At 37.0% G+C, this 57,671-nt stretch carries 45 protein-coding genes (2 of these 45 cut by a window edge); 25 read left to right on the top strand and 20 right to left on the bottom strand.

All coding sequences use genetic code 11. The annotated features are described in order from the left end of the window. A protein-coding gene (locus NV377_RS08440) for a family 43 glycosylhydrolase (RefSeq protein WP_258200759.1) crosses the window boundary here: on the top strand, positions 1–372 show its 3' portion. 594 nt of this gene lie to the left of the window's left edge; the window shows 372 of its 966 coding nt (coding positions 595–966); its start codon lies off the left edge, out of view; it ends in the stop codon at positions 370–372. A 127-nt stretch (positions 373–499) separates the two neighbouring features. On the opposite strand, the gene NV377_RS08435 is transcribed toward NV377_RS08440, so the two are convergent. After that, entirely contained in the window at positions 500–4,819 is a 4,320-nt protein-coding gene (locus NV377_RS08435; RefSeq protein ID WP_258200758.1) for a LamG-like jellyroll fold domain-containing protein, read from the bottom strand. Positions 4,820–5,356: 537 nt separating this feature from the next. Between NV377_RS08435 and NV377_RS08430 the strand changes: the two genes are divergently transcribed. The 3 genes from NV377_RS08430 (at position 5,357) to NV377_RS08420 (ending at position 8,976) form a co-directional block, all read left to right on the top strand. Continuing rightward, positions 5,357–6,028: a cupin domain-containing protein gene (locus tag NV377_RS08430; RefSeq protein ID WP_258200757.1), complete on the top strand. Its 672-nt coding sequence runs from the start codon at positions 5,357–5,359 to the stop codon at positions 6,026–6,028. 277 nt (positions 6,029–6,305) lie between these two features. Next, complete coding sequence (locus NV377_RS08425) at positions 6,306–7,283, top strand: alpha/beta fold hydrolase (RefSeq protein WP_258200756.1); 978 nt, start codon at positions 6,306–6,308, stop codon at positions 7,281–7,283. Between the two features lie 535 nt (positions 7,284–7,818). Continuing rightward, positions 7,819–8,976, top strand: a complete 1,158-nt coding sequence (locus tag NV377_RS08420; protein ID WP_258200755.1) for a serine hydrolase domain-containing protein — start codon at positions 7,819–7,821, stop codon at positions 8,974–8,976. A 444-nt stretch (positions 8,977–9,420) separates the two neighbouring features. Here the strand turns inward: NV377_RS08420 and NV377_RS08415 are convergent, their stop codons facing one another. From NV377_RS08415 to NV377_RS08395, 5 genes are all read right to left on the bottom strand, one after another. Next, positions 9,421–10,347: an iron-hydroxamate ABC transporter substrate-binding protein gene (locus NV377_RS08415; protein WP_258200754.1), complete on the bottom strand. Its 927-nt coding sequence runs from the start codon at positions 10,345–10,347 to the stop codon at positions 9,421–9,423. 30 nt (positions 10,348–10,377) lie between these two features. Then, on the bottom strand, positions 10,378–11,388 hold the full coding sequence (locus NV377_RS08410; RefSeq protein WP_258200753.1) for a FecCD family ABC transporter permease: 1,011 nt from the start codon (positions 11,386–11,388) through the stop codon (positions 10,378–10,380). Then, a complete protein-coding gene (locus NV377_RS08405; RefSeq protein ID WP_258200752.1) occupies positions 11,388–12,395 on the bottom strand; it encodes a FecCD family ABC transporter permease in 1,008 nt (335 codons plus the stop codon). The genes NV377_RS08410 and NV377_RS08405 overlap by 1 nt, the downstream gene beginning before the upstream one ends. Before the next feature lie 9 nt (positions 12,396–12,404). Then, positions 12,405–13,370, bottom strand: coding sequence for an iron-hydroxamate ABC transporter substrate-binding protein (locus NV377_RS08400; RefSeq protein WP_258200751.1), 966 nt, complete (start codon positions 13,368–13,370; stop codon positions 12,405–12,407). 97 nt (positions 13,371–13,467) lie between these two features. Further along, positions 13,468–14,253, bottom strand: a complete 786-nt coding sequence (locus NV377_RS08395; protein WP_258200750.1) for an ABC transporter ATP-binding protein — start codon at positions 14,251–14,253, stop codon at positions 13,468–13,470. Between the two features lie 161 nt (positions 14,254–14,414). Between NV377_RS08395 and NV377_RS08390 the strand changes: the two genes are divergently transcribed. Beyond that, a complete protein-coding gene (locus NV377_RS08390) occupies positions 14,415–15,470 on the top strand; it encodes an NAD(P)/FAD-dependent oxidoreductase (protein WP_258200749.1) in 1,056 nt (351 codons plus the stop codon). Between the two features lie 131 nt (positions 15,471–15,601). Here the strand turns inward: NV377_RS08390 and NV377_RS08385 are convergent, their stop codons facing one another. Together NV377_RS08385 and mgrA are read right to left on the bottom strand one after the other, a co-directional pair. Next, entirely contained in the window at positions 15,602–16,432 is an 831-nt protein-coding gene (locus NV377_RS08385) for an AraC family transcriptional regulator (RefSeq protein WP_258200748.1), read from the bottom strand. A gap of 102 nt (positions 16,433–16,534) precedes the next feature. Then, entirely contained in the window at positions 16,535–17,530 is a 996-nt protein-coding gene (mgrA, locus tag NV377_RS08380) for an L-glyceraldehyde 3-phosphate reductase (RefSeq protein WP_258200747.1), read from the bottom strand. Positions 17,531–18,069: 539 nt separating this feature from the next. On the opposite strand from mgrA, the gene NV377_RS08375 reads away from it, so the two are divergent. After that, on the top strand, positions 18,070–19,284 hold the full coding sequence (locus tag NV377_RS08375) for an acyltransferase (RefSeq protein ID WP_258200746.1): 1,215 nt from the start codon (positions 18,070–18,072) through the stop codon (positions 19,282–19,284). Between the two features lie 223 nt (positions 19,285–19,507). On the opposite strand, the gene NV377_RS08370 is transcribed toward NV377_RS08375, so the two are convergent. Continuing rightward, a complete protein-coding gene (locus NV377_RS08370; RefSeq protein WP_258200745.1) occupies positions 19,508–21,535 on the bottom strand; it encodes a catalase in 2,028 nt (675 codons plus the stop codon). A 149-nt stretch (positions 21,536–21,684) separates the two neighbouring features. On the opposite strand from NV377_RS08370, the gene NV377_RS08365 reads away from it, so the two are divergent. Next, entirely contained in the window at positions 21,685–22,815 is a 1,131-nt protein-coding gene (locus tag NV377_RS08365; protein WP_258200744.1) for an acyltransferase, read from the top strand. 161 nt (positions 22,816–22,976) lie between these two features. Here the strand turns inward: NV377_RS08365 and NV377_RS08360 are convergent, their stop codons facing one another. Beyond that, on the bottom strand, positions 22,977–23,474 hold the full coding sequence (locus NV377_RS08360; protein ID WP_258200743.1) for a GNAT family N-acetyltransferase: 498 nt from the start codon (positions 23,472–23,474) through the stop codon (positions 22,977–22,979). 185 nt (positions 23,475–23,659) lie between these two features. Between NV377_RS08360 and NV377_RS08355 the strand changes: the two genes are divergently transcribed. After that, positions 23,660–25,531, top strand: a complete 1,872-nt coding sequence (locus tag NV377_RS08355) for a patatin-like phospholipase family protein (RefSeq protein WP_258200742.1) — start codon at positions 23,660–23,662, stop codon at positions 25,529–25,531. Between the two features lie 125 nt (positions 25,532–25,656). On the opposite strand, the gene NV377_RS08350 is transcribed toward NV377_RS08355, so the two are convergent. Both NV377_RS08350 and NV377_RS08345 read right to left on the bottom strand, forming a co-directional pair. After that, complete coding sequence (locus NV377_RS08350) at positions 25,657–26,379, bottom strand: amino acid ABC transporter ATP-binding protein (protein ID WP_258200741.1); 723 nt, start codon at positions 26,377–26,379, stop codon at positions 25,657–25,659. Further along, positions 26,372–27,841 (bottom strand): ABC transporter substrate-binding protein/permease, encoded by a 1,470-nt coding sequence (locus tag NV377_RS08345; protein WP_258200740.1) that lies wholly within the window; start codon positions 27,839–27,841, stop codon positions 26,372–26,374. The genes NV377_RS08350 and NV377_RS08345 overlap by 8 nt, the downstream gene beginning before the upstream one ends. 169 nt (positions 27,842–28,010) lie before the next feature. Between NV377_RS08345 and NV377_RS08340 the strand changes: the two genes are divergently transcribed. The 3 genes from NV377_RS08340 (at position 28,011) to NV377_RS08330 (ending at position 33,402) form a co-directional block, all read left to right on the top strand. Further along, positions 28,011–29,489 carry a methyl-accepting chemotaxis protein gene (locus tag NV377_RS08340; RefSeq protein WP_258200739.1) on the top strand — a complete coding sequence of 493 codons (1,479 nt, stop codon included), beginning with the start codon at positions 28,011–28,013 and terminating at the stop codon, positions 29,487–29,489. Positions 29,490–29,770: 281 nt separating this feature from the next. Beyond that, positions 29,771–31,501, top strand: coding sequence for an ABC transporter ATP-binding protein (locus NV377_RS08335; protein ID WP_258200738.1), 1,731 nt, complete (start codon positions 29,771–29,773; stop codon positions 31,499–31,501). Next, entirely contained in the window at positions 31,498–33,402 is a 1,905-nt protein-coding gene (locus tag NV377_RS08330; protein ID WP_258200737.1) for an ABC transporter ATP-binding protein, read from the top strand. The genes NV377_RS08335 and NV377_RS08330 overlap by 4 nt, the downstream gene beginning before the upstream one ends. Before the next feature lie 24 nt (positions 33,403–33,426). Here the strand turns inward: NV377_RS08330 and NV377_RS08325 are convergent, their stop codons facing one another. After that, positions 33,427–33,654: a hypothetical protein gene (locus tag NV377_RS08325; RefSeq protein ID WP_258200736.1), complete on the bottom strand. Its 228-nt coding sequence runs from the start codon at positions 33,652–33,654 to the stop codon at positions 33,427–33,429. A 6-nt stretch (positions 33,655–33,660) separates the two neighbouring features. Here NV377_RS08325 and NV377_RS08320 point away from each other — a divergent pair, with 6 nt between their 5' ends. Continuing rightward, positions 33,661–34,113: a hypothetical protein gene (locus tag NV377_RS08320; RefSeq protein ID WP_258200735.1), complete on the top strand. Its 453-nt coding sequence runs from the start codon at positions 33,661–33,663 to the stop codon at positions 34,111–34,113. A 144-nt stretch (positions 34,114–34,257) separates the two neighbouring features. Here the strand turns inward: NV377_RS08320 and NV377_RS08315 are convergent, their stop codons facing one another. Together NV377_RS08315 and NV377_RS08310 are read right to left on the bottom strand one after the other, a co-directional pair. Next, on the bottom strand, positions 34,258–35,031 hold the full coding sequence (locus tag NV377_RS08315; protein WP_258201153.1) for an exodeoxyribonuclease III: 774 nt from the start codon (positions 35,029–35,031) through the stop codon (positions 34,258–34,260). A 26-nt stretch (positions 35,032–35,057) separates the two neighbouring features. Then, positions 35,058–35,786, bottom strand: a complete 729-nt coding sequence (locus NV377_RS08310) for a DUF4190 domain-containing protein (RefSeq protein WP_258200734.1) — start codon at positions 35,784–35,786, stop codon at positions 35,058–35,060. A gap of 211 nt (positions 35,787–35,997) precedes the next feature. Between NV377_RS08310 and NV377_RS08305 the strand changes: the two genes are divergently transcribed. From NV377_RS08305 to NV377_RS08280, 6 genes are all read left to right on the top strand, one after another. Beyond that, entirely contained in the window at positions 35,998–37,875 is a 1,878-nt protein-coding gene (locus NV377_RS08305; RefSeq protein ID WP_258200733.1) for an LTA synthase family protein, read from the top strand. A gap of 32 nt (positions 37,876–37,907) precedes the next feature. Next, positions 37,908–39,311, top strand: a complete 1,404-nt coding sequence (locus tag NV377_RS08300) for an aldehyde dehydrogenase (RefSeq protein WP_373425811.1) — start codon at positions 37,908–37,910, stop codon at positions 39,309–39,311. An 87-nt stretch (positions 39,312–39,398) separates the two neighbouring features. Further along, positions 39,399–40,874 (top strand): ABC transporter substrate-binding protein, encoded by a 1,476-nt coding sequence (locus NV377_RS08295; protein WP_258200732.1) that lies wholly within the window; start codon positions 39,399–39,401, stop codon positions 40,872–40,874. A 221-nt stretch (positions 40,875–41,095) separates the two neighbouring features. Further along, positions 41,096–42,625, top strand: a complete 1,530-nt coding sequence (locus NV377_RS08290) for an ABC transporter substrate-binding protein (protein ID WP_258200731.1) — start codon at positions 41,096–41,098, stop codon at positions 42,623–42,625. Between the two features lie 213 nt (positions 42,626–42,838). Then, a complete protein-coding gene (locus NV377_RS08285; RefSeq protein WP_258200730.1) occupies positions 42,839–44,389 on the top strand; it encodes an ABC transporter substrate-binding protein in 1,551 nt (516 codons plus the stop codon). Positions 44,390–44,500: 111 nt separating this feature from the next. After that, positions 44,501–44,974: an NUDIX hydrolase gene (locus NV377_RS08280; RefSeq protein WP_258200729.1), complete on the top strand. Its 474-nt coding sequence runs from the start codon at positions 44,501–44,503 to the stop codon at positions 44,972–44,974. A 120-nt stretch (positions 44,975–45,094) separates the two neighbouring features. Here NV377_RS08280 and NV377_RS08275 read toward each other — a convergent pair whose 3' ends face one another. Continuing rightward, the gene (locus tag NV377_RS08275) at positions 45,095–46,063 is read right to left on the bottom strand and encodes an acetylxylan esterase (RefSeq protein ID WP_258200728.1); all 969 of its coding nucleotides are present in this window, start codon (positions 46,061–46,063) and stop codon (positions 45,095–45,097) included. A 284-nt stretch (positions 46,064–46,347) separates the two neighbouring features. Here NV377_RS08275 and NV377_RS08270 point away from each other — a divergent pair, with 284 nt between their 5' ends. From NV377_RS08270 to NV377_RS08260, 3 genes are all read left to right on the top strand, one after another. Further along, positions 46,348–46,932, top strand: coding sequence for a hypothetical protein (locus NV377_RS08270; protein ID WP_258200727.1), 585 nt, complete (start codon positions 46,348–46,350; stop codon positions 46,930–46,932). A 141-nt stretch (positions 46,933–47,073) separates the two neighbouring features. Then, on the top strand, positions 47,074–47,403 hold the full coding sequence (locus NV377_RS08265) for a LapA family protein (RefSeq protein WP_258200726.1): 330 nt from the start codon (positions 47,074–47,076) through the stop codon (positions 47,401–47,403). 159 nt (positions 47,404–47,562) lie between these two features. After that, entirely contained in the window at positions 47,563–47,766 is a 204-nt protein-coding gene (locus NV377_RS08260; protein ID WP_258200725.1) for a hypothetical protein, read from the top strand. Positions 47,767–47,927: 161 nt separating this feature from the next. Here the strand turns inward: NV377_RS08260 and NV377_RS08255 are convergent, their stop codons facing one another. Further along, positions 47,928–49,556: a response regulator gene (locus tag NV377_RS08255; protein ID WP_258200724.1), complete on the bottom strand. Its 1,629-nt coding sequence runs from the start codon at positions 49,554–49,556 to the stop codon at positions 47,928–47,930. A gap of 31 nt (positions 49,557–49,587) precedes the next feature. After that, positions 49,588–51,327, bottom strand: coding sequence for a sensor histidine kinase (locus NV377_RS08250; protein ID WP_258200723.1), 1,740 nt, complete (start codon positions 51,325–51,327; stop codon positions 49,588–49,590). A 310-nt stretch (positions 51,328–51,637) separates the two neighbouring features. On the opposite strand from NV377_RS08250, the gene NV377_RS08245 reads away from it, so the two are divergent. From NV377_RS08245 to trhA, 3 genes are all read left to right on the top strand, one after another. Continuing rightward, positions 51,638–53,371: an extracellular solute-binding protein gene (locus NV377_RS08245; protein WP_258200722.1), complete on the top strand. Its 1,734-nt coding sequence runs from the start codon at positions 51,638–51,640 to the stop codon at positions 53,369–53,371. A gap of 343 nt (positions 53,372–53,714) precedes the next feature. Next, positions 53,715–54,410: a hypothetical protein gene (locus NV377_RS08240; RefSeq protein WP_258200721.1), complete on the top strand. Its 696-nt coding sequence runs from the start codon at positions 53,715–53,717 to the stop codon at positions 54,408–54,410. Between the two features lie 104 nt (positions 54,411–54,514). Next, complete coding sequence (gene trhA / locus NV377_RS08235) at positions 54,515–55,159, top strand: PAQR family membrane homeostasis protein TrhA (RefSeq protein ID WP_258200720.1); 645 nt, start codon at positions 54,515–54,517, stop codon at positions 55,157–55,159. Here trhA and NV377_RS08230 read toward each other — a convergent pair. Then, positions 55,156–55,974 carry a lipase family protein gene (locus NV377_RS08230; protein ID WP_258200719.1) on the bottom strand — a complete coding sequence of 273 codons (819 nt, stop codon included), beginning with the start codon at positions 55,972–55,974 and terminating at the stop codon, positions 55,156–55,158. The genes trhA and NV377_RS08230 overlap by 4 nt on opposite strands. 208 nt (positions 55,975–56,182) lie before the next feature. On the opposite strand from NV377_RS08230, the gene NV377_RS08225 reads away from it, so the two are divergent. After that, positions 56,183–57,154 (top strand): Gfo/Idh/MocA family protein, encoded by a 972-nt coding sequence (locus NV377_RS08225; RefSeq protein WP_258200718.1) that lies wholly within the window; start codon positions 56,183–56,185, stop codon positions 57,152–57,154. A 71-nt stretch (positions 57,155–57,225) separates the two neighbouring features. Here the strand turns inward: NV377_RS08225 and NV377_RS08220 are convergent, their stop codons facing one another. After that, positions 57,226–57,671, bottom strand: partial view of a magnesium transporter CorA family protein gene (locus NV377_RS08220; protein ID WP_258200717.1) — the 3' portion only. Its footprint extends 724 nt past the window's final position; 446 of the gene's 1,170 nt are visible here — the last part of the coding sequence; the start codon falls outside the window, past its right edge; it ends in the stop codon at positions 57,226–57,228.

The raw sequence follows: 57,671 nt of genomic DNA, 5'->3' as shown, positions 1-57,671 counted from the left end.
TCCTATCGCATTGCTACAAAATCGGGTGGTATTGAAGGTCCGAGCTTAGTGTATAACAGCAATACAGGTTACTACTATTTATTTGTGTCAATCGGCGTATGCTGTTCGGGAACGAGTAGTACTTACAAAGTTGCCGTTGGTCGATCCACGAGCCCAACAGGCCCTTATTATGATAAGAACGGTATTGATATGAAGAATGGAGGGGCATCTGTTATTGATAGTGGTAATGGTGCTTGGGTCGGACCAGGTGGTCAGGATGTATATGGTACTAATGTTATTGCCCGACATGCATATAGTGTAGCTGAAAATGGTGCACCTAAGCTATTAATAAGTGATTTGTATTGGGATTCAAATGGTTGGCCGTATTATTGATTGAGACTGGGCATTATTAATATTACTACGTCATAAAAAAGTAAGCCTACTAGGTCTGTACGTTGGTAACGTCATTGACATAGTAGGCTTATTCTCTTTCGTTATACGTTATTAAGCTAAGCTAGAATCACTGTTCCAAAGCAGAAACTTGTTCAGCTGACAGTGCATAGTCAAAGATTTTAAGATCATCAACAATTCCTTTTGCTGGCGCATCCCAGTAGTTCACACCTAGAGCGACCGTTGTTGTATCACTAGTAAATAGATTTTTGAAATTGTTGAAGCTTTTAACAAGTGTATTGCCATAATAGATAGAAGCTGTTCCGTTATTAACGGTAATAGTAACTTGAACCCATTCTGTAGTAGAGAACTTTTGATCCGTAGATCCATCAAACCAGTCTGCAGTACCGCTTGCTCCGGTGTTGTTTGCCCAAAGGAATGCATTTCCATTGGTATGATCTGCTCCTCCAGGAACAAAGCTTAACCATTGATCATTTTTATGAAAAGCAAAGAATAGAGCACTGTATCGATCTAATGTATTCATCTTCACATTAAAACGAATACTGTAGGTCTGATCATTAAAGTAATAGTTGGGTAGTAGAACACCATGTGAACCGTCTAATACAATACCTTGACCGTTATCGAATACGGGAGTATCTGTAGTATTGATATTAATTCTGTTACCTATATAAGTAGCCGATTGACTACCGGTAACTGCAATATTGTTCATATTTTCATTAAAGTTAAAGTGTGCGATCTCACCTTCAACGACATGTAGCTCATAACTAGTACTAACATTTCCACCATCAGTTGAAGTAGCTGTAATGGTTGTTGTACCAATACTTACACCAGTAACCGTTCCAGTTACTGAATTAACAGTAGCAATAGAAGAATCTGCAGTTGACCATTTTAGTTGCTTATTGTTAGCAACAGTTGGTGACACTGTAATGTTTTTCGGTGTAAATGTTTGCTCAAGTGAAATGATTTTCTCGCTTACAGCTAATTGAATCGTTGTAACCTTACTATCGCTAGTAAGCATTGCATTAATTTCCTGTTGTGAAAGTACACCGGTATATACTTCCAACTCATCGATATATCCTTTAAAAGGAGTGTCCCAATAGTTAACTGCTAAAGAAAAGATATTATCTGCATCACTAGAGAATAGATCAGGTAGGCTTTGGCTGCTATGTAGCAGTTTGCCATTAATATATATTCTCAAGTAGCCTTCTTCTACCGTAAAGGCAACATGACTCCAATCATTAAGAGCAATGTTTGTATTGGTACGAGCATCAAACCATGCTACAGGTGCTTCTTGATGATACCAAAGCATCGTATTATCAATTGCATTACCTTTAGGGAGCAAACTAATCCAATGATTCGCATCCTCCCCTGCAAAAAATGCGGTAGTGAATGAAGTTAGTTGTTCTGGTTTCAACCAAAGGGATACAGAGTAAGTATCACTATTGATTAGATCCGAAGGAAGAACTACTCCACTTCCCCCGTCGAAATAAGCAGCTTTTCCAAAAAATCCTGATCCATAGTTCATATATCCTTTACCGATATCTGTAATCTTTCCACCGACAACTGTTCCTTGTTTACTAACGTTTTGACTATCGATCAAGTTATCCTCGAAAGAATACTTTGCTGTTAGCAGGGAAGCTTCAGTAGGTTTTACAGTTACATCAATTGCTTTAGTATATGTCTCTCCATCGACAACATAGCTAGCTGTTAATGTCACTGCTGTATCATCATCGGAAGTTGGTCTAGTGACCAAACCGTTATCACTAATTACAGCAGAATTAGAAGAAGACCAGCTCACAGCGATATTTCTCGTAGCTTTTGCAGGTAATATTAGATTAGCAATAATGTTACTTGTAGGAGTGACTGTAATATCATCTAAAATATCTTGAGCAAGATTATTAGTTCCTCGCAATTGACTTCCCCAAATACTCTTACCTTCATTATTCATCGCTGTAAATGCCATCACGTATGCTTGTGATGCTGAATCCCATTGTTCGATAAATGCTCCTGTATATACGCTACCATTAACTGTGAGTCTTACAGTGTAGTCATGGATTAATTCCCATGTCCCAGTAATTGCACCTGTTATTGATTTGTCTACATTCAATGTAATGTAGGTGGATGTATGAACAGTTTTGGAGCTATCTTGTTCATGATTAATATATTTATAATCGCCAACTATATCGCTCTCAGTAACCGCTTGAAGTGATTCTCCTGCGTAACGATAAGGTGTAGCAATTAGCCAATTATCTTCAGTCATTACAAGTTGGTGAGTTCTTAACTCGAAGCCATCTACTTGCTGTGAGAAGCGAGTGTGGAAGACAACAAATCGTTCGCCAGTTTCGTCATCAATATAGACTGAGTTATGACCTGGAGATACATATTGAATACCTGAGCCGCTACCTTGTTCTCCAATATTTCGTTCAAAGTTATAATGTCCCATAATTTTATTACCAATGGAGTCGTGAACTGAAGTTGCAGTTAGAACTGCACTATCGCCATTAGCATCAACAAATGGTCCATTTGGAGATTTTGAACGGAATACACGCATATTGTATTCTCCATCAATACCTAACCATCCATAAGTAACGAATAAGAAGAAGTATTCTGACTGTTCATCATATTCGACATAAGGTCCTTCTCCAGATTTACCATAACCTCCAGCGATTTTGGTGCCAAAGTAACGATCGACAATTCTACCATCAGAGGTCGTACTATCGGTCCCAGGATATTTAGCTGACCCTGTTGCAGGATCAATCTCTAATGCGAAAATTCCACCTGACCATGAGCCATATGACATCCAAAGTTTACCTTCAGTGTCACGGTATAGATTGGCATCAATGGCATTAGGGTATGTGCTATTGTTATAAGATCCATCACCCTTAAACCAGCTAGAATTTACATCTCCGATGATATCATTTTCTATTAGTTTAGCTAGATTAGTGTTTTCCCAATGTTTATTAATGACACTTTTAGCATCATAATCTTCCTTGTTAGTAAAGCCAGAGTACATAATCGTTTCGACATATTGATATGGACCTTCTATGTTTTGCGATGCGGCCACACCGATAGCTGAACGAATAGCAGTAGATGAGACGCTATAATACATTAAGTAAGCGCCTTTTGTACCATCGCGATTATCATATTCATCTACCCACATAATATCTGGTGCCCACACAGAAAAGCCACCAAGATTGTCGGCATCATTTTCTCCTGCCCAAGCAAAAGATTCTTTTAGATTGTCTGAAAGATTACCGAAAAGTTGATTATTAGATGTAGCATAACCATTCGTGAATCGATCCCAGCTCATTAAGTCAGATGATTTTGCAGCTTCAATATGAGAACCGAAAACATAATATTCGCCTTCTTTTGATTTAATAATAGAAGGATCATGTATACTAACTTCTTGGAACGTAGGTGGAACTGGTGTAGCAGTTGGCTCAGGGGTAACTGTTGGTTTTGGTGTAGCAGTAGGTTCAGATGTTGCCGTTGGATTAGGTGTAGCAGTAGGAGTTGGAGTTGGTTTCTTAGTTGGACTAGGTGTTGATTCAGGTACAGTCGACGGTGTTGCTGTCTCTTCTGGAACAGAAGGAGCAGTAACTTGTGGTTGTAGTAATACTTGATTCCCAATTGTTGAAGATTTTAGTGTAATAAATGTACCAGCGATATAGCTGAACAACGTACCTAAAGTGTTAGTATTTTCAATAGTGATATTGCCTTTCGCCGCAGCACCAGTAACATAGATGTTACCTGTAAGGTCACTATTAATGATGGTTACATCGGGACTAGCGATAATAATGTTTTTTTCAGTAAGATTTGAATATACTCCTGGTTTTGTAATAATGATTGGTGCAATATTATTAAGCATTGTAATAAATTCTGCTAGGGTTACCGATTTTTCTGGTTTGAAAGTTTGATCAGGATAACCTTTAATATATTGATCGTGTAACAATGCTCCTACAGCAGCAATGCTCCAATTCTTAAGTTTATCTGAATCTATCAATTTGTCTAATCCATAGGTTTGACCAACTAACTGAAACACTCGTTGTAGAATAACAGCTACTTCTTCTCTTGTAACAGCTTGATCTGGGTGGAAACTACCATCACCATAACCTTTAATATAACCAGCTGTAGCTGCAATATTAACTTGTTTACTAGCCTCAGAGTTTTTTTCTAGATCTGAGAATAATAGATCACTTATTATCGTGAGATTGAAAACCTTATTAACGATTGTGATAACTTCAAGGCGAGTCATTGCTTTATTTGGCTCGCTTGTATCGGATATGAAATCTTGTTGTTTCCATTTGTCTAATTCTGCAGATGCCCAATGATTATTGATACTACTAGGTGAAGCTAGTGCTACAGTAGGTAAGCATAACAATATTGCTAATAATGCACAGAGTATAGGGGAAAACGATTTGAACTTCATTTGATAAAACCTCCTCTTATAATTTGTAGAGCATTGTGCGTTGGTACAAAGGTATTACAATAATCACCTCCTACATTAATAAAGCGTTTTCATTTTGTTGATGTTGTAACATATCTGTTCTTTGATGTGCTAATAAAAACATATAACGCTGATTCAAATAATGTTGACTGAAGAAGTTGCTTACTTAGATGGTTACTGATGAAAGGAACGATTGTTCACAATGTGGGAAGAGGGATGGAATAACTAATGTTTAAAACTTAATATTTACATTAATTATTAGTGTATACATTAATGTAAATATATAAGATGATTATTTTTTCGTCAAGAACAACTTTTTCAAGTTGAAAATAAGAGGTGGAAAATTAAATGAGGGAAGGGATTTATGTAATTAGCTGCGTTAACAGAAAAAAACATAATTAGCTTTTGGAATGAATAGTTTTAGAGTGTCGGAATTATTAACTGATGCTTCCGATGTACTTTTTGTTTATTAAGACGCTCATCAAGATGCTACAAAAAGTTTTAGGAGGGATGGAGAAGATGGCAGTAAGCTATATGGATTTCACCTCACCCAATACGCAATACTTTTTTGATATTAATAATAGTAGGTTTTTCACGAAGAACCAGGGAAATTATATTAATGCACTAGGCGTAGATCAATTAAATACACTAGGAAACGTTTCATTACTTGATATTTACTTAACAAGCAGCAATGTTGTTGAGCCCCATACTCATCAGAATGCAACTGAGTTAGTATATTGTGTAGCGGGATCGGCAATTGTCTCTATACTTAACCCATTTACTAAAGTTGTGCTTGAATATGTTATTAGTCCAAGTCAAGTTGCGAATGTTCCTCAAGGGTGGGTTCATTGGATTATTGCAACCGTTGATCACACACATCTTATTGCAATTTTTGATGCTCCAGTTCCAGAATTTATTCCGGTATCAGATTTTCTTAGACTTGCTCCTCGAGATCTGTTAGCTCATACGTATTGTCTGAATGAGGAGGATTTAACGCAAGTTCTTGCACCAATTAAGAGTACTGTAGTTATTGGACCTCCTGCAGATTGTGAACAACAAGGACACACTCGTCAACAGAACAATGCTCATATCCATGCAAATCTATCTCCTCCATTACAACGTCAGCGAAACTTACCCCCAAATCGGAATCAGAATCGTTTTATTATTGGCAATGGTCGCAAACATGAATAATAACAAGATATAACAATAAAGGGTACTACGAAAACTAAATAGCGAGCCTATTATCATTGGAAATGAAAATGGGCTCGCTATTTTTGTGTAACTATAACTATATTAAGAATGCAGATGAATATCGGTGAAAAGTATGACGATACTATCGATTTAAAGGATTGTATCGGCTATTTAATTTACTATATAACATGGTATGATAACATATGTAAATATCGCTGTTTGTTGTTAGAATAGGGAGAAGTATATGGGATTATTTATCGAGTAGAGGAAGTGCAGTATGGTTATTATAGGATGCATTATAGTAGCGGTCGTTTTAGCATTAATATGGACTCAAATGTTAATGAATAGACGTAATCAAAATAGATTTCATTACGTAGGGAAACTACATAATGTTGGGAATAGAAAATTGCATATCCATGTATCGGGTCAAAGTGAAGCGCCAACCGTTGTATTCGATCATGGGAGTGAGTACGGGGCATCATCGCTTACATGGCATATGGTAACGGAGAGAGTGCAACATTTTTCACGAGTCGTTACTTATGATCGGGCAGGATATGGTTTCAGTGATGGAGGTACGTATCCAAGAACAAATATGAGTCATGTTGAAGATTTACGCCAATTGCTACTGGCTGAAAATATAAAAGGGCCAATTATAATTGTAGGTCATGGTTACGGTGCTATAAATGCACGTTTGTTCGCCTATCGCTACCCCAAACAAGTAAGTGGACTGATCCTTGTTGACGCATTACACGAAGATGAGCAGTCTGGAAAATTTCTTGAATACTATGAAACGGATCAACTAAAAAGACAGAAGCGGTATAAGGGTTATACGGTCTTAACTTATTTCGGATTAGTAAAAGGCTTGCTTAGATTACAATCTTCATTGCGTCAATTATTAAATTATTATCCACTAGCGATACGCAAACAAATATGGACGTTAATAGCTTTGAACAAGACGGTAAAAACAATAGCGAATGAGCATGCTTTTATCGAACAAGGATTTAACCAACTTCGGAAAGTAAAATCTTATAAAAACATACCTGTTACCGTCATTATTGGCGGTAAAGTGGATGACGACTCGAGTGTTCTAAAGCAAGCAAGATACGATACAGCAGCAGAGATGAAAAAACTTTCTGAGCAAGGTCTACTTATTGTCGCGCCAAATAGTGATCGACATGTGCCGAGCGAACAGCCAGAAGTAGTAGCGGATGCTATCCGGCGCATGATCAATTTGATAAAAAAAGAATATGTGTAACTAATAAATGACAGTACATCAGTTGAACTGTTCTTGAACTCAAACTGAAAAGGGCGTGAGTTTTTTGGAATTTTACCCAACTTCATTCGTATTTACGATTTTAGCTTTCTTAGTTCTTCTAGCATTTCTTGGTCTAAGTATTTACTGTCTAGTACTATTTATTAGATTAGCTCGTCGAGGAATTAAAGCATTCGATTTGTATATCGAGGAAAAAACGAGGAGTCGTTACTAATAGTAAGGCCTTTACTCTTAGAAAACTAGGAGCAAAGGTCTTTTGTATTTTCTAAATGATAGTTTTGATCAACAACATGGTCAAATTGCTAAATTCAGATATGGATCGGACAATTGTTGCATCATTTGCTGATCTAGCGCAACCATTAGGATTATTACAGTTGCTATAAAAAAGTTGAATTATACTATAATTGTAATGGAAGATATGTATATGTGTGTGAAATAATGCTATGAAGAATACTCATGTTATTTTATGATTATGAGGTAGATTATTTAACATACTGACGATGAGAGGACGTAGAATATGAATCGATTACATAATATTGATGATCTATTAAAAGGATTTGTAGATAACAATATCGTAGGCTGCGGTTGTGTAGTTACGAAAAATGGTGAAACGATGTATGAAGGTTACTATGGCTATGCTGATCGTGAACAAAAAATATTGATGAATGATCGTAGTATTCACCGACTTTATTCGACGACGAAAGTTATTGTATGCACAGCAGCAATGTTACTCTTTGAACGTGGTAAGTTTCTGTTGAATGATCCCTTACACCTGTATTTGCCAGAATTTAAGGAGATGCAAGTCGTCCATACTTCTCCTAACGGAAATGTACATGTGAAACCTGCTCAAAATTCGATACTTGTAAAACATATTTTCGCAATGACTTCAGGAATCCCATATGAATGGGGGGAGTCAAAAACACATCAAGAGATAACTAGAATAACTGGTGAACTGAGTAAGCAAGGTCCTCATACATTAGGGCAACTAATTACAGAAATTGCGAAAGTACCATTATTATTTGAGCCGGGGACTCGCTGGGCCTATGGATACTCTCATGATATTGTAGCGAGATTAGTAGAGGTAATAAGTGGATTAACGATTGAGCAATTTATTCAAAAAGAGCTACTTGATCCCCTTCAAATGAAAGACACTGGGTATCGTTTCAAAGAAGATGTAAAATCTAGACTAGTACCGTTATATGCTATGGATGACAATAATGAACTTGCACCTACATTGGCTCAAAAGGATGAGAATTTCGATTCGTCAGCTATCTACAACGGCGGTGGTTTGGGAATATATTCCACACCGAGAGACTATACAAAATTTGCACAGATGCTTGCTAATGGTGGCATGTCAGACAATTATCAAATTATTGGCAAGAAGACGATAGATCTTATTCGTAGTAATCATCTTAATGCTGCTCAATTAGAGGACTTTAACAATCCCTACACTGCTGGATATGGATACGGTCTAGGAGTTAGAACATTAATCGATCCTGTAGCAGCACATTATGGAGGTTCATTAGGTGAATTTGGGTGGACAGGTATGTCAGGTACATACGCTCTAATCGATCCTGCAGAACAATTATCAATCGTGTATATGCATCAACGCATACCTAACATGGAGCTTGAGCATCATTTGCGTTTACGCAATGTCGTCTATAGTTGTTTGTAATGGAAATTCAGGACAGAGCACTTTAATGTGATCTGCACATCTACGTTTAAGGCGGTGTTATAAATGTGGATGATACTAATCGAGTTTATATTAAACTTTACTATAATACTATGTTCAGCATTTGTAGTCGTTAAAATCATTAACAGTGATAATAAACTCATGAATAGTTTGCTTTTTTTAACTTTTTTATTTTTACTACTATCCGTTTATTTGGTGCCTGGTTATTTCGAAATGGCAGCAGGATTTAATAATTATAAGTTCTTCATGTTCACACTCTCTAATGGGCAATTAGAGAACATGTTCAGCACATTTTTAAAGCTGTCTTTCATTTCATTCTCCATCTTTATAGTTATGAAAATAAAAAAAGAATCTCATTATTAAAACAGCTCAAGTTCCTCGGAAATCAACCGAGGAACTTGAGCTGTTTTATGACACTATAAATTACTATTTTCCAAGAAAACCATCAATAAATAGTTGAAGTTGGAATTCTAAAGTAATCGGATCATTGAAGAAGAAATCTGCAGCATTAGCTTCAATAACATGACCTTTACTTACTGCTGGGATGTTTTTGTAAGTATCTGTGTCCTTGAATGAATTATCAGAACCGTCATCACTTAGTACAATGAAGTCACCCGCATATTCGGGAAGTACTTCTACAGATAGTGCATAGTAACCATCAGCAAGTGCCATTTCAGCAACTTTATCAGTCATACCAAGACCCATTTCTTGATAGATGACTTCTGTACCACGCCCCCAGTTATTGCCGAATACTGCCATTTGTTTTGCATAGTGCTCAATAACGGTCACTGTCACATCATCACCGTGCTTAGCTTTCACATCTTGACCAGCTTGCTTGGCACGAGCTTTGAAGTCATTAACCCAGTCTTGAGCCTCAGCCTCTTTGCCTACTAGTTTACCAATTTCAACATGTTGAGATAAATAATCTAAAGCGTTATAAGTATAAGTAATCGTCGGAGCGATTTCTTTAAACTTCTCTAAGTTTGCTGTAGTTGAAGAAGCAATAATCAAGTCTGGTTCAAGGTTAAGGACGCCTTCAACATCATCTTCTGATATAATTGCAACATCTTTCAACTTATCCGCAAAAAGAGAGCTACCAACTGCCCAGCTATCAACGCCAACAACTGGCACATCTAACGCTAGCACGTTACCAACATAACCAGATGAAAGCATTACAACACGCTCTGGTTTAGCAGGTACTTTAATTGGACCATTCTCAGACTCATAGGTTACAAATTCCGGTTCAGTTGTAGTAGAACTTTCTTGTTGTGCAGTATTATTTGCATTGTTGTTACCGCAAGCAGCCATGATAATCATGAATACGATTAATAATGGCATGAATAATTTTCTCAATTTAATTCTCTCCTTATAATCCAAGTTCATCTATATTTTTTTCATAAGTAAATACACAAAGTATGGCGCACCGATAATTGCCACCATAATACCTGCTGGTAAACTTGTCGGCTGAAATAATAAACGACTAAGTAGATCAGCTATTAATAATAATAGACCTCCAAGCAGTAAACTTACAGGCATGAATAATTGATGTCTTGGTCCAACAATAGCTTTAGCTAGATGAGGAGCCATTAATCCTATAAAGGCTACACTTCCAGCTACGGAAACAGCAGAAGCAGCTAGTGCAACAGCAGTCAGCATTAATGTTATACGTTCTCTATTCAAAGAGATTCCAAGGCCAATAGCTGTATGTTCACTCATCGTTAAAATGTTTAGTCGGTTTGATTTGTACAACGTATACGGAATTAATAATAGTAACCAAGGAAGTAATGCCCATATATACGGCCAATCAGCTCCCCATATATTACCTGACATCCATTTCGTTATAAATTCAACCTTGAACGGATCAACAGCTGAGAATATAAAGATCATAATGCCAGACAATGCCATGGAGAAACCTACACCGATCAATATTAATCGAATCGGTTGTAGACCCACACCTCTCTCGTAAGAGAAAATATAGATTATGATCGCTGTAATAACTGCTCCGCCGAAAGCTGCGAGAGGTAGTAGAAATGTTAAGCTTAATATTTGTGTAGGAACATATAAGTAGAATAATGCAACACCGATACCAGCACCTGAATGTATACCTATAATTCCTGGATCAGCGAGATCATTCCGCGTGACACTTTGTAGTATAGACCCAGATAATGCGAGTGCCATACCTGCCAGCAACGTCACGATTATTCTAGGTAATCTCACTTCAAATAAAGTGAAACTTTCTTTAAAACTACCGTTACCGAATAATGTAGGGAATAGCCGATCGAAACCAAGTGCAGATGATCCCGTACCAATGGCAACAATAAATGTAACGATTAATAATAATGTAAGGACAATCATAGTAAGACGTTGTTTTCTTTTTTGAGTAGCGAGTAGCATTAAAAATTTCGACCTCCCTTGCGAACGATAAGTAAGAAGAAAGGAAGACCCATGATTGCCACAATAGCAGCTGCAGGTGTTTCATATGGTGCAGTAATAATTCTACCTAATAAGTCTGCAAGGACCATAAAGGTTGAGCCAATAAATATTGACATAGGTAATACATATCGATAGTCATTTCCTACAACTGCTCGCACAATATGAGGGATCATAAGACCAATAAAGGCCATATTACCAACAAGTGCGACGGAGGAACCCGCTAGAATGACGACAACTGTGAAAAGAATAATTTTCACTTTAGTTACATTCTGTCCTAATCCAGTTGCCGCTTCTTCATCAAGACTTAATAGTGTTAGTGATCTTGAGTAGTAGAGTGCAACAATTATACCGACCATGATAAAAGGTGTAATCATATTTATTTGTGACCAAGTAGTCCCAATTAGCCCACCTGAAGTCCACATGGAAACGCGCTTTGTAATCTGAAAGTGAAGCCCAATTCCTTCTGTGATTGCACTAAGAAAAGCAGTAATTGCGGCACCAGCTAATACGATGCGCAATGGGGAGAAGCCGCCTCGCTTTGCTGAACCTATACCTATAACTAGTAGAACACTAATACCTGCTCCTATAAAACAAACCCAAACGGTTGTAAATGTACTTATTGTAGGAAGGAGCACTATAGAGATCGCGAGAGCTAAGTTGGCTCCCGCCGATAATCCCAATAAGCCTGGATCTGCTAAAGGGTTTTTAGTCGTTCCTTGCATAATAGCACCTGAGATTGCAAGTGCTGCGCCAACGAGCATTGCTGCTACAGAGCGAGGGATACGTATTTCTTTAAGCATCGTTATTTTATCATTGCTGACCGATGTGAATAGAGCATGATATACATCGCTAAGCGTAGTTTCTGCTGCTCCAAACGTTATTGCAATAAGAAATACGATAATAGTTAAGCAAGCAGCAAAAACTAATTGCAAAGAGAATGGTATAGCTTGCAACCATGAACGCTTCATAATGACACCCTATTCTCCAAGAAAACCATCAACAAAAAGTTGAAGTTGGAATTCTAAAGTAAGAGGATCGTTAAAGAAGAAATCAGCAGCATTTGCTTCGATCACATGACCATTACTTACAGCTGGAATGTTTTTGTAAGTGTCAGTTTCTTTGAATGAATTATCAGCGCCATCATTACTTAATACAATGAAGTCACCCGCATATTCCGGCAATACTTCAACAGATAGAGCATAGTAACCGTCAGCTAGCGCCATATCAGCTACTTTCTGTGTCATGCCAAGACCCATTTCTTGATAGAGGATTTCCGTACCACGTCCCCAGTTGTCGCCAAATACGTACATTTGCTTAGCAAAATTCTCAATAACCGTAACGGTTACATCATCACCGTGTTTCGCTTTAATATCGTTACCTACTTGTTTTGCACGAGCTTTAAAGTCATCTACCCAAGCTTGAGCCTCAGCCTCTTTACTAACTAATTTTCCAATTTCAACATGTTGAGATAAGTAATCTAAAGCGCCATAAGTATAAGTAATCGTTGGTGCGATTTCTTTGAATTTATCAAGGTTTGCTGTCGTTGGAGCAGCAATGATCAAATCTGGGTCAAGATTAATAATTCCTTCAACATCATCTTCAGAGATAATAGCTACATCTTTCAATTTATCAGCATAATTAGAGTTACCAGCGGCCCACTCATCTACGCCAACTACAGGAACACCTAGTGCTAGAATGCTACCAGCATTGAAAGAAGCAAGTACAACGACACGTTGTGGATTAGCTGGTACTTCAATTGGACCATTCTCAGATTCATAGGTCACGAATTGTGGTTCAGTATTAGCTGGTTCTTCTTGTTGACTGTTATTCGTAGTCGTATTACCTGAACTGTTATTGCTTGTATTGTTAGTTGTGTTATTACTACCGCAAGCGGCAATGATAAGCATGAATACGATTAATAGTGGCATAAATATTTTTCTCAATTTAAATCTCTCCTTATAGTGCAAGTAGTTTCATATTCAAAGTCGACTAAGCTTCGTTAGCATAGTCATGTAATCACAAGTGACTGTTTTGAACAACCTATTTAAGTAATTCATATGTAATACACATTGGCTTCCCAGTCCTCGGATCAGTACCAATCTCAGCATCGATATGATAGACTTCCTTCAAAACTTCATGTGTAATTACTTCTTGCGCAGTACCCCGCTTAACGATGTGACCTCCTCGCATGGCGATCACATAATCAGCAAAACGTGCAGCATGATTTAAATCGTGTAAAACCATGACGATCGTTCGTTGCTGATTAAAATTAAGCTGTTGCAGCAGTTCAAGTACTTCTAGCTGATGAGCCATATCAAGATAGGTTGTTGGTTCATCAAGGAAGATCATATCTGTTTCTTGTGCTAATGCCATTGCGATCCAGACACGTTGACGCTGACCACCTGATAATGCATCTACACTACGATGTTTATAATCTGTCGTACCTGTTACCTCAAGTGCCCAATCGATCACATCATAATCTTGCTTTGAAAGTCTGCCAAATCCAGTTTGATAGGGAAATCTTCCATAAGACACAAGTTCCCCAACGGTTAACCCGGATGAATGTTCTTGTGTCTGAGGGAGAATAGCTAGCTTCTTCGCTAATATTTTTGTATGCTCGGAAGCAATCGTTTTTCCATCTAGCACAATTTGACCAGATTTATGCGCAATAATTCTTGTCATCGCTTTAAGTAGTGTAGATTTTCCACACCCATTAGAACCAATAATAGCTGTAACTTTCTGATCAGGTATTTCCACTGAAAGATTATCAATAATAGTATGTTCACCATATGCGACAGTGAGTTCATTGGTAAGCAGGCGAACCATCTCTTTTCCTCCTTATGAAAATAATTTGTATATAAAGTGATGAATAATAAATAATTGATAACGATTATCATTTGCAGTATAATAATATAAAATAGTTGTGCGCATTGTCAATGATAAAATATGGATACTAACATACTTAGTCATATAAGGAGTTTTAAATAATGAATAATATAGAGTTATACGACATCACCATTATAGGTGGAGGTCCATCAGGATTGTATTCTGCTTTCTATAGCGGTTTGCGTGAGATGAAGACTAAAATTATTGATTTCCAATCGGAACTTGGTGGGAAGTTACATGTATACCCTGAGAAATTAATATGGGATGTTGGAGGGATTCCACCAATTCCTTGTGCGCAGTTAATCCAGCAATTAACGAAACAGGCTATGGTGTTCAGTCCAGAAATTGTACTTAATACAAAGGTTGAACGTATTGAAAAAGTAGATGAACAGCATTTTATTATTTACACATCGGCTGGAGAAAAACATCATTCTAAAACAGTATTTCTAGCTACTGGGAGCGGGATACTAAAACCGCAGAAATTAGAAATAGAAGGTGCAGAGCGATTTGAAATTAGTAATTTACATTACACCATAAAATCATTCAAACCTTTCCATAATAAAACGGTAATGATCTCAGGCGGTGGAAACGCTGCTCTGGATTGGGCAAATGAATTAGTAGGGGTAGCTGATCAAGTGATACTAACGTATCGCAAAGATCAGATGAAGGGGCATGAAGCCCATGTCACTCAGCTTATGGAGAGTAATGTGCAGTGTTGCTTTAATACGACAATTACAAGATTGATTGCAAATGATGAAAAGTCAGCTATTGAGAGAGTGGAATTAACAAACGCTGATACTGGAGAAAAGAAGATGATTGATATTGATGAAGTGGTCATTAGCCATGGATATGAGCAGGATGTATCGTTAATGGAAAACAGTCCACTCCAATTGGATATGAAAGATAACTACTATATTGCTGGTAATTCACATTGTGAAACATCCGTTGCTGGAGTATTTGCAGTGGGAGATATTGTTTCCTATGATGGAAAGCTCAATCTCATTGCAGGTACTTTTCAAGATGCTGCGAATGCGGTTAATAAAGCGAAAAGTTATATTGAACCCGATGCCAATAAAAATGGTATGGTTTCATCACATAATGAATTGTTCAAACAACGTAATAAGGAGATCGTTCAACATTTGCTTATGAAGCAATAAGAAGCCATCATAATCTACTTTAGCGCAGTACTGTTCACGCAGCAGTGTTAGAAATCATAAAGCAAGGGCATCCCAAAAGTCTATTACAGACTTCTGGGATGCCCTTTATTAATGCTATACGATTCAAGCGTTTAACTACGTAGTAACTGTTTTTCTCGATATTGAGAAGGAGAGTAGAGCATCGTCTTTTTGAACATTTTTGAGAATAGAAGAGGGTCTTCGTATCCAACAGAACGAGCGATATCACCAATCGATAACTCGACATTACTTAATAATTCACATGCTTTTCTCATTCTGAAAGCAATCAGGTAGTCTTGTAAGCTACTATTCATAACCTCTTTGAACAATGAGCTTAGATAGCTGCGTTGCAAGCCGATAAAGCTCGCGATAGATTGAATAGTAATTTTATTAGCATAGTTCATTTCAATAAAATGAACGACTTGTGCGATATAATGTTCTTTACTATTTTCTCGCAGCTTCAAGGCAAGTTGTGATCCGCGACATTCAACTAAGATGGATAGCCATAAATAAAGCAAACCCGTTAGTTTTAATTCTCGTCCAGCTTCTACATGTTTAGATTCCATCATTTGATCAATACTGCAATTGAAAAAATCAGCTTTGTCACAATCATATATTGGTGCTTCATCTGACAACTCAGCTTGCTTCAATAAAGTAGGAGCTTTAATGCCATGGAATCCGATCCAACAGTATTTCCACGGATCATCTTGATCTGCTTGATAAAATGTAATCGTTCCAGGACTAACTAGAAACCCTTGTCCAGCATGTAAATGATATCTTTTACCGTTGACCTCAAATATACCTTTACCTTCAAGGATATAGTGGAATTTATAATATTCTCGCATTGCAGGACCAAAGGAATGACTAGGCGTACATTGTTCTCGCCCATATTGAATTAAATACAGATCAAGTTGATGGAGATGCTGTGGTAGAAATTCAATCATAGTATACTCCTAAAATTTTTCTGATCTACGTAGCTTAACTTCTCCGGTTTGAAAAATACTTCGGAAGCATAAACTTAACGTAATATAAAGTAGTGGATAATATTATTTATCTAGAGAAATAGCGTCGATTCGAGCAAGCTCTTCACTAGTAAATTCAAGATTTTGAAGTGCTGCAACGTTTTCTTCAATTTGACTTACACGACTTGCACCGATAAGAGCTGAAGTTACTTTACCGCCTCGTAGCACCCAAGCTAACGCCATTTGAGCTAAGCTTTGTCCACGCTGGGCAGCAATCTCCTGTAATTGTATCGCAATATTAATTTTCTTTTCAGAAATACTATCCTCATTTAAGAAGATAGAATGACCAGCTGCACGAGAATCAGTAGGAATACCAGTCAAATACTTATTCGTAAGTACGCCCTGAGCTAATGGTAAGAAACCGATGGTTCCAATGCCTTCTTCAGACAATACATCTTGTAACCCGCCTTCGATCCAACGATCGATAATAGAATAGCTTGGTTGGTGAATTAAGCATGGTGTGCCTAACTCCTTCAATACTTTTGATGCAGCAGCAGTTTGCTCAGCATTGTAGTTAGATAGACCAACGTATAATGCTTTACCTTGACGAACAAGGAGATCCAGAGCAGCCATCGTTTCTTCAATTGGTGTATTTGGATCTGGACGATGGTGGTAATAGATATCTACATAATCTAATCCTAGACGTTTCAAGCTTTGATCTAAGCTCGCAACCATATATTTCTTAGAGCCGAAGTTACCATATGGCCCAGCCCACATATCATAACCTGCTTTTGTCGAGATAATAAGCTCATCACGGTATGGAGCCATATCTAGCTTAAGAATTTTACCAAAGTTTTCTTCTGCGGAACCATATGGAGGTCCGTAGTTATTAGCAATATCAAAATGCGTAATGCCAAGATCGAAGGCACGGCGAGTCATAGCTCGTCCATTCTCGAATACGTCTTTCCCTCCGAAATTATGCCAAAGTCCCAAAGAGATTGCAGGTAAAAGTAAGCCACTATTACCGCAACGATTGTATTTCATATCTGCATAACGCTGTTCATTAGCTGTATAAGACATCAGAATTCCTCCTAAAAATTTTTGTGAGTCTTTGCGAACAAAAAGTAGCTTCGAAAGCTTGAAAGAATAAACTTAGCTTTTTGTTAAGTTTATGAATTGCTGTCTGCAAACAAAAAGTAGCTTAGTAAGCATCATAATTAATGAGTATAGGTTACTCGTTTATTATGAGTAATTTATAGTGAAAAACATATAGCTAAACGTCTTATTGATATGGCATAATGCACGATTGTTCTATCGTAATCTATATATTGTATTACATCAAATTTCATAAAAAGGGTAAATGAAAGATCAAATGATGTATTAAGTTAACTTTCAGATAGGATTAATAATACATTCATATTTTCACGTTATTATTATCGAGTGAAGTGGATTAAATGCAATATTATTGGATTACTAACAATAATTAATACAAATTTATATTTGATTCTAATTACTGAATGGGTGTATTATTAGTAATATGTAAAATATTAGGCGCGCACAATGTAAAATATTAGGTGCACAACATAAGATAAGAAAAGCTAACAAGAAAGGAGCTCATAATGAGCCAGTTATTAAGTTCAAAGCGAGAAAGCATTCCACAGTTATCTATAGTTCGAGCGATTGCGATATTAGGGGTATTGAGTATTCATTCTACTTCTGTTGCAGTTAGTACTGGAATGATAGATTCAAGTTGGTTTTTTCTATATAATTTTGCAAACATTTTTTTGAAGTTCGGTACTACGACGTTCATATTTTTGAGTAGTTTTGTATTGTTCTACAATTATTATAATCGACCTTTAACAGGTAAATTAGTTACGAGTTTTTATAAGAAGCGATTAATGTATATTATTGTTCCATACGTTTCTTTTTCGCTATTTTACTTCATATTGAAGTTATATTTATACCCTGAAAGTTATCCTTTAATTTTCGGTAATGGTTTCTCGTTCGGTGAGATGATGTCTGCATTAGGTGATCGGTTGATGCATGGTACGGCACATACACATCTATATTTCGTCTATATAAGCATACAATTTTATTTGTTATTCCCGTTATTTTTATGGTTTTTCAAAAAGTATCCGAAGCTCACACATTGGTTATTGCTTATCGGGATCGTCGTTCAATGGGGCTTCTTCCTAGTGAATAAATACGGTTTGGAAACTCCAGTGACCGCTCGTGGTAGCTGGTCATTAAGTTACTTCACGTATTATTTCTTAGGTGCCTACTTAGGGATTTATTATGACAAATGGAAACAGTGGATCAATATAGCCAAAGAAAATGTAACAAAGAAACGTGTCATAGGTTGGATTGTATTTTCGCTAATTTGGTTAAGTTCCGGTTTATTACATGTATACATGTGGTATGAGACTAGATTGAAGCTAGACAGTTATAGTTCCACATTATTTGATCTCGTATGGAATATTCATACGTTAACAACAGCAATTATATTGATGCAATTAGCTTTCATTATTTACAGAAAAGCTGCAACACCTGTGAAAAATTTATTGATGCGATTAGGAGAAGTCTCGTTTGGCGTGTACCTGTTCCATCCATTCTTATTACTAATCTATCGTGCATATCCACCTCAAAGTGGAGCTAGCATTGTACATCATGCATGGTATGTAGGTGGATTCCTGTTTGCATTAATCGGTTCTTGGATTGTTGTAGAATTAGTTGTTCGTTATATTCCACAAAGCTGGCTTATTTTTGGGAGTATTAAGAAAAGGAAACCGTCACAACCACAAGTCAAAGATAAGGCACCTAATGTTCAAATGTAGTTTGTCCCATATTAAATTCTTCATACTATAAATAAAGTGAAGAGCCTTATCTGCCTAGCAAATGCTGAGCAGATAAGGCTCTTTTTTACAAGCGCACCTATAATGTTTCTCTAAGAAACATACATCGGAAGCTTATGCTATAGTTCCCAAGTTCGCTTCATATTCAATGTCGAATAAACTACGAAGCCAATCATCGTTATCAAAGTCTGCTTTATGAACTACCTTACAGGGTGCGATTCCAGAAGCGTTGTTGCGCTATCGCCTCCACAAACTTTGATCCAGTTTTCTTGCCTGCTGAAGAGGCTTGTATAACTCCCGGCTGATCAGCAATTTGTAATTGTGTTAATATCTCTTCATATTGTTGAAGTGATGCAAGAGGCTTATATTGCTGATACGTTTCAAGAATAAATGGTTTGATCAGTTGTGGGTGCTCCAATCCTCCTGCAATAATCAATCCATCAAATAGGCATGGGTCGGTATTGAAGAATGTATCTTGTATCATCCATTCTCCGCCTTCTTGATCAAGAACATTCCCAAGACGTTCACCAACGAAACGATATTGAACCATCTCTTTGTTCAAAGCATCTAATACCGGTTGTAATTGGCTGGACAGAACAGTATCAGAAATAACGATCGCCACTTTACGAGTACGAGCGGATTTCGGAGATTGATCGACACTTAGTGCAGGAGACGCTTTTGTATTTTGCTTTTCCGGTGCTTGTTTTTGCTTGTCCACGTAGGTAATACCAATACGCTCTGATACATACTCTACAAGCTCCGAGCTGACGTTTGCAAACATAGTAATGACTTGTTGTTGAACGGATTTACTTTTCACTTTACTCAATTCAAATGTGAAAGCATCCTTAATTTGTTGCTTCTCAATGTTGCTCATACTATTCCAGAACATCGTAGCTTGCGAGAAGTGGTCTTTGAAGCTATCAGCACGCGCTTTAATCACGCGACCTTCGACTTTTTCTTGATAATGCTCATATCCACCTTCGGATAAAGTAGCTGGTCGAGGAGTATGGTTAAACAATGAATTGCTATTGTAGCTTACTTGACCAACATTAATCGTTTGTCTTCCAAATCCATCACGGAAATTATTATGAAATGGGCATACTGATCGGTTGATAGGTAGCTCATGAAAATTAGGACCGCCAAGACGGATCAGTTGTGTATCGGTATATGAGAATAAGCGACCTTGCAGAAGCGGGTCATTCGTAAAATCGATACCTGGTACAACATTTCCAACATGGAAAGCGACTTGCTCTGTCTCAGCGAACACATTGTCAACATTGCGATTAAGCGTTAACCTACCGACGATTTGAACAGGTACATCTTCCTCGGGCCATAGTTTTGTCGCATCAAGAATATCGAATGAGAATTTGAACTCCTCTGATTCAGGGATGATTTGCAGTCCAAGTTCATATTCAACGACATTGCCCATCTCAATATTTTCCCAAAGATCACGGCGATGAAAATCAGGATCATAACCAGCAACCTTTTGATACTCTTTCCATATTTGTGACTGCCTGCCTAGTAGTGGTTTCCAGTGGAATTTCACGAAATGTGCTTCACCTTGTTCATTAATAAGTCTGAAGGTATGTACTCCAAATCCTTCCATCATTCGAAAACTGCGTGGAAGTGCTCGTTCAGACATAACCCACATAATCATATGTGCAGTTTCTTGATTATTCGCTACGAAATCCCAAAATGTATCATGAGCAGAAGAGGCTTGCGGCATTTCATTATGTGGTTCAGGTTTTACTGCGTGAATAAAATCAGGGAATTTAATACCATCTTGAATGAAAAAGACAGGCATGTTGTTTCCGACTAGATCATAATTGCCTTCTTCAGTATAAAATTTCGTAGCGAATCCACGCACATCACGTACCGTATCTGCTGAGCCTTTAGAACCTGCTACTGTAGAAAAGCGGGTGAAGACAGGTGTAGTAATTGAAGGATCACATAGAAATTTTGCTTTCGTATAGCGGGCTAATGATTCGTATACTTTGAAATGTCCATGTGCTGCAAATCCTCGAGCATGAACAACACGTTCAGGGATGCGCTCATGATCGAAATGAGTCATCTTCTGTCTAAAGTAGAAATCTTCAATAAGAGTAGGACCACGAACACCTGCCTTTAAGGTGAATTCATCATCGGTAACTTTTAAACCTTCATTAGTGGTTAGTAATTTTCCTTCATCATAAGCTTTATAGTGCTCTAGTTGTTCATCCTTGCTATTGCTCATCTTGATACCCCTCCAATGACTTATATGGTATTAGGGATATTATGGCTTATGTTGAAAATATTATTCTTCACGCAACGTTTCTGCTTTTTGCTATAATAAGATAGCTCTAAAAACTTAATAAAATACATATCATCTACGAGGAGATCATCATGAACAAACATCAACGTTACCTAACGGAGATGAATTTGGTTAGAGCATTTGCCATTGTTGCTGTATTGCTTATTCATTCTACTAGCTCAGCAGTTAATAGCGCGAATGTGAATTCAAGTTTTTATTTCCTATATGTACTCATCAATAAGATGTCTACATTTGCAGTTCCATTGTTTTTATTTCTAAGCGGTTTCGTCCTAATGTATTCCTATCAGAAAAGAGAAGTGACTCTATCATCGGTTAATACTTTCTACAAACGTAGAGTAACTAACGTTATTATCCCTTACATCATTTTTTCTTGTATCTATTTCACATTGACTCATATTGACTCATTGTCCTTACACTCGTTTGCTGACCTTGGTGAGGCGATCTTACTTGGAAAAGCGTACGCTCATTTGTACTACATCTTTGTTATGGTTCAGTTCTATCTACTATTTCCTATATTATGGAAAAAGATAACAACAAGAAAATCAGCAGCAATCTGGATTTGGTTGATCGGTTTTATTATTCAATGGGCTTACTTCTATATCAATCGTGAATATCTATCGCAACTTGAAGATCTTCCACAATTATTTAAGAGAACAGCAAGTTTATTTGTATCCTATACGGCATATTTTGGCTGTGGAGTATGGATTGCAACGAGATATAGTCAAATTTTACAGTTTCTCGAAAAACATACTGCACAATATAGGATATATCGTATCGTATTGTTAGTAGCATGGATCTGTTCTGGCGTCTATTATGCCAATCTATTTTATCGTGGATGGGTGCATAAAGATTGGGAGTCATCACCACACTTTGCATGGACATGGTTTATATTTATTATGATCTCGATCGCACTTAGTGTTATAAGTTCAAGATACTATGAACAGAAATGTCCTGCTTGGTTGCAACGTATAATTACTTCGTTAAGTGATCATTCTTTCGGAATCTATCTTATCCACCCACTTTTACTATATATGTATCGAAAGTTACCGATGAGTGGTAATCCGATTCTATTCAATCTCTATTTTGCAGGTCAATTTATATTCGGCTTGTTCGTTGCTTGGATATTGACGATACTCATCTCAAAGTATATTCCCTATGCAACCTATATTGTAGGTAGTGGAAAGAAACGATCTTCGAAATAAAGCGAGTTTTTCAGATTACTTACTATTAGTTAAATGAGTTGTTCATATAATTAATAAGCTCAAAGATTACATCTGGCTGATGTGACCTTTGAGCTTATTTGTATATCTACGATTAAAATGATAGAAAAATCACTTATGAGATTAATCATATATTTACGAAGCTATTGAGCTTGATAGACCATACAATATACATCTCTAATTGAACGATCATTCCGAGAGGGCAGTGCATATTGATCTGCAATGACAAAGCCGGATCGTAAGTAGCTAGCAATTGCTCGCTCGTTCCATGTTTCAACTTCTAAATCAATTTCATAGTTAGCATAGAGTTCAATAACTTCCTCTATTGCTAATTGCATTACTGTCTGACCAATACCGAGCCCGCAATATGCTGGAGCAAGAAAAAGTGCTATTCTAATGTTTGTTTGCATTGCAAATAGTTGCACAAATCCAATTAATTTACCGCTAAAATCTATTATGCTACGATATTGATTAGAACGAATTTCAGTATCTCCAAACTCTATTTCTTGTTGTTTAACGATGTCCCATGAAGGCCAATTGTAGACATGATAGGGTGAAGGGTATCGCCATTGACAGATAGACGATCCATCTTGTTCCGACATAGCGATTAGAGAATAGGGTGGGACTATTGTAATCATCATTCAGAGCTCCAATCTTATAGAAAGTAACTTTTAAGTAAGGAATTTTCATTATTTACTAATATATATCAAGAGTCTATAGTTATAAGAAATAGATATTAACATAAATCAACGATTATCGTATGAATGAGTTAGACGAAATATAAAGCATGGTCAACTAATGATGACAGAGGAGATTAATAACCTACATGATTCATAGATTACGGAAACTTCCCATATTTCAGCAAATGAGTGAAAGTGAGTTACACCAATTATTACCTTACCTATCCTGCGTTTGCTTTCAACAAGATGTACCTATTATACAACAAGGACATGTTGGAACAAGCTTGTACATACTTGAAGAGGGAACGGTAGATATTTGTTTGGAACATCCCAGTAATATTCATATTGCAACACTCACAATTGGAGCGTTTTTCGGTGAAATGTCTTGCATGACAGGTGATCCGATTAGCGCGACTGTAAAAGCTACATCAGCTGTACAAGCGTTTACCCTAAGTAGGGATGGTATGCTTAGTCTAATGGATCGTAGTCAAGTTTTTCGGAAACATATGATTGAAGCGATGGTGAAACGTATTCAGCAATCTAATATAAGAGTAAGTGAAGAGTATTCAAAAAATTTATACTTGATGAAGCGCAATGAATTGGATGATCGAGATCGATACGGAGAGTTAATCGGAATTAGTGATCATATGGTTGAAATACGAGCGCTAATTGAACGTTATCGTAATGAAGTGGATACTGTACTCATTATAGGTGAGGCAGGAGTAGGCAAGAGACATGTGGCTCGGCGGATCCATTATACATCTAACCGCCAAAATGAACCCCTTATCTCTATTGAAGCAGAGCGATTCAACTGGAGTGAATGGGATTCACTCGTAGCAGCGAGTCAAAGAGGTACATTAATAATTGAAAATATAGAACAACTAGACCCATCTATCATTCATGAAATTTTAGAACGTAACCAACAAATGCATTTGATCATGACTTGCTGTGATGAACGAACAATAGCTGGATGCCATATCATTGCAATAGAGCCATTACGAGAACGTGCCGAAGATATACCGTTCTTAGCAAAACATTATTTGCAGAAAACACAAGATGCAGCATTAGAGGAGTATCCACTGGACACTATATCAGAAGAAGCGCTTAGAATGCTTGCGCTGTTCCCTTATTTAACACAAAACGTATCAGAGTTGATTACGATTGTTGAAGCAGCCTACATTGTGAGTGAAGGTCGTACGATTCAAAGCTCACATCTGAAATTCAATCGCTCTAGAAAGCCAGGTATGAGACCGACAGTAGGTCTAGCACTTGGAAGTGGTGCGTTACGTGGAATGTCTCATATCGGAGTTATTCGATCACTACAACAAGCTGGAATTCCAATTGATATTATTGCAGGAACAAGTGCAGGGTCATTAGTTGGTGGAGCTTTTGCAGCTGGTATGTCCGTAGATGAGTTAGAAAAAGCTGTGACTAAGTTGAAATGGAACAATATTGTTAGCCTGACTTTCCCCAAAAAATCCATTGTACATAATGAACCGTTGATTAATTTTATCGAAAGTTATTTAGGTAATGCTCAAATTGAGCAATTATCAATACCTTTTGCCGCTGTTGCATCTGATTCCAATACTGGCGAGGCACACATTATGCGTAAAGGATCACTTGCTAGAGCAATCGCCGCAAGTACAGCGATTCCAGCAGTGATGCGTCCTGTGCAATATCAAGGAAAAACGCTCGTAGATGGCGCAGTTGTTCATCCAGTCCCTGCTGCATTAACAAGAAGTATGGGAGCAGATATCGTCGTTGCCGTTAATGTATGCTCACAAGATTTCACAAAAGGAGCACCTACAAATTTTGTGAAATCGTTGCTCAATACAATCGATATTATGAGTGCGAAACTAGTGAAGGAAGAATTACAAATGGCTGATGTTGTTATTCGTCCAGAATTAGATCATATTCAGAATGGCTTCAAAGACTTTAAGCAATATATTGATGCAGGCGAGCAGGTGACGCAGGGGTATACTGCTATTATCCAGCAACAAATACAGCTTCTAGTGTAGAGGTAGTTCAAAAAGCGGACTCTAATAACGACGAAGCGAAAAGGGAGTTCACATGATGATGAACAATCATTATGTGAACTCCCTTTTTATATTCTATTTATATGACCTATATCGATTATTACATTTTACAATACTTGTTCAAGGAAACGAATGGCACGATCGCTTTTCGGCTGAGTGAAAAACTGTTCAGGAGTAGCTTTTTCAACTAGCAACCCTTGATCCAAGAAGTAAATCGTATCCGCAGCTTCACGCGCAAATTTCATCTCATGCGTTACGATCAGCATCGTCATCCCACTGTCTGCTAAGTCTTTAATAACATTAAGTACTTCCTTGACCATTTCTGGATCAAGTGCAGATGTAGGTTCATCGAATAACATAATTTCAGGCTCCATAGCTAGAGATCGTGCAATAGCTACACGTTGCTTCTGACCACCCGAAAGTTTTGAAGGATAACTGTCTGCTTTATCGGACAAGCCTACTTTAGCAAGCAGCGCCATTCCTTTTTCTTGAGCTTCTGCAAGTGACATACCTTTCACTTGAGTTGGAGCAAACGTAATATTTTGAAGAACAGTCATATGCGGGAAGAGATGGAAATGTTGGAATACCATCCCGATATTTTGTCTTATAGAGGCTACATTAGCTTTCGGAGCAGTTAGTTCATCTCCGTTAATCGAAATAACGCCACTAGTAGGAACTTCTAATAGGTTGAGACAACGTAGAAAGGTCGATTTGCCTGATCCTGATGGACCGATTAAAGCAACAACTTCACCTTTTCTAATCGAGGTCGAAATCCCTTTAAGTACTTGATTTTTACCAAATGATTTAGTTAATTGATCTACATTAATCACTACGACGTAATCTCCTTTCGAGCATGCGAGCTAGCGAAGTTAATACAAGCACAAGCACATAATAGATTGCTGCAATGAGTAATAATACCTCGAATGAACGGAAAGTAGAAGCACGTACAAAATCAGCACGTCGCATGAGATCTGTAACACCAATTACCGATACGAGTGAGGATTCTTTAATTAATGCTACACATTCATTCACTAGTGCTGGCAATATATTACGCAACGCTTGCGGAAAGATAATAGAGATCATCATCTTACGGTAAGGAATACCAAGTGCAATTGCTGCTTCACGTTGACCTTTATCAACTGCCATAATTCCTGCACGAATCGTTTCTGACAGATAAGCTGCAGAGTTTAACCCAAAGGCAAGACCTGCTGCCAATAACGCTGGAATATCATAACCTGTCAATTGTGGAGTAGCATAATAGATTAACATTAATTGCACAAGTAATGGTGTTCCACGGAAAATCGATGTATAGGCAGTAGCAAACCATTCTAATGGCTTTATGCCAGAGATTTTGCAAAGGGATAGAATACTTCCTAGAATAAATCCAAGCACAGCGGACACTAGCGTGAATAATAGTGTAACGCCGACACCTTTCATAATATAAGGAACATAACCTTCTAATACACTAAAGTCGATAAATTTATTATTACCAGCTGTTGTAGCATTAGCATCTGGAAACCATTTCAAGAGTAACTCATCAAGCTTACCGTTTTCTTGCATTTGGGCAATAACAGCATTGAATTCAGCCACATATGGCGACCCTTTCGGAAACGCTATTGCATAACCGTTATCATTTTCTTCTGCGGGAAGAAAATTCATAACTAGTTGACCATTTGCATTGGTCATTTCGACAGCTACCGCATCTTCTACAATGGCAGCATCCACTCGATTAGAATTGATTTCTTGAATAAGATCTGCAATTTTGTTCAATTTACGAACTTCGGCAGCATCTTCCACACTATAGGCAACGGCCTCTTGTACAGAACCGAGTTGCGCTCCAATAATTTTTCCGCTAAGTGATTCAATGCTATTATAGTTCGAATCTTTTTTGGATACGATCGTATTACGCGCAAAGTAGTATGGATCAGAGAAATCAACGCTTTTTTTTCTTTCTTCTGTAGCAGACATCCCGGACATAATAAAGTCAACTCGACCTGACTGCATCGCAGCAATCAGTCCACCAAAGTCCATACTAGCAATTTTTAATTCATAGCCAAGCTCATTTAAAATATATTTGGCTATATCGATATCTAATCCAATGATTTCACCATTATTTTTGGCATCGACGCTTTCATAAGGTGGAAAATCTGGTGATGTACCCATAACTAACGTTTTTTTCGGAGGTGGAGTTACTTCTTCAGCAAAAGCAGAAAATGCTGGCCCGAAAGAAACAATTAGAAGAACCATTGCTAGGAGCGATACATATAATACGTGTAACTTATGCTTGTTCATGTTGTCCTCTCTTTTCATAAAATTTCAATTATACAATTATAGAGGGATAATAATGCAAAGTAAATGTATAAATATAAGGCAATCCTTTTTGTGAAAGAAATGTCATAAGTAGTATGTTTCGTGGCTGTTTAATTATGTACGATTCAATTTTTTAGAGGGGATGACAACTATGCAGCAGGATAAAGTGGTGACAAGATTATCGCTAATCATCGTTATCGCTACAATAGGAATCTATTTTCTGCATCGTCAATTTATGATTCATTCCACTGCTCACCATATACAAAATGATCATCGTATTACATTAACATTAGTGCTAATTCCAGCATTGCTCTATAGTATTACTTGGTTCTTATCTAGATGGAATAAGGAAAGGACAGCTATACCATGGCTTAATATGCTAACACTAACCTTTTCGAGTATTGGAATGGTAGCAGCAGGGAATGGGATGTTGGAATACCACTTTTCAATTTTTATGGTGCTAGCTATGATCAGTTACTATGAAAACATAAAAGTTATACTTGTTATGACTATTCTATTCACCATTCAACATGTACTAGGATTCCTTGTATTTACAGAGTATGTATTCGGAGTTCCAGTAGGGGAATATAGTTTAACGATGGTTTCTTATCATGCGATATTTCTAGTTGCTACTTCAGGGGCATTAACTTGGCAAATCTATCATAAGCACAAATTGCGATTAGAATTGGATGCAACGGTGAGGGAACAAGTACAATTACAAACTATTATGCAACAAATGATTGTTAGTTCTGAGCAATTATCAGAGGCTGCCTTCCAGCTACAGTCACTCTACGATAATACGCAACAAGATTTGGAGCAAATTGTAACGGAAATACAAAGCATATCTGGTGATGCTGAGGACAATAGTCAATTTTCATCGAATGCTTCAACAGCTGTATTCAATATTTCAACAGGACTTAAAGATATATCAAATAGCAATATTGTCGTTGTTCAGCTTGCAAATAATATGTCGCAAAAAGCCGGTCAAGGACAACAAATGATGAATTCTATTTTAACGCAAATGGATAAATTAGATCATGCTTCAACAGCATCATCCGATACGATTAGTAGCTTGAATGAAAGATCAAGCGAAGTGCAGCAGATTGCAACTTCGATTAAAGCTATTGCGAGGCAAACTCGTTTACTTGCAATTAACGCATCGATCGAAGCAGCACGAGCTGGCGAGTATGGAAAAGGGTTCGCTGTGGTAGCCAGTGAGGTAGGGAAGCTTGCAGATCAAAGTAGCGATGCTGCAAGTCAAATTAGTAAACTTGTTAGCGAAATTGAGCTTGAGACGAATCTCTCTGTAGAAGCGATGCAATCCGTTATGGATGAAGTAAATAATGCTGTAGATCGTATCGGAATAATGGGTCAGTTACTGCAGGAGATGATAACTTTAATCGATGAGTCTGTGACAAAGTTTCACCTCGTTTCAAAATCAACAGAAAAGGTAGCAGCTAGCACTGTAGATGCCTCTACATCACTTATTAAAATGAGTAATTTCGCATATGAAATTAAAGATAAGACTAAATCAGTAGCATCCGCAACGAATCGTCAATACGATTCAAATAGTCGTCTCGCACCATTAATAAGAAAACTAACTGAAATAAGTTACAATTTGAAAAAGTAAGATGAATAGGATCACTTTTACCTTTTTGCATAAATGGGGTAGAAGTGATTTTTTATGTTTAAAGTGGGGGAATGCTAATTAACGAAAGTAATTGTGTGCTTATTTCCATAAGTCTGGCGAAGTGTAATATACTAAAGGACATGTACTTTTGCAAAAGTTGAAGTTGACCTACATCCATTGATATAATTTGGTTATTAGGATGTACTGCTCAGTATAGAAAGTCATTTATGGAAAGCAAATGGACGAATGCATCTCTATGAGAAGAAAGAAGGAGTGTTTACTTGCTAAAGCTATTTCGATTCTTAAAGCCTTATACGTTCACAATCATCTGCATTTTTGTATTGATTCTGTTGCAAGCTTTATCTGATCTATATTTACCTACATTAATGTCAGATATCGTTAACAGAGGAATTATTAATGGCGAAACAAGCTATATTTGGAGTATGGGCGGAGTGATGTTGCTCATTTCTATTGGGGGCACGATCGTAGCTATATTTGCTAGTTTTTATGCATCTAAAGTTTCATCGATGTTCGGAAAAATTGTACGGAAAAAAGTATTTACTAAAGTTGAAGGGTTTTCATTACAAGAATTTGATCAAGTAGGAACAGCATCACTTATTACTCGTACGACAAACGATATTAATCAAGTTCAGCAAGTATTGCTGATGATGTTAAGAATGATGGTTATGGCTCCAATGATGTGTATTGGTGGTCTAATTATGGCATTCTCCAAAGATAGTCATCTTTCCTTAGTACTACTAGTATCTATTCCAGTGTTAGTCGCTGCGATTCTGCTAATCATTCGTAAAGGTATGCCATACTTCAAAATTATGCAGAAGAAACTGGATCGTATCAATCTGGTACTTCGTGAAAGCTTAACGGGAATTCGTGTAATCCGTGCATTTAACCGTACTGGTTACGAGCAAAAACGATTTACAGATTCGAATGCTGATCTCATGAATACAGCGGTAAAAGTCAATCAAATTATGGCATTTATGATGCCGCTCATGATGCTTATTATGAACTTATCTACGATTGGCATAGTATGGTTCGGTAGTCAACGTATTGATATGGGAGAAATGTTTATTGGTGATCTTATGGCCTTCATCCAATATGCAATGCAAATTATGTTCTCACTTGTCATGATGTCAATGATGATAGTTATGTTGCCACGTGCACAAGTTTCAGCGACTCGTATTAATGAAGTTTTAGATATTGAGCCAACAATTACAGAGCGCAATAATCGCTCTGTGAAAGATGCTCATCTATTAGGTACGGTAACCTTTAATAATGTGTCATTTACATATCCGGGAGCTGAAAAACCTGCTATTACAAACATTAATTTTGAATGTAAGCCGGGAGAAATTACGGCGATTATAGGTGGTACAGGTTCAGGTAAGTCAACGATTATTAATCTTATTGAGCGCTTCTTTGATTGTAATGAAGGTTCGATAGAATTTTCAGGCGTTAATGTGAAAGATTGGTCAGTTGAACAATTACGGGGCAATATTTCACTCGTACCGCAAAAGACGACGATTTTTAGTGGGACAATTTCTGAAAATATTCGTCAAGGAAAACAAGATGCTTCAGAAGCGGAAGTTCGAGAAGCAGCAACCATTGCTCAAGCAATTGGGTTTGTTGAGAAAATGGAGCATGGATTTGATACAATACTTGCTCAAGGTGGAACGAATATATCTGGAGGACAGAAGCAACGTCTGTCCATTGCTCGCGCACTTGTTAGACGTCCAAGTCTATATCTGTTCGACGATAGCTTCTCAGCATTAGACTATAAGACGGATTCAACTCTTAGAGCTGCCTTGAAGGATCAAGTATCTGATGCAGCGATGATCATCGTTGCGCAACGGATCAGCACTGTTATGAATGCCGATCAGATTATTGTACTTGACGAAGGAGAGCTTGTTGGCAAAGGAACTCATGCGGAGCTACTAGAGTCATCAGACGTCTATCGTGAAATTGTGCAATCCCAGTTAACAGAGGAGGAGAGCGCATGAGTAAGAGCGAAAGAGCGACGCACACAGGTAGTAGGCATGGTGGAGGTAGACCTCCGGGTGGTCCAGGTGGTGGTCCTCCAGGAATGATGATGCCTGGAGCTAAGGCAAAAGATTTCAAAGGTACACTCAAACGATTATTGCAATACTTGAAACCATATCAAGTAAGGTTATTTATTGTATTTCTAACAGCGATATTAAGTACAGTATTTTCTATAGTAAGTCCACGAGTGTTAGGTGAGGCTACTGATATTATATTGGATGGTTGGTTAGCGAAGAAAGATGGTATTGCTGGGGCAGCGATCGATTTTAAAGGGGTTGCATTTATATTAGCGATCTTAGCTCTTCTTTACGTCATTAGCGCAGTATTTGGATTTATTCAACAGTTTTTGATGGCTAAAGTAGCACAAAAAGTTGTATATCAGCTGAGAGAAGATGTGAATCACAAACTGGGCAGATTACCACTTAAGTTTTTTGATTCACGCTCTAATGGGGATATTCTTAGTCGTGTCGTCAATGATGTGGATAACGTGGCAAATACGTTACAACAGAGCTTAACGCAAATGATCACGTCCGTTGTAACGATTATTGGTATCATTATTATGATGCTAACGATTAGTCCGTTGTTGACGCTTATTCTCATTCTTACGTTACCATTAAGTTTTATTGTAATAGCGGTTGTTGCGAAGAAATCACAGCGACATTTCAAAAATCAACAAAATCAATTAGGCGAATTGAATGGTCATGTCGAAGAAATGTACACAGGCCATACGATTGTGAAAGCGTTTGGTCGGGAGAAAGAATCGATTCAACGATTTGAAGAGATGAACGATAAGTTATATCAATCTAGCTGGCGTGCACAATTTATGTCTGGTATTATGATGCCTTTGATGGGCTTTATCGGTAACATAGGCTATGTACTTATCTGCGTCGTTGGTGGGATTCAAGTGACGAATGGCGTCATTTCGGTAGGTAATATTCAAGCCTTTATTCAATATGCAAGACAATTTACAATGCCAATTACACAGACTGCAAATATTGCTAACATTATTCAATCGACAATCGCTTCGGCAGAGCGCGTATTTGAATTATTAGATGAGGTAGAAGAAGAAAAAGATCTGAATCCTAACGTAAAAATAGCTAATCCACAAGGTAATGTATCATTCCAACATGTGAAGTTTGGTTACAAGGATGATGCTGTACTTATGGAAGATTTGAACCTTGATGTGAAAAGTGGTCAGACAATTGCTATTGTTGGTCCAACAGGTGCAGGTAAAACAACACTGGTTAATCTATTGATGCGTTTCTACAATATTCAAGCCGGAGCAATTACGATTGATGGTAAATCAATTGATCAATTTGAACGTTCTTATGTGCGTTCATTATTCGGTATGGTGCTACAAGATACATGGCTATTCAATGGTACAATTCGAGATAACATCGCTTATGGTCGAGACGGCGCTTCAGAAGAAGAAATTATTGCAGCAGCGAAGGCGGCTCACGCGGATCACTTTATTCGTACACTTCCAGAAGGCTACAATACGATTCTGAATGAAGAGGCATCGAATATTTCTTCAGGTCAGAAGCAGTTACTTACGATAGCGCGTGCTATTCTCGCAGATCCATCGATGCTTATTCTTGATGAAGCAACAAGTAGTGTCGATACTCGTACAGAACTTCATATTCAGCAAGCGATGAATAACTTGATGGAAGGTAGAACTAGTTTCGTTATTGCCCATCGCCTATCGACGATTAAAGATGCGGATCTTATACTAGTTATGAATCAAGGTTCGGTAATTGAGCAAGGTTCTCATGATCAGTTGCTTGCAAGTGGTGGATTCTACTCAGAATTGTATGCGAGTCAGTTTGCGAATGGAGCGTCGGGCGAAGTAGAACTCGACTAGTTTGTTCACTTGTGATCACGATGATTATGCTACCGTAGTGTATTCGACGGCGAAGATGCCATTCATCGTTTGCTCCAGTGCTCGTGTACCAACTACGTACACTCCGCGCTTCGCTTCTCTAGCTTCATGGCATCTTCTTGGTACTGACAAGTGAACACTGCTCCGAAGTAGTGCAGTGTTGCTGACAAGCGATGTCGCTTGTACCGCTGTGAGATGCTTCGGAGTTATAAGTGGAAAAAATTTAGTGATCATGCAGCTTTGCTACATGTTACAACCAAAAGTTCGCTTCGTGTTGATAACCGAATAAAACAATTTAATGATATACTGGATGAACTTACAGTACAGATTGGAGCATTAGAACATATGTATGAGATTGAAATGGATCTGGTTGCAGATTGGATCAGCGTTGTGAAGGAAGTATTTCGTGGTGGAGGTATTGTCCTTGAGGATGGTCTGACTTCAGAAGATATTGCGCAAATTTATTTCTTGCAGAGCTTACCTGATGAAGAGGCTATTTCATTAGCTCAACAAACGTTACAGAAACTGCAAGATATGGAGCAAGTGATCCAAACACATTTGGAATCAACGATTGTACCTGATATTCGTCAGCGAACTGGATATGAAGGGAATCAATTTCATTTCAGTTGGGTCTTCGATCAAGGGGAACATATTGTTGAAACCCATTCAGAATATCGTATTCCATTAGCTTAGTCACAGCAATAATTTTGAGTGAACTGCCTAATAGCACGCTCATTACAAATGCCCTTGGCAGTAGGAATTCAATTCCTACCACCAAGGGCATTTTGTCTGCATATATTTTCGATGTCGACTATGCTACGAAGCTAGTCATCGTGATCACGAGTGGACGTTATGAACTACCTCTATAGTAAGTGTTACTGGGCAATGATCACTGCCGATAACATGATCTTCAATCGTTGCTTCGATAATATGATCTCTTAACTGAGAAGAAACGAGGAAATAGTCGATTCTCCATCCAATATTACGTTCACGAACTTTCGGCATAAAGGACCACCATGAAAATTTATCTTCGACGAAGGGATGAAGATGACGGAAACTATCGGTGAAGCCGGCTTGAAGTAAATTACTCATACAAGCACGTTCTTCAAAAGTGAATCCTGAATTTCCTATATTAGACTTCGCATTTTTTACATCATGATCAAGATGTGCAACATTCAAATCGCCACATATGATAACCGCTTTATTAGCTGCTAGCTTAGTAACGTAATCTTTGAAACGTTGTTCCCACTCTAATCGATATGGCAACCTAGCAAGATCGCGCTTAGCGTTAGGTGTATAGACGGTCAGTATATAATAAGTATCATACTCAAGCGTAATAATTCTACCTTCATCTTCGCAATTGTCTTCTAGTCCATACCAGACAGACAGAGGTTGATGCTTCGTGAAAATTGCTGTACCTGAGTATCCTTTTTTAATTGCATAATTCCAATACTGATAGTACGACTCACCGAGGTCGATTTCGATCTGACCTTCTTGCAACTTAATCTCTTGCAAACAGAAAAAATCTGCTTGTTGTTCGTGAAAAATATCTAAAAATCCTTTTGTAACACAGGACCGTAAACCATTTACATTCCAAGAAACACATTTCAGTTTCATCTTGCTGCTCCTCAAAATCTTTAGTAATACATATTATTACCTGTATCCATAGCAAACATAAATACTCCAATAACAAAAATGAATATAATACCATATAGGAGTGTACCGAGAATGCTAGTAACAAGCCCTCCTATTGCTAAGCCTCTACCATCTTCATTCTTACGAGGAATTTCTTTTAACGCCATAGCACTCAATATAATTCCGGCAATACCGATGAAAAATCCTACATATGGAACACTAATAGAAGCGATACCAAGAATTAAGGCGATAATTGATTTCGTATTCGTTTTACTACCACGATATATTATAGGTTGTTGTTGGTAAGGGTTATTCTGGTAATTTGGATAGTTACCATTTTGAGCTTGCCCATAATATTGGTCTTGCCCATTGTATGGTTGCTGATTATTATAGTTAGGTGGTTGTTGATAATTTTGTTGTTGTGGTTGCTGATATTGTTGTTGGTACTGAGGCTGTGTTTGTTGGAAATTCTGTTGGCCAGGCTGTTGGTATTGATTGTTATAAGGCACTTGTTGATTTTGTCCGTTATTCACATATGTTGAATATTGTCCATTGGATTGATCATAAGTGTTGTAGCCATCAGTATTATTACCAGTAGCATTAGCTTGGTTAGTATCGATATTCTGTTGGTTATTTTGTTGGTCTGGTTGTTGGCTCTGAGAATCTGTTAGATCGTTATTACTTGGTGAATTTCCGAAAGGAAAATCTTTTGGATTCGACTGATCACTCATTGTTTGCCTCCTTAAATTTGTTCGCAAATTTCTAACTTCTATCATAGCAAATATTCACGATGTCAACAATCAATTCGTATAGATTAATCGTCAAGCTTTCATCGGTCGCTCAGTTGCGATAAGATAATACTATTGTGACAAATTAAAAGTGACAATAGTTGAAAGAAAAAGTAATGAATTAAGCTACATTTGTAGTCAAGGAGTGGACATAATGAAGAAGTTTGTACAATGGTATGCCAAATACCCAGGAATATTATTATCAATTTTATTGTTAATAAAAATAGTAATATTTCGACAAGTAGCCATTCATGATCTATCGCTGTGGGGTGTAGTATCCGACCTAGCGGCTATGATATGTCTTATCGCATTACCTGCGATATTTATACGTGGTAAAGCAAAAATGGTTATACAATATATAATCGCTGGCATTTTATCACTAATATGGTTTGCTACATCAATATACTATAGCTATTATGGAAGTATTCCAACCTATTTAACATTGACTCATATGAATCAAGTTGGTCAAATTAGTGAGAGTGTAACTTCAGCTATTGAACCATATATGATTTTATATTTTGCTGATTTTATTTTATTACCGTTGATGACGATGATCTGGGGTAGCAAATTACAGGTTAGAACTCATTATTGGTCGGCAAGAACTAAAAAACAACGTCCAAAATTAAGAGCATTGATTATTTTTGCGTTAAGTTTAATCGTGTGTGGAACGATTGTTTTCACATCGAGAGATATTGAAAACGAACATGCACTTGCTAATCGATTAGGTGTAATTACTTATCAATTCGTTGTTTTAGGGCAAGGGAAGACTAATTCAGGCGGTGGAATGACTGAAGAAGAACGTGCTCAATCACTAGCACAGATTCAGGAATGGTTTGCTGATCGAAATGTATCGGATAATTCAATGTATCATGGTGTTGCTGAAGGTCGTAATCTAATTGTAGTGCAATTAGAATCTTTTCAAAATTTTGTTATCGGATTGAAGGTTGGAGATCAAGAGGTTACTCCTAACTTGAATGCATTAATTCAGGATAGCTTTTATTTTCCGCGAATGTATCAGCAGATTGGTGAAGGAAATACTTCAGATGCAGAATTTATACTGAATACAGGTGTATATCCACTTGGAGCTCCCAATATGAGTAGCTTTGTAGGTGGAAAGAACGTACCAAGCTTACCACGAACATTAGCTACTAAAGGATATGATTCCTATACTTTTCACGTGAATGATGTATCCTTCTGGAATCGTGATGAAATGTATCCGGCACTAGGTTTTAATGAGTACTTTGATTCAAAAAGCTTTGTAAATGATCATTTCAATAGCTTTGGTGCTTCAGATAAAGAATTCTATAAAGTCACCTTGGAACATTTTGAACAATTCAAGAAAAAGGAACAACCTTTTTATGCTCAACTTATTACGACATCAAGTCATCACCCGTTTGTTGTACCCAAGGAGGATCAGCATCTAGTTTTACCGAGTTCCTATGCGGATACACAGCTAGGCAATTATTTGCAGGCTATTCGTTATACAGATGAGCAACTAGGGATTTTCATTCAGCAATTAAAAGATGCAGGGATTTGGGAACAGTCGATGATAGCTATATATGGTGATCACTCTGGCTTACAGACCAAAGAAAATGATCCAGCATGGGTCAGTGAGCAATTAGGAATTCCTTATCATGACACAATAAGTCGGTTGAATATTCCATTTATCCTATCAATACCTGGTGTAGAGGGAGAAATAATTGACACGATAGCTGGACAAGTAGACATGCTTCCAACGATTTATAATGTTCTAGGTATTGATACTGATGATCATACTCAGGCGCTATTCGGAACAGATTTATTGAATACAGAAACGAATATTGTTGGCCTAAGATATTATATGCCAGCAGGTACGTTCTTCAATGATAATATTTTGTTTGTTCCAGGACTTGGTTTTAATGATGGAGTAGCTACTGATTTGAAAACATTAGAGAATGTTGATATTGGAAGTGATTTACGGTCGGACTATGATTATATAATGGAACTAATGCAAATGTCAGATCTCTACTCAAGGCAGTTACCTATGAAATAGCTATTACAATAGGATTTGAAGGGGAGAATGGTATGGAGAATGTAACGGAGTTAATGATTAAACAATGGGTTGAGCAACAACAAGCATATTATGAGAGTGGAGAAACTCGCAACGTTCAATTTCGAATTCAACAATTGAAGAAATTGAAGCAGGCGATTGTGCAACATGAGAATAGTATATTAGAAGCGTTGCATCTTGACTTGCGAAAAAGCAGAACAGAGGGTTATGCTTCGGAACTTGGTTTAGTGCTGTATAGCATCTCTCATATGATCAAAAATCTGCATCGCTTTGCAAAACCTAAGAAAGTTAGGACTCCGTTACCGCTGTTCGGAACTTCAAGTTATATTGTATCGGAGCCATATGGCTCCGTACTCATTATCGGTCCGTTCAACTATCCTGCTTCTCTGATACTAGAGCCATTAGTTGCCGCAATTTCTTCTGGAAATTGTGCAATCGTCAAACCTTCGGAATACACGCCTAATGTTACTGCAGCTCTTAAAAATCTTATAACAGAAACATTTGATCCGCAGTATGTGAGACTAGTAGAAGGTGCTCAGCAAGAGACTAGTTGGCTTATTCATGCGCCATTTGACTATATGTTCTTCACAGGTAGTACAAAAGTTGGTAAGATTGTAATGAAAGCTGCTGCTGAAAGATTAATACCTGTAACGTTAGAACTTGGTGGTAAAAGTCCAGTTATCGTTGATCAAACTGCCAAAATTGAAATTGCAGCACAGCGAGTCGTGTGGGGGAAATTATTGAACAACGGTCAGACATGCATTGCACCGGATTACATACTTGTTCATCAATCGATCTATAAGTCTTTTATGAAATCAGTTATCAAAGCCATTCATCAATTCTATACCGATAATCCTATGGAAAGTGAAGATTATGGTCGAATTGTGAGTGATATGCATTTCTTAAGATTGAAAGCAATGCTTGATAATATAGATAAGCATTACATATATGGTGGAAGGTATGATGAGCAGCAACGTTATATTTCACCAACTTTTCTAGATGGAGGTACTTGTAAGCAACCGGTCACGCTTAAAGCTATGCAAGAAGAGGTATTTGGACCGATCTGTACAGTTATCCAATATGATAGTTTAAGTGAAGCAATAGCATTTATTAAGCAATACGACAAGCCCCTTGCTCTATATGTATTTACAGAGGATGCTGCAGTTGAAAAACGAATTGTTGATTCAGTATCATTTGGTGGTGGCTGTATTAATGATACATTGAGTCATTATATTAATAATGAACTACCATTTGGCGGAGTTGGACCATCGGGTATTGGTGCTTATCATGGAAAACATAGCTTTGAACAATTTTCTCATCGCAAAAGTATTTTGAAGCGAACGACTCTATTAGAACCTGGTATTTTGTTCCCTCCGTACAAGGATAAATTGAAGCTACTAAAAAAAGTGTTAAAATAACCGAAGATAATGGAAATAATGCAACCTTTTTCCTAACTCGTACGTTATGTTAATGTAATTATTACAACTGAGGAGTGTAACGAAGAAATGAGAAAATGGCTTAAGGGTGGAATTGCTCTATGTTTGACCGCAGCTATGTTAACAGGATGTAGCTTAGGATTTGGAAAAAATGGTTCTGATAATGAAAATCAAGCACGTACATTGAAGGTTATGTATTATGACGAGAGCAGTTTCTTCCAAGAATATGGCATGCTGTATAGCGCACTTTATCCGAATATTGAAATTCAAGTTGTAGAAACTAATCAGATCCAGAATACATTTATGGAAGAAAACGATAACGACTATGACAAAGCGCTAGCTGCATTTATAGAAAAAGAGCAGCCTGATATCCTTATGCTTGAGCCAACACAATTAGAGAAACTAGGCGTTGAAGGAAAACTATATGATATCGAAAGCTATGTAACAGATAGCAAATATGATGTAGATGGACTTGTTCCTGGTGTTATTGATGCTATGAAAGGATATGGCGGCGGTAACTTGTATGCGATCCCAACAAACTTCTCAACACAAGCACTTTACTATAATAAAGATCTATTCGATGAATATAACGTACCTTATCCAACTGATCAAATGACGTGGACGGAAGTTATTAATCTTGCGAATATGTTCCCTACTGATGGAGACCCACTAGAACGTATATTTGGTCTGAAAATGGGCTGGAATAAACAGTTGAGTACTACGGTTGATATACTGGCGAATACAGAAGGCTTGAAAGCTTTTGATGAAAATACATTACAAATGACGATCGACACACCAGCTTGGGCAAGTATTGTCGAGCAAGCACAATCCATAATGAAATCAGATGTATTATTCTATGATGATATGCTTTATGGTGGCGGTGGAGATGGAGTGGTTTATTTTGAGCAAAACGGAGATTACTATAGTCAAAATCCGTTCTTCTCAGGTAGACTTGCGATGAGCCTAGATGGTAACTATTTTGTGAATCAAATTGAAGATGCAAAAAATTACGCTCAAAATCCAGAAGATATTATTGAAAACTGGGATATGGTTACTGCACCGGTAGGATCACAAAATCCAGATTCTTCTTACTACACTAGCTATTATAATTTATTTGCTATTAATGCAGCTTCAACAAATGTCGAAGAGGCATGGAAATTCATCTCTTATATTACTGGTGATGAATATGCACGCGTAAAAACTAAAGTATCATATGGTAACTTACCGCTACGTACTAAATATATGGAATTAGATACAGAACGTAATTATGCTGCGTTCTATAAGTTAAAACCGATGAACCAAACGATTGATTATACAAAAATTCCTGAAAGATACCAATATGAGTACTATAATGTTTCTTCTGAAACATTCAATAAAGTAACAAACGGTGACATTACTGTTGCAGAAGCGCTAGCAGAATTGCAATTGCGTGGTAATGAATTACTAGCAACAGAGAAGATGACGAAAGAAGAGCAAGAGAAGTATTGGGAAGAGCAAAATCAAATGTACATGGAAAACTCTGGATCTGTACCAATGATTCGCTAAGCATCCGAGCAAACAGTAACTTCTGAGAAAATAACGACAGATGTTATTGATTAGCAATCATTAAATGATTATAGAAAGCTAGCAGATGATATTATCTGCTAGCTTTTTTGTGATGTGAGCAATATATAAAACAAAGGAAATATTGGAAAATATGAAACTTTTTACATTAATGTACGTAATATATTAATGTAAGTATTATTATAGAGGGGTGTAAAAAAGAAATGAGAAAATGGCTTAAAGGTGGAATTGCTCTATGTTTGACCGTAGCTATGTTGACGGGATGTAGCTTAGGATTTGGAAAAGATGGTTCAGATAATAAAAATGAATCACGCACATTAAAGGTTATGTATCATGACGAAAATAGTTTCTTCCAAGAGTATGGAATGTTGTATAGCGCACTTTATCCTAATGTTGAAATTGAAGTGGTGAGCTCGAGAGAGATATATAATACATTGATGGAAGAGAATGATAACGATTATAACAAAGCACTAGCTGCCTTTATAGAGAAAGAACAGCCTGATGTTCTTATGGTTGATCCGTCGCAATTAGAGACATTAGGAGCTGAAGGTAAACTATATGATATTGAAAGCTATGTAACAGATAGCAAATATAATGTAGAAGGACTTGTTCCTGGTGTTATAGATGCTATGAAAGAATATGGTGGAGGTAATTTATACGCTATACCTACTAACTTCTATACCCAAGCGCTTTTTTATAACAAAGATCTATTTGATGAATTTAACGTGCCGTATCCAACAGATCAAATGACATGGCCGGAAGTCATTAATCTTGCAGGTATGTTTCCTGCGGATGGTGAACCACTGGAACGTATATTTGGTCTGAAAATGAGCTGGAGTAAAGAGTTGAGTGATATGGTTAATACACTTTCAAGCACAGAAGGCTTAAAAGTTTTTGATGAAAATACATTACAAATGACAATTGATACTCCAGCTTGGGCGAGTATTGTAGAGCAAGCTCAATCCGTATTGAAATCAGATGTATTATTCTTTGAAGATATGCTATATGGTAATAACGGAGACGGAGTAGTTTACTTTGAGCAAAACGGAGATTATTATAGCAGAGACCCGTTTTTCTCTGGTAGACTCGCGATGAGATTAGATGGAAACTATGTTGTAAATGAAATTGAAAACGCAAAAAAATATTCTCAAAATCCAGAAGATATTATTGAAAATTGGGATCTTGTTACTGCACCAGTAGGGTCGCAAAATCCTGATGCATCATACTCTACGAGCTACTATAATTTATTTGGTATTAATGCAGCTTCAACAAATGTGGAAGAGGCATGGAAGTTCATATCCTATATTACTGGTGATGAATATGCACGTGTAAAATCAAAAAGTTCATATGGTAACTTACCGCTACGGACTAAATATATGGAATTAGGTTCGGAACGAAATTATGCTGCCTTCTATAAGCTAAAACCGATGAGCCAAAATGTTGATTACACAAAGATTCCTGAAAGATTCCAATATGAGTACTACAATATTGCCAATCAAACATTCAATAAAGTAACTAGTGATGAAATTAATATTTCAGAAGCATTGGCAGAGTTGCAATTACGAGGTAATGAATTACTAGCAACAGAGAAGATGACTCCAGAAGAGCAAGAAAATTATTGGAAAGAGCAGAATCCAAACTATATGGAAAGCTCCAGTGGAGAGATAATGCTTCCGTTTGAAGAGGAATCGGTAACTACTGAGGATGTAACGGCAGAAGAAGTTGTTGAATAGAAAGAAATAGATTAACTAAGTGAACTAGCAGATATATTTTCTGCTAGTTCTTTTGGTGATTTGAGCGATACATAATTGATCACATTACTAGGGAATCAATGATACTAATGATGAAATTTCTAAATGTCGGAAATTATGGTAATAATGCAACCTTTTTCTGTATTGGAACGTTATGTTAATGTAAGTATTCCAATTAAGGGGTGTAACCAAGAGATGAGAAAATGGATTAGAGGTGGAATTGCTCTATGTTTGACCGCAGCTATGTTAACGGGATGTAGCTTTGGATTTGGAAAAAATGGATCTGACAATGAAAATCAAGCACGTACATTAAAGGTTATGTATTACGATGAGAATAGTTTCTTCCAAGAATATGGCATGCTTTATAGCGCACTTTATCCTAATGTCGAAATTCAAGTTGTAAATACAAACAATATCTATAATACACTTATGGAAGAAAACGATAATGATTATGACAAAGCGCTAGCAGCATTTATAGAAAAAGAGCAGCCTGATATTCTTATGGTCGAGCCATCACAGTTAGAGAAACTAGGCGCTGAAGGAAAACTATATGATATCGAAAGCTATGTAACAGATGGCAAATATGATGTAGATGGACTTGTTCCTGGTGTTATTGATGCTATGAAAGGATATGGCGGTGGTAATTTGTATGCTATCCCAACGAATTTCTCTACTCAAGCACTTTACTATAACAAAGATTTATTTGATGAATATAGTGTACCTTATCCAACAGATCAAATGACGTGGACGGAAGTTATAAAACTTGCGAATATGTTCCCTAAAGATGGAGATCCACTAGATCGTGTATTTGGATTGAAAATGGGCTGGGGAAAAGATTTGAATGAAATGATTAATTTGCTTGCGAATACAGAAGGCTTAAAAGTTTTTGATGAAAATACATTGCAGATGACAATAGATACTCCAGCTTGGGCAGCTATTGTTGAGCAAGCGCAATCCGTGTTGAAATCAGATGTATTATTCTATGATGATATGCTTTGGGGTGGCGGAGAAGACGGCACAGTGTACTTTAAGCAAGACGAGGGTAGTTATGGCATGGATCCTTTCATGTCTGGTAGACTCGCGATGAGAGTAGATGGTAACTATTTTGTGAATCAAATTGAAGACGCAAAAAATTACTCTCAAAATCCAGAAGATATTATTGACAATTGGGATCTTGTTACTGCTCCTGTGGGATCACAAAATCCAGATTCTTCATTCTATACGAACTACTATAATCTGTTTGCTATTAATGCTACATCAACAAATGTCGAAGAAGCATGGAAATTTATCTCATATATTACTGGTGACGAGTATGCACGTGTAAAATCTAAAATTTCATATGGTAATCTACCACTTAGAACTAAATATTTGGAACTAGATACAGAACGCAATTATGCTGCATTCTATAAGTTAAAGCCAATGAATGTAAATGTAGATTATACAAAAGTCCCTGAAAGATACCAATACGAGTATTACAATATTGCGTATGAAACATTCAATAAATTAAATACTGGTGACATTACTGTTGCAGAAGCGTTAGCAGAATTGCAATTACGAGGTAATGAATTACTAGCAACAGGTAAGATGACTCCAGAAGAGCAGGAAAAATATTGGAATGAGAAGAATCAAATGTATACGGAAGATAGTTCATTCAATGAAGAACTCATTCGTAAAGCAGCCGGAGAATCGACTAGTTCTGAAGATGTAGCGACTGAAGATGCGCCGACAGAGGAAGTAGTAGAATAGTTAATAATAGGTAATGAGAAAAAGCTGGCAGAGTATGGATCTGCTAGCTTTTTTCATAATTAGTACGTTACATGATATTGGAGTGAAAATAATGATAGAGCAGGTGTGTTAGTGTTAAGGAAAATAGTTAAAATATTGCCGCAAAACTTTCTTGTATACATGTATAAATACATGCCATTTGCAAAGTTTAAAAATTGGGTAGTCTATAGAGCTCAACATAAATTTCTTGTTGCTGTACTAGGTGTAATTACGAATGAAAAAGGACAAGTGTTACTATTAAATCATGTATATCGTAATAAGCCTTGGGGAATTCCAGGAGGCTGGATGGAATTAGAAAGTCCAGAATTGGGCTTGGCGAGAGAAATATATGAAGAGACAAAACTTAAGGTGAATATTACAAGCTTAGCAAAAGCTGTATATGGTAAAAGTCCAAATCGAATAGAGCTTGTGTTCAAAGGAACGATCAGCGAAGGAGAGTTTGAGCCCAGTGCTGAAATATCAGATATTATGTATTGTAATGTCGATGAATGGCCAGAGGGCTTACCAAATAATCAAAAAATATTAATTAAAGAAATACTCAGTTGACTAACACAGGAATACATTAAGAAGTAAGTGATCATAATTACAATACATGGTATGATATTTGAAAAGCGTTGCTTAATAAAAAAGCTAGTAACCTACATTGATCAGCTACTAGCACGAAGGTTAAGTTGTTTGTAAGTAGTCCATAAAGATTTGTAATCTTACCGGAATTGAAGCGGGAACTTGATCATGCCCATAGTAGCGATATACAGCGATATCTTTTTTACATTGCAAATGATTATATGCTGCGAAAACTGTAGATGGAGGAGTAATATCATCTATAAGACCAATAGTCATCCAAGTGTAACAAGTAATTCTTGGAGCAAGATTCATCATATCAAAATAACTTAATGTCAACTTGGCATTCTCTTCTAAGTCTGGTCTATCACTATATCGACGGAAATATTCATTGAGCTCATAGTAAGGACCAGTAGGTGTCGCATCAATCGCGCGTTCAAAATGTGAAAGATAAGGATGATCAGCTACTGCTACAATCGGGACAGTTGAAAGTGCAGCGGCTGCTAATGTAATAGCTCCTCCTTGACTACCACCTGTAACAGCAATATGACTAGCATCTACTTCTGGCATGGCAGCAAGAATATCAATGGTACGAACAGCATCCATATAAACAGCTCGGTAATAATACTCATATTTATTTTGAATACCTTTTGTCATCCAACCAGCTACATGACCATTACTAGAAATGACATTGTCTATGGAACCTGCATATTGACCCCGACAGAACATACGCATAACTGCGTAACCTTTCAATGCAAGATTAACAACATCATGTTTATCACGATCATTTACCCAGTTGTATCCATGAAATTCTACTATTCCTGGTAGTGGTTTATCAGTGATAGGCATAGCAAGCACGGCTTCAATCTGTGAATTATTGAACCCTTTGAAAAATACTTGATATACTTTCATATTTTTCACAGGATATGAAATTTCATGACGCTCATATGTAAGAGGCACTGTATGAAGCTCTTGAAGCGTCTCTTCCCAGAAGCTATCAAAGTCTTCTGCTGCAGTTGCGGCTGGTTTATACTGCTGTAGCTGTTCTAAAGGCATATCATATGGTTGAGGCATTATACAAAAACTTCCCTTCTTGAATTTAATTGTTTTCATAGCGAAATTGTGGAATGTCTATTCTATCATTTTAATATATAAGTTTGAAAACGAAAATAATGTATTAATTACCTGTTGTTTCAAAATGTGAAATGAAGTAAAATTCTATTGTATTGTAAATATTTGGTTCATTTAGGGGAGTCAATAAGACTTAAGTCTAGTATATGCTATTACTTAAGATGGTTACAGTAATTCCCACTTCAAGTTAGACTATTAAAGTGAGCTTATATGTTAGGGAGGTAACTATGGCGAAAGAGAGAGAATTATACATTGTTCTTACGAATACTGGCACTGTTCTAGCCAATGTTATTTCATATTGTACAAAAGAGCATCTTAGCCACGTTTCAATTGCGTTTGATAGCGATCTAAGAGAGGTATATAGTTTTGGACGAAAGTACCAACGAAATCCTTTCATTGGTGGATTTATTCGAGAAGATGTTACAGGTCCAGTATTTTTACGATCACAATGTGCGATATATCGTATGAAGGTTTCACAACAATCGTATGATACAATTCGCACTCAAATAGATCACTTTATTCATTACGCTAATCATTACCATTATAATTTTCTCGGAATGATTGCCGTATATTTTAATATTCCATGGGATCGTCGTAATCATTATTTTTGCTCTCAATTTGTGTCTACAATATTAATTAACGCTGATCTAGAATTATTCAATAAAGAAACAACACTCGTTACACCGGGAGACTTTCTCGATGCACAATTAGAACTCATCTATCGCGGTAGATTAAGAAGTTATCTAGGTGGACTAAAACATGGTATGGGTGATAGCTATCAACCAGCATATAAGCTAGTTCAAAAGTTATGAAAATAACGTTGAACTAGCTTTTTTTATGTACATTTGAGGCAAGATACGCTAACATCTTATTGTAAGTAAGTCTGTAGAATATTACGCTTGATTGGACAAGCTATTAGATATTGTTCATGAAGAGATTTAGGAGGTTATAAGATGAAAAGTCAATGGATGTTGCTATTAGCGTTTGTATTTGCACTAGTGATTGCTGTATTTGCCGTCATAAATGTAGAGCCTGTTCAAGTTAATTTCTTTTTTGGTCAAACTTCTACCCCGCTGATTCTTGTTATTCTATTCTCTACACTTTTCGGTGGTTTGACTGTAGGTGCATTAGGACTAGTGCGTGTATATGTTCTACAACGTAAAGTAAAACAGTACGAAAAGCAATTGTCAGGCTTTAACGTTGATGATCAAACTGATCGTGAAGAGGTTATTGTGGAAGATATGAAAGAAACGAGTACAGAGCAGGAAGAGACAAGTAAATAGTTATTTTTATTTATACATATACTGAAGTAGAAAGTGAGTCTTCTTCAATAATTGAAGGATGCCCTTTCATTTGAGTATCAATCTGTAGTAAAATATAGTTAATGTAACATACTAGTGCAAGTTCAATTTGAACAACCATATAAAGGTAGGTGGACATATATGTCTATTGAAAACTCACAACAACCAGAAGAACAAGTAGAAGCTAAGCAACTTTCACAAGCAGAACGTGCTAAGCAACTTCTTGCTGCTCGTAAGCAACAACAAGGTGGACCTGGCAAACAAGATTTGTCGACTGGTACTAAAAAATTAACTAGTCAAAATACAAAAAAAGTGAATAATCAACGTAAAAAAATGGGCGTGTAATTACACGAATCATTTGCAGTTTATTGGTTAATAATCGTTGATTACTAGGTACCTAGAGAGTCATGAATTGCTACATTATTGTAGTCATTCATGACTTTTTTTGCTGATAGCAATATAACTCATTCAACTGCCGTAGTATTGAATGAAAAATTACAATATTCTTACCGTTCACGAAATTCTTGAGGGGTTACCCCAAAGCGATCCTTAAACAATTTAATGAAATAGCTTGTTTTCATATAGCCGATTGCTGCAGCTATCTCATAAATTTTATCTGACGTGGAACGGAGAAGGTGGGCAGCCGTTTCCATCTTTAATCCAGACAAATACTCGCTAATCCCCTCGCCAGTTTCTAATTTATACACTTTGGAAAGATAAGATGGGTTGAGATGTACGTGATCTGCAATTGTTTGTAGAGATGCTTCGGCCAAATGTTGAGAAGCATATTCTTGTACTTTTTGTATAATGCCTGTTCGTGAATCTTGTACACGGTCAAGCATAATAAGTTTATAGGTTGAATATACTTCATCAGTCCAAGATCTTAATTGTGTAATAGTATGAAAATGTGGGCCATTCATCAATTGATTGAATTCTGTCCCAAGGCAGTCAACTAACCGCAATTTGTTTTTATGAATGGAATAACTAAGTGAGCTTACAATAGAATAATACGTTTCTAAAATATACTCATGTGAGTCTCCTCGTTCTTGCTCTAACTCCTCGTAAATTAATGTTAACTTTTGATCTACTGCATCCCATTGCCCTGTTTCTAACAAATGATTAAGAAGAGGCGGGGAATATAAGTGAGTCAATGAGTGAGCATTCTCATTTTCATATTGTTCCTCTTCATTCAATGTGAGCAAAAAATCTCGCTCACTCCCGATGCGTTGGCGAAAACTTCTAATTAAATCTTCATACTGAGTTGATAAATGTAAAGGGAATATTCCAATCTTACTTAGCACTAGAGATATAGTCCCCTTCAGATATAATTTTACATAATGTTGAAGCTGAGCGGCCTTCTGTTCGATAGCTAAAGGATTCATCAACTGTAAGATTTTCGAGTTGGATAACCCCTCTCGAGGTAGTATAAGAAATACATAATAGCCGTAGCTATCTTTGACATACCAAAGTCGATAATCTTCATGAAAAATTTCTTCTGCAATATTACAAACTGCATATTCAAGCAATGAGATGTCACTGTTACTTTGATCGTAAAAGTAATCTTCCATACGCATTAGCATCATGTAGCAAGTGGACCCATATTGAATCGGTAACTCCATCATTTTAATACGCTTTTCAAGTTGCTCCTTACTTATATGCTCACCATTAAGCAATGCGTTCAATAGATGGGATCGTAAGATAGGTAGATTTATCTGAATAGAGGCTAGTGCTTTTTTATGAGAACTAATCTCGTTCCAACGATTCTCTAACTCTTTAATTGCTCCTTGAACAGCTTCAAGTAGCTCCTCGTCTTCGACTGGCTTTAATAAGTAGTCACTAGCTTGATTTTGGAGAGCGCGTTTTGCATATTCAAAATCATTGTAACCAGAAAGTAAAATACATTTTATATGGTCCCATGATGCTCTAATAGACTCTATTAAATCAAGGCCAGATATACCGGGCATACGAATATCAGTAATGACGATATCAATTGGAGTCATTCTCAATATATCTAGAGCCTCAGATGCTGAATGAGCCTGATAAACAGATGATATATTGATACTGCTCCAGTCTAGATTTGTTGCAAGATCTTCAACCAAATCTGGCTGATCATCTACTATTAATAATTGATACATGTCAAGCAACTCCTTCGACACTTCATGATGGTTAATAATTTTTATTATTAGGACTAGACCATGATAGACGGACAATTAAGCCGCCTCCTGGTCTGATCGAGAAATTAATAGAAGCCTCGGGTCCAAATTGGAAAATCATACGTTGTCTAATATTCCATAATGCGCATCCACTATTGTCATCTGGTGTGTCAATCAATTTATGTTCTAGCATCTCTAATTGCTCTTCGGTCATACCTACCCCATTATCCTCTACAATAATGGAATGAAAGTTCCCAACTGTTTCAGCCGAAATAGTAATAATTCCATCACCATCATATTGCTCTATCCCATGCAGTACAGCATTCTCTGCAATTGGCTGAAGTAACAGACGAGGAATTTCAAGATCAAGCATCGATTCCGGAATATCTATATGGTAAGACATATGTTGAATATGGAATTGTTGAATTTCGAGATAACTTCTGAGTAACTGCACTTCTTCAGTAAGTGTTGCTGTTAGCTTCTCAACTCTCGTTGTATATCGATAATATTTAGAGAGATGCATCGATATGGTCATAACCGATTCCGTCTTATTCAGTCTTGCTAGACTTCGTATTAATGCAAAACAATTGTATAGAAAATGAGGGTTGATCTGCGATTGTAACTGCTTTACATTCGCTTCTCTTAAACGTAACTCCTCCATATATACTTTCTCAATTAATCGCTCAGTTTCTGCAGTCATATCATTAAACCTCTCAAATAAATATGAAAACTCATTTTTCGGATTAACTTTTATTCGAGTAGAATAGTCACCTTCTTGAAGTTTTCTAACATTTCTAATTAATAAAGCAATGGGGCGCTGAACATTACGATACAATAAGTAACCTGCAAGTAGGCTCATAACAAGCAATAAGACGACAGAAACATAAAATAAAATTTGAGTTTTAACAATCGGCTGCAACATATTATCGATCGGTACATAGTCAACGAGATACCAACCTAAAGTGTCAATAGGTGAAAACAATACTAAGTAGTCTTTATTAGAAATATTAATGATTTGATTATTGGATGTAGGAACGAGTTTTTCGGACTGAATAAGCTCACTAATTGTCGTAATCATTGCCTTATCTGAATTTTTATTTTGAATAGAATTGCCATCCATATTATATAGGAAAGGGTCACCTTTTCCTGTCTCTTTGAATGTGTCCAAATCTTTAATAATATGTTCTTCAGGGAAAGAAATCTCAATAATAATACCAGCTTCTTCAAGGTTAGCAATTTTATTTTTGGGTCTTACTATATGACGAACGAAGCGTTGCTGGGAAATATTTTGTGTAATGACCTCCTGGTACTTCCATTCAGGCGCAAATAGACGCTTTACAGAATCTAAGTCATATGAAAGATATGTATTCGTAGAGACAAACTCTTGGTTGGATGGGGCGAGAATACTATACTGAGTATCCCAGCGCTGGGATACGTTGAGTAACCGTAATCGCTCCATTATACGAAGCCGCTCATTATTACGTTCGTAAACGCTATCTGATAAATGGAGCGTTTGCAATGTTTGAATATGTATATCCTCATATAATAAAAAGCCTAGAGAGGTTAATGTTGTGACACTTTTATCAAATTCATTCGCAAGAAAATTAATATCTTTTTGCTTGAGAGAGCGAACCTCATCCTTAATAACTTGAATACTAGTCTGCATTGATAATGTATAAAGCAAAATAATCGGAATCAACAACAGAGTAATAAGCGATATAATTTTTGCGAATGTGTTTTCACGTAACCGCATGCCATAACCTCACTTTCCAAAATAACAAAAATATTATAATCAGATACTATCGATTGCTATTATTTCATAATTTACTATAGTCATGCATTGGAATACTTAGTTTGATAGGTTATTATATGTCAGACTAACAAAAAATCTATTATCTACCTTACAGCTGTTAATTGTTCTGGGAGCTGTGAAAGAGTAGGCAAGATAATGGCATCAATCTAAAGATTATAGCATTTCAAATAAATCTTGCTAATATTATGATTAATTCATAACAAATGGAATTAGTCATTTTGATTTAATTTTACATATAGGGAGAGAAATAATGAACAAAATATTATCAATAGTATTGATTTTGTCATTTGTTATGCTAATTATTTCATGTTCTGGGACAAGCAATAAGGATGGGGAAAAGACAATCAATAACTCCAAATCAAAGGGAATAGAACCAGTAACTAACGGCACTGGAAATGATGAGATGTTTGTAGATGGTAAATATACAACTCCAATCACGTTAACAACAGTATGGGGTATTCAGGAGAATGGTGCTGTCTTCAAAGCAGGAGAAAGTATTGAAAATAATATACATACACAAATGATCAAGGATCAATTAGGCATTGAGATCAAGTATGATTGGGTTGTTACGAATACCAATGACGCTTACAAAACAAAACTACGTCTTATGCTTTCTTCTGAGGAGAAAATGCCAGATGTTATTTCTTATCGTGGAGATTTGGAAACGGTTAATATGTTAATCGACTCTGGACAATTTATGCCAGTTGGTGAATTAGTTGAAAAGTATGCGAATAACATCTACAAAGAAGGTCTTGCTCTTGATCCTGGGGTTTGGTTGCCAATTACTCGCGAAGGAGAAAAAATGGCACTTCCAATTTTGGATTATGCTTATAACGACGATCATGTAATGTGGATTCGTCAAGACTGGTTAGATAACTTGAAACTTCAAGCCCCAACAACTATAGCTGAGCTTGAAATGGTGATGGAATCTTTTGTGAACGATGATCCTGATCAAAATGGTAAAAATGATACGATTGGTTTGGCAACGGGTTTCAAAAATGGATTTAGTACTTGGATGTCTGATATTGGATTCGTATTTGGAGCATATGGCACAATGCCTAAACAATGGAATTTGAGTGATGAAGGAACATTAGTGAATGGTTCTATTGATCCAGCAGCGAAAGATGCATTAGCTACGTTGAAATCTTGGTTGGAAAAAGGTTATATTTCCGAAGATTCTACTTTATATGATGAGTTAAATGGAACTGAGTTATTTACTGATGGTGAAGCTGGAATTATGATAGGACGCAACTGGCTTCCAGAATGGCCTTTCCCAGAGCTTCTTACTAACGTGCCTGGTGCAAGCTACAAGGCATACCCAATCCCAGCAGGTACCAATGGGAAGATTGGTTCAGCTGGAGGTAACCCGCCAGTAAATGGATATCTCTTTGTTAACAAAAATGCTAAGCATCCTGAAGCAATTATTCATTACTACAACTGGTTCTTCGATAATTGGGCTAATCCACAACCAGGCAGTCAATTTGAGAACGGTTTTGCAGAAGGTTATGATTACGCGGTACTACCGGATGGAAGTATAACAGCAGATGCTGAGTCATATCCAGAGCTATTTCCTGGTTTGAAGGGCCAAACTGCTCCAGCACTTTACTACTCATTAACTTATGAGGGTGCACGTATTCCGACTCTATATGGAGACACTCATATCAAACTTGCGAATGGTGAGGCACCTGAATCACCTTACGAAAAACAAGTGTTTAATACTCGGATGAAAGAAAATATAGATGCAATGAAAATTATTGTTGATCAAAAAAATATTCGTATGAAAAATTACTATTTGGGACCGATAACTGAGACAATGCAAAGTAAAAACGAGCTTCTTAATCAGCTAGTTAACGAAACATATAGTAAAATAATATATGGACAACAGCCAATTGATGCATTCGACACAATGGTAGTAAATTGGTTGAAATCTGGTGGAGAGGAAATAACAAAAGAAGTTAACGATTGGTATAATAGTACGCAATAATACGAAATGAAAATATCTATTTTGTTAGAAAGAGCGACTTACTTCTAGATAGTCTATATCTATTGAACAGTTTATTAAATTTAAGCCTGAGCAATCACTTGGAAAAGTGATTGCTCAGGCTTCTTGTTTTTCTAATGAGGTAGTCTCGTTTTAGATGGAGAACGTAAGTATGCATATTGTGAAAGCATTTGCTATAATACTTTCTAATTAATGAAACTTGGCATATATCTTTTTTATTATGGTCCTTTCTTTTGTTAAGAAATGGTTGAATGAAAAAGCGTTGCTCCTAGCATAATGTAAGAAAGAGAATCAATTGATGAGCATACTAACGGAGGGCTTAATCATGCAAGCTAGTCAATCACTAAAAATATTTTTGCTAGCGGGTGTAAAAACAACGCCGTCTGCCTTTCATGCGCTAGAACAAGCATTAGTTCACAATATGCAACAGAAGGGCATTACACCTGATATTGAACTTTTATTTCCATATGGCGATGCTGAGCGTAGTTTAATGCGCCAATTATATGAAGTACGTGCAGACCTTTCAAGGCGAGCAAGGCTTGCTGGCTATGGTGGAAGAAAAGTCTGGGAACGTATTAATTCGTATTGTGAAGTTCCTAAGCTATTGTTGATAGGACATAGTGGGGGCGGAGTAGCTGCATATCAGATAGCTAGGAAACTTCATGAGGACCAGTTACCGATTAATTCTAAAGTCGTTCAAATAGGCTCACCGAAGACGAGAATTATTCCGCAACTAAAGGAACGGGTTGGATATATACATTCCATAGACAATAACGGTAAAGTAAAAGATCCTATCAGTCGTTTAGGGAGCTGGGGAGGGTGGAGTTCACTTACATCAGAAATACCTTTACCCCATTGGAATTCTCAGAAATATGCACCCGGATTTATTGAAGGTATTCATACAGTAGGTGGACATGCGGATTATTTCCGGCAGAGTGAACAATTTAGTGATGAACATCATGCGTGTAATTTAGATAAGACCATGTCTAGTCTCAACGCTTACTTGAAGGAATGGCTGTAATCCGATACACTAAATAGATATTGGATACTAGTTCATGTTTCAGTTGTGCTTTCTTATAATGAGAAGGATAACGAAAAGTAAGTGAAGAGTTTAGGGGTGAAAAATTGGCTAATACACATACCTATTCAAAGGGTGAGGAAATTGCTAATGCGATAACTCACGGAATTGGTGCATTATTAAGCATCGCAGCATTAGTATTATTAATTGTTTTTGCTGTACTGAAGGGAACGGCTTTGCACGTAGTAAGCTTTACGATTTATGGTTCATCGATGCTGCTATTATACATAGCTTCAACGCTAGTACACAGTTTCCCAGAAGGAAAAGCAAAAAGAGTATTTGAGTCATTCGATCATTCATGCATATATATTTTCATTGCTGGTACGTATACTCCAATCTTGTTTCATACTGTTCAAGGAACTTTAGGTTGGGTATTATTTGGCATTGTATGGGGAATCACGGTAGTAGGTATCGTTTTCAAATCGATGTTCGCTAATCGTTTCTTATTTACCTCAACCATTCTTTATATTTTAATGGGATGGTGTATCGTTTTTGCTTGGAAGCCACTAACTGCTAATTTAGCAGCTGAAGGTGTAACTTTATTGGTCGTGGGTGGGATTCTATATACCGTGGGCACAGTATTTTACATGTGGCGTAGCTTTCCTTATCACCATGCCGTATGGCATCTATTTGTACTTGCTGGCTCGATCATCCACTTCTTTGCAATCTTTCTATACATTTTACCAGCTTAAGTTATTTCGACACTAGGACAGAAACCTAGTGGTGAGGCACAAATAGCGGAAGCGACTTGAGGCATATCTTCAGATAAATTATGAAAATAACTTGATAGCAGATGATTGGATGCTACTGAGCCTTGTCGGAAAGAACGTTGAACCTCACCCTTCACATGCAAATAGAAATAAGTTTCTTCAGTTTGTGGAGAATGATAGACCAATGTAGGCAAATGCGGGACGATATCGAATTTATTCTGTATTCTCCAATGAATAGGGACTGTACAGTTATAAGACTTAACAAAGGTAGGGTCTCCAACTCTTGGAGCCCCAAATGTGTAAACAATCGGACTCTTATAATTTGAGTTAGTAGCAATATCAATAGCTGCCAGAGTCGCTAATGCCCCGCCTAGACTATGTCCAGTAATGAATAGAGGTAAGTCAGGTTTAAGTAATGTTAACAATTGAAATATTTGTTCACGAAGAGCTAAATAAATGTCGGTAAACCCTTTGTGGGTATTGCCGACATTTTTTGTTGGTGTAAACTCCATTTGTTGTGCCTTAAAGTCATGAACCCAGTCCAAAGCAGTATTCGTACCACGAAATGCTAAAATAGAATATCGATTTGAAGTGATGATAAAACCATAACGATCATTTTCGATTCCCATATCTGATGTACTGAGTGCCCCTACGAGTCTATAATCATCAGGAATAACAAATAGTCCAGTTTCTTTGTTTGTGAATTGCACTTGTGTTTGTCCGCAAATCGCTGCAAGAAATAATGCGCTGGGTAGATCAGGCTCTTGCACCTGTGCTTGTAGCTGTAGCCTATTCATATTTGATTACCTCCGATTCTAAGGAGTAAGTATTCTCTATACTATGTAAGGAGGTTACAATGGGTAACTGCACAGATAAAAGAATACGCAACATTCATACATACTTATAGTGTATTAACACATAGACAGCCATTTCATTATTTGTCTATAATAGGGTTGTTGCTAGTGCGGTTAAAATTCTAAAAACCTTTTTCAGGAGGAATTTGATATGACGTTACAAGTTGGTATTATCGGTACTGGTTGGTTTGCAGATAAACATGCGCATTTATTATCCCAACAAGAAGGTGTAAAGGTTACTGCAATAGCTGCTAGTTCTCAACAGAAAGCAGATCAATTCGCTAGTACCTTTAACGACGCGAAGGGATACAGCAATATCGAAGATATGCTTGATGCAGGTAAATTAGATGCTGTATACATATGCACTCCACCATTTGCACATGGACATTTTGAACAAGCATTAATCGAGCGCAATATTCCTTTCTTAGTAGAAAAACCTCTTTCATCTGAAGCAGAATTACCTATGCAGTTGCTACAGAAGATTGAAGCCAAACAATTAATTACATCAGTTGGCTATCATTTTAGATATATGGACAGTGCAGATAAGGCTAAGCAGTTACTTGCTGATCGAAATATTGCGATGTCACTAGGTTATTGGATGGGGGGAGCTCCAGGCGGCACGTGGTGGCGTAGACAAGAACTTTCTGGTGGTCAATTTGTGGAACAGACGACGCATATCGTTGACTTATTACGCTATCTTGTAGGAGAGGTTACAGAAGTATATGCAACATACAGTGAAGGGATATTGGCTAAGCAAGATTCTAATGCTAATGTGGCAGATGCAGGCACGGTAACCTTGAAGTTAAGTAATGGTACAATCGCAACGATTAGTAATACATGTATTATTCCTGCTGGCTACGAGAGTGGACTACATGTTTATACAGATGCTGGTAAGTTAGAAATAGGTCATGGTGGTTTGAAAGATATAACTACTGCCTCAACAACGGAGTATCACAATCAAAGTAATCCGTATGAGAATGAGGCTAAAGCATTTTTACATGCTATTCGCACTGGTGATGTTTCACTTATTCGTTCAAATTATGCTGATGCATATCGCACGCACCAAGTTACAATGGCTGCTAATGAGTCTGCTTCAACTGGTAAAGTGATCAAATTAGGATAGGATAAAATTTATACAAAAAGGGCTCAGCCCAAAGTCATTAGTAATGACTTTGGACTGAGCCTTTCGTTTAATTATCGAAGTTTCCGAGATGGTAGTGGCTGATCATTGGCGTATTCGGTCACAACTTTTTCTGGTTTTTCAGGTGGTTTTTCTTTTTTATTCCGTGATTTACGAGATGGTAGTTGAGAGAATTTTTCAAGTTCTAACGGTTTGAGTATATTTATGCTAAGCTTTGAAAGTTGCTTGCTTTTTTTGCGATGCATAAGAATATCACCTGTCCAGCCTCGTTTCCATAATAGAAAATATATGAAGCTGGTAATAATCAAGATTGCACCTAATGTGTATAGAAAACCAAGGGGTTCATTTTTGAAAGGTAACCATATAAAATTGCTTCCCCAAATAGCTCCAAACAGTGTAATTGGTAAGCAAATAACAGTGAAAATAGTTAAAGTTCTAATAATTTCGTTACCACGAAAATTAGATAGTGCGTCATCTACAGAAATAAGTGTATCAATTT

The organism is Paenibacillus endoradicis (assembly GCF_024721975.1).
This window is presented reverse-complemented; position numbering and strand designations above follow the sequence as displayed.

Coding starts and splice junctions, on each gene's coding strand:
- NV377_RS08275 (WP_258200728.1), bottom strand. CDS start 46,063: ATGCCTCAACCATATGATATGCCTTTAGAACAGCTACAGCAGTATAAA.
- NV377_RS08230 (WP_258200719.1), bottom strand. CDS start 55,974: ATGAATAGGCTACAGCTACAAGCACAGGTGCAAGAGCCTGATCTACCC.
- NV377_RS08360 (WP_258200743.1), bottom strand. CDS start 23,474: ATGATGATTACAATAGTCCCACCCTATTCTCTAATCGCTATGTCGGAA.
- NV377_RS08290 (WP_258200731.1), top strand. CDS start 41,096: ATGAGAAAATGGCTTAAAGGTGGAATTGCTCTATGTTTGACCGTAGCT.
- NV377_RS08260 (WP_258200725.1), top strand. CDS start 47,563: ATGTCTATTGAAAACTCACAACAACCAGAAGAACAAGTAGAAGCTAAG.
- NV377_RS08345 (WP_258200740.1), bottom strand. CDS start 27,841: ATGAACAAGCATAAGTTACACGTATTATATGTATCGCTCCTAGCAATG.
- NV377_RS08410 (WP_258200753.1), bottom strand. CDS start 11,388: ATGCTACTCGCTACTCAAAAAAGAAAACAACGTCTTACTATGATTGTC.
- NV377_RS08225 (WP_258200718.1), top strand. CDS start 56,183: ATGACGTTACAAGTTGGTATTATCGGTACTGGTTGGTTTGCAGATAAA.
- NV377_RS08305 (WP_258200733.1), top strand. CDS start 35,998: ATGAAGAAGTTTGTACAATGGTATGCCAAATACCCAGGAATATTATTA.
- NV377_RS08265 (WP_258200726.1), top strand. CDS start 47,074: ATGAAAAGTCAATGGATGTTGCTATTAGCGTTTGTATTTGCACTAGTG.
- NV377_RS08340 (WP_258200739.1), top strand. CDS start 28,011: ATGCAGCAGGATAAAGTGGTGACAAGATTATCGCTAATCATCGTTATC.
- NV377_RS08245 (WP_258200722.1), top strand. CDS start 51,638: ATGAACAAAATATTATCAATAGTATTGATTTTGTCATTTGTTATGCTA.
- NV377_RS08330 (WP_258200737.1), top strand. CDS start 31,498: ATGAGTAAGAGCGAAAGAGCGACGCACACAGGTAGTAGGCATGGTGGA.
- NV377_RS08420 (WP_258200755.1), top strand. CDS start 7,819: ATGAATCGATTACATAATATTGATGATCTATTAAAAGGATTTGTAGAT.
- NV377_RS08405 (WP_258200752.1), bottom strand. CDS start 12,395: ATGAAGCGTTCATGGTTGCAAGCTATACCATTCTCTTTGCAATTAGTT.
- NV377_RS08270 (WP_258200727.1), top strand. CDS start 46,348: ATGGCGAAAGAGAGAGAATTATACATTGTTCTTACGAATACTGGCACT.
- NV377_RS08240 (WP_258200721.1), top strand. CDS start 53,715: ATGCAAGCTAGTCAATCACTAAAAATATTTTTGCTAGCGGGTGTAAAA.
- NV377_RS08435 (WP_258200758.1), bottom strand. CDS start 4,819: ATGAAGTTCAAATCGTTTTCCCCTATACTCTGTGCATTATTAGCAATA.
- NV377_RS08355 (WP_258200742.1), top strand. CDS start 23,660: ATGATTCATAGATTACGGAAACTTCCCATATTTCAGCAAATGAGTGAA.
- NV377_RS08370 (WP_258200745.1), bottom strand. CDS start 21,535: ATGAGCAATAGCAAGGATGAACAACTAGAGCACTATAAAGCTTATGAT.
- NV377_RS08295 (WP_258200732.1), top strand. CDS start 39,399: ATGAGAAAATGGCTTAAGGGTGGAATTGCTCTATGTTTGACCGCAGCT.
- NV377_RS08375 (WP_258200746.1), top strand. CDS start 18,070: ATGAGCCAGTTATTAAGTTCAAAGCGAGAAAGCATTCCACAGTTATCT.
- NV377_RS08385 (WP_258200748.1), bottom strand. CDS start 16,432: ATGATTGAATTTCTACCACAGCATCTCCATCAACTTGATCTGTATTTA.
- NV377_RS08365 (WP_258200744.1), top strand. CDS start 21,685: ATGAACAAACATCAACGTTACCTAACGGAGATGAATTTGGTTAGAGCA.
- NV377_RS08255 (WP_258200724.1), bottom strand. CDS start 49,556: ATGTATCAATTATTAATAGTAGATGATCAGCCAGATTTGGTTGAAGAT.
- NV377_RS08430 (WP_258200757.1), top strand. CDS start 5,357: ATGGCAGTAAGCTATATGGATTTCACCTCACCCAATACGCAATACTTT.
- NV377_RS08285 (WP_258200730.1), top strand. CDS start 42,839: ATGAGAAAATGGATTAGAGGTGGAATTGCTCTATGTTTGACCGCAGCT.
- NV377_RS08395 (WP_258200750.1), bottom strand. CDS start 14,253: ATGGTTCGCCTGCTTACCAATGAACTCACTGTCGCATATGGTGAACAT.
- mgrA (WP_258200747.1), bottom strand. CDS start 17,530: ATGTCTTATACAGCTAATGAACAGCGTTATGCAGATATGAAATACAAT.
- NV377_RS08250 (WP_258200723.1), bottom strand. CDS start 51,327: ATGCGGTTACGTGAAAACACATTCGCAAAAATTATATCGCTTATTACT.
- NV377_RS08325 (WP_258200736.1), bottom strand. CDS start 33,654: ATGATCACTAAATTTTTTCCACTTATAACTCCGAAGCATCTCACAGCG.
- NV377_RS08310 (WP_258200734.1), bottom strand. CDS start 35,786: ATGAGTGATCAGTCGAATCCAAAAGATTTTCCTTTCGGAAATTCACCA.
- NV377_RS08300 (WP_373425811.1), top strand. CDS start 37,908: ATGGAGAATGTAACGGAGTTAATGATTAAACAATGGGTTGAGCAACAA.
- NV377_RS08390 (WP_258200749.1), top strand. CDS start 14,415: ATGAATAATATAGAGTTATACGACATCACCATTATAGGTGGAGGTCCA.
- NV377_RS08425 (WP_258200756.1), top strand. CDS start 6,306: ATGGTTATTATAGGATGCATTATAGTAGCGGTCGTTTTAGCATTAATA.